This is a genomic window from Thermosphaera sp. (genome assembly GCF_059755995.1).
In genome coordinates, this window is the sequence record NZ_DBOUKL010000015.1 from 1 (window position 1) to 42684 (window position 42684).

The following is a 42684-nucleotide window of genomic DNA, read 5'->3' on the forward strand; positions in this document are numbered from 1 at the left end:
CCCTACCCCTCTACTTCGTTAACAAGAAGGTTAAGCTCTCCGAGGAGCCATCTCCTCCATAAAATTTAAGAAATCCTTACAATATTCATGAAACAATAGGCTAAGCCTGCTTACGGTGATCACTCATGCCGCGCCCAATGCTCAGGACAAGGAGCTGGAGAAGGGTAAGCGTTAGAACACCGTCCGGCAGGGTAGTGGTTCACTACGAGAAGAGGAGGCCAGGCGTTGCCAAGTGCTCGGTTTGCGGGAAACCCTTGAACGGTGTCCCCTCGCTCAGGCCCTCCAAGATGTCCAAGCTTGCTAAAACCGAGAAGAGACCTGAGAGAATGTACGGCGGCGTTGTCTGCCCCGACTGCCTTGCAAGAGGGCTGAGGGAAGCGGTTAGAGCGCAGCTGTAGCGGCTCAGCCAGCCTTGTCCCAACTCTAAAGGAGAGTGCCACGGGTCTTGGTTAGAATAGCGGTCAGCGGCCCCCCGGGTAGCGGGAAGACTACTCAGGCTAAGAAGATTGCGGAGCACTACGGGTTGAAATACTTCTCCGCGGGCGAGATATTCAGGGAGTACGCGAGATCCAGGGGGCTATCCCTTGAGGAGCTCAGCCTGCTGGCCGTGAAGGATCCAAGGATAGACTTGGAAATAGATAGGAGGACCATGGAGGTTGCCAGGGAGGACAACATCGTACTGGACGGGCATCTCTCAGCATGGATTGTCTCGGACATGATGGATGTTAAAATACTTGTTACCGCGCCAGTATCTCTCAGGATCCTCAGGATTGCAGGCAGGGATAACATACCCTTGGAGAAGGCTTACAGGGAGACAATTATCAGGGAGAACGCACAGAGGAAAAGGTTCATGGAGTTTTACGGCATAGACCTCGACGACTTATCCATCTTCGACGTCGTAATCAATACAAAGATAATAGGGGTTGACGAGGCCTTTCAGATCATTAGGACTGTTATAGATAAGGTTTTAAAGGGAGATCGTGGTTAAACGATTAGGAGATATATAGAGGTGTTTACCCATGCCGGCTATTGAAATAGGCAGGATATGTGTTAAGGTTGCTGGTAGGGAGGCTGGACGTAAATGCGTGGTTGTCGACATTGTTGATGAAAACTTCGTAATCGTGACAGGCCCCAAGTCCTTAACCGGGGTTAGGAGGAGGAAGACCAATATAAAGCATATTGAGCCAACCGACAAGATCGTGAACATCCCGAAAGGCGCTAGCGACGAGGATGTTTTAAAAGCCATCGGCGCCTCAGGCTTAACAGACTTTATGACACAGGTTGTTAAGCCAAAGCTCTCTCCTATTTAAGCTGTTAACAAAATATTTTGTTTACAAGGTGTTCATGTTTTATGAGCTTAGCCGCTAAAGGCGTGGAGTTTATAGACTACATAACCAGGAAAGCCGGCTACGAGAATAAGTGGATAATCCTCAGAGATGTTGAAACAGACCCTTCACACGGGAAGCTCCCGTACGAGAGAAGCATTGAAGAACACATATCGTACGGCGTGATAAACCTGGATAAGCCTCCGGGCCCAACCAGCCACGAGGTTGTAGCATGGGTTAAGAAGCTGTTCAACATTGACAAAGCCGGTCACGGGGGTACCCTAGAGCCCGCGCGGGGCGGGGAAACCCCAAGGTGACCGGTGTCTTACCGGTAGGGCTGGACAATAGCACAAAGGTTATTGGCAACGTCGTCCACTCGGTTAAGGAGTACGTGATGGTGATACAGTTCCACGGGGACGTGGAGATCGGGAAGCTTACTGAAGCATTGAAATACTTCACCGGCGAAATATATCAGAGACCGCCCCTCAGGTCAAGCGTGAAAAGAGTTTTGAGAACCAGGAGGATTCACGAGATAGAGCTCATCGACTTCAAGGACAGGTTCGCTCTCGTCAAGGCTTCATGCGATCCTGGAACATACATGAGAAAGCTCGCGCACGATATTGGGTTATACACCGGGGTAGGGGCTCACATGAGGGAGTTGAGGAGGACGAGGACAGGCCCCTACAGGGAGGATGAAACACTTGTAAAACTCCAGGATGTCAGCGAGGCACTGTACCTCTGGAGGTTTGAAAAAGATGAGAGGATGCTTAGAAGAATAATCCTGCCAGTTGAGACAGCGGTGACACACCTTCCTAAGATAGTGATCAATGACTTAGCTGTTGACGCGATCGCTCACGGAGCAAGCCTAGCAGCCCCCGGCGTGGTAAGGCTTACCGAGAACGTTTCAGCAGGGGCTACCGTGGCTGTTTTCACGCTTAAGGGAGAACTGGTCGCCCTGGCCAAGGCGTTGAAGAATGCTCGCGAAATAGCTTCGATGGAGAAAGGCATAGTTGCAAAGACGAAGAGGGTTTTAATGCCTACTGGCGTGTACCCCAGGTTCTGGAAGACCGGTGGAAAGGGCTAGCTAATGCATTATTTCAAGCCCGGTAAACCCGGAGAGAAGGTTTTAATCCCCTTCACAATACACGGGCACACTTTCGAGTTCGTCTCATACACGAGCCTTTTCTCGGGCAAGCAGGTGGACGAGGGGACGAGGCTCCTGCTTGAAAACATCAAAACCCCTGCTGAGGGAGAGGTTTTAGATGTCGGATGCGGGTACGGCGTGATAGGTATTGTGCTAGCTAAGCTCAACCCGAGGCTCAGGGTTTACATGACAGATGTGAACCCGCTTGCCGTTAAAACAGCCGAGCACAACGCGGTGTTAAACAGGGTTAGGGACAGGGTTTTAATCCTGCAGGGAGACAGGTATGAGCCTGTAAAGGATAAGGTTTTCAACGCGATATACTCCAACCCTCCCTTGTCAGCAGGCATGAGGATTGTTGAGGAAATAGTGCTGGGAGCGGCTAACCATTTAGCGCCGGGAGGGTTCGCACAGTTTGTTCTAGCCAGAGGAGGTGACTACCTGAGGAGAAAGGCGGCGGAGACCTACAGGGTTGTTGAAGCCCGTAGTAAAAAAGGTTATATTCTCCTATACCTAGAACCATAATAGGAGCCGGGGTGCCCGAGCGGTCTAAGGGGCTGGCCTTGAGAGCCAGTGGGCGCACGCCCGCGCGGGTTCAAATCCCGCCCCCGGCGCTGCCTTACTCCCAGATAATGACGGGCCTCCCTGGTTTCCAGAGGTCATTGTTAAACATTATTGAAGCGTTGACATATTGTTAGAGGGTATACTGGTTTATAGTTAAACGTTTAATTACCGTTGATGAATGTGAATTACTTTGACAGCTTAAAATTGCCAGGAGTGATGGGATTGTTCAGGCTCCTAGGGCGGAGGATGATAAGTAGTGGGCGTGCCAGAGGGTTCCTAGTAGAGTTTTCCCGTGAATGGCCCGAGAACGCTAGGAGAATATACCTGGTAGGTAATTTCACAAGCTGGTTCCCAGGCTTCAAAAGGCTTGCCAAGAAAGGGGGCAGGGGTTTCACTGTTCTTGAGCTGTTTCCAGGAGTATATGGCTACGGGTTCGTCGTGGACAACGATTTCACCAACATCCTAGACCCTGAAAACCCGGATACAATCCTCCTTCCAAACGTTATGACGCTGGAGGAGAACGCTTTCAAAGGGAGTAGGCTGGAGTTGAAGCCGCCCGTGGATCCGAGGGATTACGTGGTTCACGATGAGAATGATGAAGTATTCCTGCACAGGCATCTCGACCACTATGTTTTCAGGCTTAGAACCGGTGTTAAGGTTTTGAAATCCATACTGGTCGTCAATAATGAAGAATACGATGCGTCGGTGGTTTATGAGACAGGGTTTGAGAAGGTTTTCGAACACCACGTCCCTGTGGAGAAGCCTGGGAAAGCCATCACATACTATTTCAGGCTCGAGGCCCCTGGGGAGGAGTTCTCGTATGGTTTTAACGGGGTAGGGGAGAGGGTGCAGCCTATTCAGGTTTACACAGGCGATATTAAAGGCTTCGACAAGCCAGCGTGGTACATGGGCGCAGTGTACTACCACATCTTCGTCGACAGCTTCTACAACGCCGACCGGTCAAACGATCCCCCTGTAAAAGTGCCTGACACCGCTCCTAGGAGCCACGGGTATTTAGGCGGGGATTTGAAAGGTGTTACGGAGAAGCTCGACCACGTTGTCAGCCTCGGAGCCGAGGCTATTTATCTAACCCCAATATTTCCAGCCGGTAGCTACCACAGGTATGATGTTAAAGACTACCTTGGCGTTGACCCCTACCTCGGCTCAATTGAGGATTTCGAAGAGCTTGTCAGGAAAGCCGAGGAGAAGGGCATAAAAATAGTTCTTGACATCACACTCCACCATATGGGGGTTTGCCACCAGTTTTTCCGGGACGCTCTCACCAGGCGTGAGAAATCCGACTACTGGGACTGGTTCATCTTTCTTGAAAAACCCAGCCAGGACTTCTTAAGCCAGGCTGTCAAGTTGATTGAGGAATGCAATTATCAAGGGTTAAGGAACCTAATTTTTAGAGCAGGGTATAGGAGGCCTTTCTACGAGGCCTTCTACACTGTCTGGGCAATGCCCAGGATTAACCATGAAAACCCTGAGACCCTAAAGTATTTCATCCACGTAGCCGAATCATGGATTGGGAGAGGCGTCAGAGGCTTTAGAATAGATGTTGCGCACGGTGTAATGGATACTTGGATGCAAGCCTTCTACAGGGCTGTTAAGAAGAATTCAAAGGATGTCGTCATCATCGGCGAGGTATGCGACCACCCGTTCCTTTACAGGGATTACATGGACTCCTACATGAACTACTGGCTCAGATACATCCTCCTGGGAACGCTTGTTAAGGGCGATCTCAGCCCTCGGGAAATGGTTGCGAAAATCGGGGAGATCCTAGCCTCCCACCCCGTCTACCAAGCCACCATGCTCTACAACCTCCTAGGCTCACACGACACTCCGAGAATCATTGAACTAGTGAAAAAAGATAAGACGTTGCTGAAGCTGTTGATAAACCTGTTGAACATTCTCCCGGGTTCCCTGGCAATATACTACGGGGATGAGGTAGGGCTTGAAGGGGGGAACGACCCGGACAACAGGAGGCTCATGAAGTGGGATCGTAGAGAATGGGATGAGGAGGTTCTCACCACCTATCTTGAAGCTGTTGAAACACGCAGGAAACACACAGCAGTGAGGTATGGCTTCACACGGACATGGCTCTGCAACGATAAAGTACTGGTTGTGGAGAGATGGTTGCAAGGGGATAAAGTTACCGGGTTGTTCAACCTTACAGGGGAGGAGGCAGATGTTTCAGACTGTGTAGGAAAATTGTTCAGGGAAGCTTCCAGCAATAACCATGTCGAGATGAAATCGTTAAGGGGCCACGACTTTGTCATTATCGCTCATAATAGGTAAACGTATTCACCCCGAGGGAAGTTAATTGCCGTTAACCTATGCTGGTTTAACGCTTAAGCATTCAAGAAAGGCCCTAGACGTGAAAACGTGTCTAGGGCTATTTAAACTATCTTCTCACTTTTTTAAACAAGAGGATCAGGGCTAGCATTAGCAGAATTATAGCGGATATTGCAACATATGTTATTGTTTCACCACCTGGGGCCTCCTGTTCCGTCATACTTGTCTGAGAGGTTTCCGTGCTAGTGGTCGTCGGCGAATAAGTTGTTAGGGTGGTGGTGCTCGACGTGGTAGCAGTTAGCGATGCGTATGGTGGGATGATGGGGTTCGCCAATGGATACTTGTCGACTGATTGCTTACCTGTTGAAGAGGGAATGATGTAAGGTTGGTCAACTATTCCATCGGAGTCGGCATCCGGACCCGTGTGATCATACCAGTAGTTCCCTACTCTATGTGTCTCATTCTCCAGGTACCACTGGTTGAACCCGCTGTCATCCGCGGCGTTATAGTTGTAGCAGTACCAAAACGTGTTGCCGAATATGAGGTTTTCCGAAGTATACTCTGACATGTAAATGCCAACCCAGCCTGTCATGTTTACTAGGTTGAAGGATATGGTGTTTCCATGCCCGTTAGCCGCGTGAACACCTCTACCGCCTGATAAGTAGTTGTATGATATTTGATTATAGTCACCGTGTAGCTGGATCGCGTGGTTTCCGCTGATGGTGTTGTGGTGGATGATATTATATCTTCCAACCAATCTAACTCCTATGTCACTCCCTGTTATCTTATTTCCTCTAATCTCGTTGCTGCTTAAAGATGTTTGAGGTATATCAATCCCTATCTTCCCCGTTATCTCGTTCTCCTCTACAAACGCGTTTGATCCCGTGAGCGTTACTGCGTTCTCGTTTGTGGAAGATATTACGGATGATTTAACCGTTCCGGCTCCAATCTTCAAGGCCGTCTTTCCTGCAGAGATACTGCTTGAAAATATATCGGTGTTGCCGCAACCTGACACGCCTATGCCGTTTGACACCTGTATTGTTGAGTAGGTTATTGTTAAACTATTGCACACCCCCCACACGCCTGAGGGAGTACCGTATGTCTCAGCCCCGCCGGCGCTTATTTGAACAGATTCCAGGGAGACTACCCCCTCCGTGCGGCTTGCATCACCCACTTGAACACCGCTAGCACCGCTCTCTACGATGATGTTGGCTAGAACTATCCCCCTGCCAAACAACTTTACCGCTGAGTCGAGGCCTGAAGTAGGGTTTTCCAGTAAAACCTTTAGAGAAGAGATGTGAACGTCATCTGCTTCAACAACTATTCTACCATTTACAACTACCTCGGCAGGGCTTGTGCCAATTATCGTTAAGCTCTTCGATACTGTGAAACCCATGTACACCCCTCTTGAGACTATTATGATGTCTCCTCTCTCAGCGTTGTCAACGGCTGCTTGAATCTCGGGATAGTCGCCTGGTACATTAATGGTTCTACCGTGGGTTATTCTTGCGCATCCGAGAGCCGTGAGACCTATTAGTAGGAGGAGTAGTAGGAGTAGCCTAGTCTTCACTAAATAGTACATTGATAAGGCCTCCTTTAATGGTTGATACTTGTTTTGTTTTACTAATAAACTTTTCCCACAAACATGCCACAACCAATTATCGAATATCATGTTATGGTTTAAAACCAGGTTAACACAGGGCTTGTTTGAGATTAAGAGATAGACAACTTCCCTATCCATGCAGAGTGGGGGAACAACGCAGATCAGTGATGGTTTGATAAAAAGATACGATAGTGTTCAGTTCTGGAAACACTTTTTATGTACGTTGCCTGTTAATAATGCTGGGTGTCTACCAGTGAGGCATGCATGGTTTAAGCTTACAATTACCCTGTTCGCAATATTGCTCACAGTTTCTGCAACGGTCTCAGTGAACGCTGAGAACGTTGTATACCACCAGGGAGACTGGGCCTCCTACAGGGCGTCCCTGAATATTGGAGGAACCGAGTGCGTGTACAGGATCAGGCTCACAGTTAAGGATGTTAACGGCACTATTGTCAAGTATTCTCTAGCGCTTGAAAATCTTGAGAAAGGCGATGAGCAGAAATGCCAATTAATCTCAGCACTCCTGCTTCTCGGGTTTACGTTTTCAACAAATATTGAAAGAGATGTTTCAGCCCTCACCCCTGAGTCTAAGGAGGTGTTGATAAATCCTTCGTACACGGGCAAGTACACGACAAGCGATGGTGCAAGAGTCTCTTACACCAGGGGTGTTTTAACAGTGCTTGAGCAGGAGTCCAGCGATGTTATTGTAAGCCGTGTTAAGATAGAGCTCGTGGATACCAGCATATTCCTGATCAAGATGTACAGCTGGATACCCTACATAGTGATCGCAGGTCTCGCCTTAATACTGGCTGCGGCAGTAGCATTTTTAATCAAGCGTTTAAGGAGGAAGGTTGAAAATGCTGAGCCAGTTCGAGTTTAGGTGATCGATTCGAGCAGAATTTTATTAATCAAGCTCCCTGGGCTCTAATGCTTCCTCCAACTGTTTGTTCACGAACATTTCAACAGCTTTGCCAAGCGGCACCAAGCTTCCCGTAGCACCCTCCACCGGCACATAGTATATTTTAACACCGCTCTCCCTTAGCAAGCGGAATGCTCCATAACCTATTCCGAGCACTATTACGGAGTCTACGCCCCGTGAAGTCAGCATCTCTATCACCCTGCTCCCCCTGCCATGCTCATGCCTTACATGGGGGTTCTCAATAATCTCTAGAATCCTGTAATCATTCCCTGCTACCTGAACTATGGCGAAGAAGGGCGCCCGCCCAAAGTGAGGGGTTAAATAGTACTCGCTCCCAACCTTTACCACTGGCGCGGCTACCATGAATGGTTGAATGCTAGAGGACTCACTGCTCATTTCAACCCTGCCTCCCTATTCCTGAGCTCTTCAAGCCTCTTATCTATTTCCTTCAAGACGACTTCGGTTAGGTATTTCCTCAGCTCCTCCAGATACTTTGCCTCATCCTCGTTGCTTACCGGTGGAAGCGGAGTAGTGGTCCACAGCCTGCACCATCCTCTTCCGAAATACCAGCCTGGTCTCTCCCAGGGTGGTAGATTGCTCCACGGCCCTTTTCCAGGATGTGGTTTCCAAGACCTTATCCAACGCCAATCCATTTTTACACCGTATTAGAAATATGTTTCAAATACCTTTATATGTTTAAGGATTTTTCCGCTGAAATAAGAAACATATTTCAATCTACGGACTCGACCCTCCCGACTCCTGTTTCGACGAAACAACCCTAATAGGCTTATGCTCGATGAGCGCTTTAGCCAGCTTAAACCTTGCCTGCTCTAGTATTCGCCAAAAAGTTGTTTTAGACAGCTTCAACCTCTCCGAGGCCTCGTCCGTGGTTAAACCCTGGTAGTGAACCAGTGAGAAAGCCTCGATCTCGAAATCATAGATCTCAACGCACTCACCCGGGTTGAAGCCGGCAACGGGCTTCACAGGCAGGTAGAAAATATCCGTGACGCCCAGGCTACTCTCGACCTGCGCCCTAACCCTATACCGTCCCCAGCGATGACAGCACCGTCTAGGCATGGTTAAACCCTAATTTAAACTTGAAACATATTCCAATAAATATCTTTGCCCCAGCTACTAGGAAATGAGTAATTACTGCTAACAGTCGCGTGCTTTCTGTCCTGGAACATGTTTCAACCAGGATGAGTACTATCCATATGTATGAAAGATACGCTTGCTTTATTAATAGTTGAAGCGTGATCTTAAACCAAGGTGTTTGTATTTTGACAAACGTTTTCATAGTCATGATGTTCCTGCTTTCAATCCTACTAATAGGCGTCGGGTATGGCTTATGGAGCGATACTTTGAAAGCCAACGTCTACATCCACATGTTCCCCGGGTATTTGGAGATAGGGTCCTGGAAGGTTTTCGCACGCTACAGATGTGATGGATGCCTAGGCTATGATTTAACATTCTTGTCGCCAAGCAACGACACCTTACACATACTTATTGGAAGCAGGGTTGTTGAATACTTGTGGATAGGGCTGGTAATAGAGAATAATAAGGAAGCCAGCCTCTACTTGGAGAACATGGAGGTCAAGATCAACGATACTTCAGGAGAATACGAGTTAACCCCAATATCATACCTATATGAGCCTGTTAAAACAGGCATAGGCTACATGCCCTACTGGGGAGGGGTTAGGTGCTCTGACCTACCCGTGAACGGTTACCTAGCAGGGTATCCTGTGCTGGTTAAGCCAGGTTATAAAATGGTTGCATGGCTCTATGTAGAGCTCGGGCTGAGCAATGCTGAGATCACTGTGGAGATAGTTTCAGGTTATTAAAATACACTGTGATGGTTGATTAAACAATTTCTCATAAAAAATAACTAACTTCTTTTTTAAAATGTATTAGATATACGGAAGCTTTATAGGTAGATAAATGCATTTATTATTTAAATGATTAACGAAGGTTTAATGCTTGAGTAATAGAACGCGAATCGACATAGTTGAAAAAATCCTAGACTATATAGCAAGAGAGGAGAAAGCTCTTAAAACCCATATCCTCTATGCCTCAAACCTGAACAGTAGCAATCTTAACAAGTACCTGGAGTGGATGGTAAAGCTCGGTCTTGTAGAAAGGTTTGAAGATAACAGGAACATAGCGTACGCGATCACCCCTAAAGGGATAGAACTTCTTGAAAAGTTGAAAAACATCAACGATGTATTGAACAGTAAGAGGGATTTGCTGAGCGACGAGCTCGTCTTCTACAGGGATGTTTTCAAGAAGACCATGGGCTCGCAGGAGTTCACGGTTTCCTACAGGTCGGTGATAGGTAAAACCGGGTTAACATACATCCACCTCACAGTGGGATACGGGGGTGTTGAACACCTTCTAGTATCTTTAAACGAGGCAGTTGTCTCCCAGTATTTAATTCGAAATCTCGCGTACTCACTGCTTGTCTCAGACGACACGGGCATGCCCTTATTGATTGTTTTGAGAAACAAGAGAATACAAGATGTAGTTGAAAGGCTAGCCTCATCCAATTCTCCGGAGAGAAGGGTTAGGATAATAGTGGTTTAATATGTATAGTTAATACATATGGTTAATACATAATACTTCTGCACTAGTGTTTTAAAAGCTGCTTACAATAACCCAAACCGAAAGGTGTAATGTATGAAATCTATATCAACTATAATGGGCTTAACCTTCATAGGGTTAATGCTCCTAGCTCTAGGAGTGGCAACAGCTATGTGGATGGAGACATTGTGGATAAACACTTATATCGAGACTGGCGAGGTAAGAGTTGCCTGGACCGAGTGGACGTGTTCGGACCAGGGCCCAGACCCCCAGGCTGGCGAACCCTTCCATAACGAGGAAGGTAAGAATGTAGCGCAGTGCATTGTAACGCCGGAGATCTACGATGACGAGCAAAACGTTATCAAGGTTAACATCACACTGGTCAACGCATACCCCGGTTATGCACCGTTCATAACACTATACGCTGGTAATATTGGAACGATACCTGTTAAACTATTGAACTATACTAATCTACAGTACGATGAGGAACCATTGACGGTTTACCTAGACATTCCAGAGGACACTCAGATACATCCAGGCGAATCCCTGCCTATAGGGATACACATAATTGTGAACCAGGAAGCCGAAGAGCTAACAACATACTCGTTCGAACTGGAATTCACGTTCGCACAGTGGAACGAGGTTCCATAGTTTTTCAGAGAGAAATGCTTGCTCATAGCAAGCATTAAACCATAGCGTAACAACGTAATAAGGTGTATTCAAATGAATAAAAGCATAATGTATATGTTAAGCATAGCGCTCGTAGGGGTGTCAGTCCTCGTAGGACTAGCCATGTGGACTGACAGCTTGAAAGCAAACAGCTACGTGTCAACAGGAGAGCTTGATTGGGAGATCGTGCCTGGTCCAACTATCTGGCTGGACGCATGCGGTCTTCCGCCGGGCTATGGAATGTTCAAAGGGAACGACTGGAACGCAAGCCTTCTCCCAATGCCAGGCGCCATCCAGCTCGACAAGGACGTGGGGTGCACTAGCGTCACCCTAATAGATTCTGACGGCGATGGAGACTATGACACAATGAATGTTACCCTAGTGAACGTTTACCCATGGTACTATACTCACATAGCTTTCAAAGTACACAATGATGGGACAATACCTTTGAAAATATGGAGAGTTGTCTTCGACGGACACGAATACTATGAGATAAACGAGGGTGAGCTGCAGCAAGGCGTTGAAGTTGACTTAGACGGTGATGGAAACCCCGACATACTAGTATGGTGGGGAGACAACTTCGGGAAGCAACTACATCCTTGTCAGTCAGCAGACATAAGCTTCGATTTGACAATACTGCAGACAGCTCCACAGGGAGCTTCGCTCTCATTCACAATATACTTTGACGCGATAGCTTGGAACGAGTATTATACTCCGTCCACAGTTACCCCAATCCAAGGGCCAGAGTAGCCCCTGCGAGGCGCGTGTAAATGAGCAGATCTTTTTTTATCGAAAACATCCAATTCATATATTTCTCCCTAGCCTTTTCAGCCCTAATTATTCTGTTCACGGGCAAAATGCTTTACAGTAACGCATACTACTTAATTCCTTCAATGATTTTTCTTATAGGTTTTAGCGTGAACTATTCATACCTGAAAGGGTTGAGCGAGGACTTGTCGCATTCTTTCAACGCTCTATCCTTGATTATATACCTGGCATCTTTCCTAGTAGCAGGCTTGATATGGGGGTTTGGATTAAACACTTTACTTTTAACGCCTCTCACGCTCGCCTTGAGGACTATGCTGGTTTTAACAGCTGTGTTTTTCACGGAGTCTTCCAGAATCCTCCTCACGGTGAAAACCCGTTTACACTCCCACTCTGTTTTTGCCACAGCTGTTTCAGCACTCCCCTTAGCAGTCATATACGCGTATGTTTTCGAGGGCGTGCCCTCCGGTTTAAACTGGGTTATAAAATACCTTGCCTTTGCATCATACAGCACGGTTTTATCGATCATAGCGTGGAGGTACGGGTTTAAAACCTCGTTATTGAACGCATTAACCTATGCTAGTCTCTTCTACCTATCCCCTGTCATACCTGCCTCTACATCTCTTCTTACAAGTGTTCTCACATTAACATTGCAGACTATTCTGCTCTCAGGATCCCTGTACGCCCTGGCTAAGCCTGCCCCGGTCCCTGCAGGATATCGTGCTCGAAAACCTTCTTCAAAAATCTTCTCAATCATGCTTATCGCGCTATCGATTTTACTACTCGGCTCCTTCCTCCTCGGGGTGAGACTGCTAGCAGTGGGCAGTGGCAGCATGACTCCCTCAATCAATATTGGAGATGTTGTTGTAGCAATACCGGTTTCACCCGGCGAGCTGAAAACAGGGGATGTCATTGTTTTCACCGGGGACTCAAGCCTTATTGTTCACCGGATCGTTGAGCCATCAGGCAACAACTGCTTCGTAACAAGGGGGGATGCTAATGAAAGCCCCGATCCTTTGTGGGCTTGCAGCGGTAGCATTGTTGGAAAAGTTGTAGCCGTGATCCCGCTGGTAGGGTTGCCGACAGTTATTCTATTGGGTTTTCTACGCAGCTTCTCCTCACTAGTATCCCTGATGCTTGCTTTATTATCCCTTGTTTACGTTTACTATGTTGTGAAAGGAGTTGTATTGTTTTGAGCAAAATCCTATCTAGAAACCGCTTATTCTCAGGGAAGGTTGTTAAAAGCCTCCTCTTACTTCTCACAGTTGTGTCTATCCTGGTCTTTGCTACCAGTGCTTTCTACCTCGCCGAGAGCTATAGGCTTCAGCCCTACATTACCTACAAGAACTCGTACAAGACAGCGGATATCAATTCCCAACCCTACTACAGCGTCCTCGTTAAGCCCTCGCTAATATATGATTACGCGACTGTGGTGACCTATTCAACAGTCTACCTTTCCCTGGCGGAGAAAGTTGATTATGTCTTCAACTTATCCTGGGCAGTGTACAATAACACAGCGAAAGGCCCGGTTTCAAGCATTACGTACAGTGTTGAACCTGCCCTCTTAATAACTACTTCAACGTGGAGTAAAAGCTTCGCAATAACCCCCGAGATCCTTGAGACGGGCGAGGGGGTTGTGGTTAAAGGCTCCTTCAACATCAGCGAGCTGGAAGGCTTAGTGGACGCTATAGACAAGGAGGTTCGGGTAAGCTCGTGGAGGTTTGACGCAAACACTACTTTGAGCCTCAGGATTCATGCCGCATACTCTACAGGGGTTAACGCTTCCTACGAGTTGAAACCTTTTATAGCGCTAAGCATCAACAAGATATACAATCTCCTGGAAATATCTACAGGCGGTTTGACCTCATCCTACGGTGAAGAAGTTAAGAAAACCATTGAAAACACGATGACCCTCCCATTAGGATTTAGCGTTAGAGTATCCACTGTTAGAAGCGTGGCAACCATTTCAACACTAACCACCGGCTTGCTGGCAGCGGTAATGGGTTACACCTCCCTCAGGTCTTACGGGGTGTTCAAAACACAGGGAGGGAAGAAGTTTAAGAGAAGGATTGTGAAAGCACGTGTAGACGAGTACCGGTTTAAAACAGTCATCGTGGAGAGTGCAGAGGATTTTGACGCGCTGGCTAGGAGGGTTGACGCGCCAGTCATATATTCCGAACAGGATAGGAAATACTACTTGGTAATAGGAGATATTGCATACGTTTACCAGGAGAGTTAAAAAACTATATTGGTTTAACAAACCCCCATTTCTCCAGGGCCCGGGCAAGCTCCCTGTGTGATTCAGCGTATTCGTCGAGAGGTATCCCTTTCACAACGGCTTCGAGCGCTTGTCTAACAGCCATTGCGCCGGCCCTAGGTCCATCAGGGTGTCCAACCACCCCGCCCCCCACCTGGAGCACTATGTTAGTCCCCAACGCCTCGATCACGGGAGGCAGGTTCCCTGGGTGTAACCCGCCTGAGGAGACAGGCATTGCCGGCTTGATATGGTGCATGTCCTGGGGGAGGTGGAACCGGTCCTCCGGATCCGGCGTGAACCTCTCCTCTCTTAATATTCTCGCACACCTTACAACGTCGAGTTTTCCGCCCTCAAGCTTCCCAGCGCCCGCTGTTCCAACGTGGAGCTGGTCAACCCCGATAACCCTGTAAAGCTTTGCCAGCACGAACATGGATATTCCGTGGTAGGGGTTTCTCGTAAAGGATGCGTGCATTGCTCTGTGAGCGTGAACGGCGAGACCATACTCCTCTGCGAGATCCCTGATGTAGTTTAAAACTCCCCAGCCGGACACTACTACGTCAACCATTACGTAGGGATTCCCGTAGTCAGCCACCAGCCTCAGCCTCTTCTCCATCTCCCTGACGTCAGCGGTTATGTTTGCAAACCAGGCCTTCCTCTCACCCGTCTCCTTCTCGACCTTGTCAATAACCTTCATTATAGCCTTGGCCCTTGCCTCGAAGCTACAATACTTCGGGCTTGTCAGGTTTTCATCGTCCTTGATGTAATCCAGACCACCCATTAACAGCTCGGTGGCGAGTTTTTCAACCTCTTCGGGCGAGTAGCCAACCTTCGGCTTCGGAACAGTGCCCACGATCGGCCTGTCTTTAACCTTGAAGATCTCCCTTACCCCTTCAACACCCTTGGAGGGGCCTTTGAAATCTTTGAGAAATCCTCCCGGCAGGTATATATCCTCAAGCCTTAATCCCTCCACCCGTCTCATTCCGAAAACATTTCCCGCAATGCTCGCCAACAATCCTGGAATATTCCCTTCCTCAAAGAGCTCGACCGGGTACGCTATCTTAACGATCCATGAACCATCCTTTAAGTCCAAGAACTCATAAGCCCTCCCGCTGAGCCTCCTAACCCTCTCCCTATCATACCAGTTGTAAATAGTTGTCCATGTACCCGTACTGCTTTCAGCAGCCACTCCCCCCGCGGCATCATCTATTGTGAAGCCCTGGGCTGGCTTAATCCTGAAGACAGCGATTACATGGTTGTCGGGGTCTGGTTTAAACGTTCTATCAATGTACTCATGGTATGTTTCGAAATCGAACTTCTCAGGCATGAGAACGCGCCTCAAGTGTTTGAAAATATATTGTCTACAGGGAATTATAAGTATTATCGGGTTTTGACCCGGGGTGTTTTAAATGATGGAGAAAGTTGTTGGAGGAATACCAGGGAGGTTTGAGTTTCTGGAGCACATGAGCGATGTTTATGTGAGAGCCTATGGGAGGAGCATTATTGAGTTGTTTGAGAATTCTGGGCTGGCATTGTTTGAAGCTATGACGGATACTTCCAAAATCAGCAGGAGTGTTGAAAGGCTTGTGGAGGCCGAGGGTTTTGACCTGGAGAGTCTTCTATACAAGTGGCTTGAGAACCTCCTAGTACTATACTATGCTGAGAGGGTAATGTGTAACCAGGTAGAGATATGGGAGTTTAAAATTGAGAAGAAGGAGGCTGGAGAGGAATACAGGATCAGGGGTGCTTGCAGAGGCGAGGTTTTCAACCCATCTATTCACGAGGCAAGGGTTGAGATTAAATCACCAACCTACAGTTTAATGCGGATTCTCAAGGATGTTGATCAGTGGAGGGCTTACTTCGTGCTTGACATATAAGTTTTAAGCAGTGATTTGCACTGGGGGCAGAAGAATGCTGTTTTCTCGTCAACCTCTCTCACGCTATTGCTGAACCTCATAACACAGGCTCTATTTCCACAATGTTTAAGCCCCAATAAGTGGCCCAGCTCGTGCACAACTTCCTTCACAAGCCTCTCCAAATACTTGCCGGGGTCCGGTTCGTCCCCGTAGAACTCCGGCTTCAATCTTTTCGAGAAGACAACAGCGACTCCTTTAGAAGGGACTGCCTCGCCGAACACGAAGTTCAACCCGTACTCATAACCGTCTAAGTAGCCGATACCGATCACGAGGATTCTCCTACCAGCCTTGAAGACGGCGAAGTGCTTGTCAAGCTGCTCCACCAGGCACTGCGCCACGTACTGAGCCCTCTCCCAGTCGAAGCATTTGAGAGAAGGCTTGAATACCCCGGGCCAAGCATTGATCTCAAGGGTTATGCCGGAATCGGATAGGATGTTTGAAATTCTTGATGCTAAATCCTCCAGGTATTCTGACATCCCGTGGCTGGTCATGGAAACCAGTAGCAACTCCATAAGGGAACACCGTTCAGCCTATTTTTAAGAAAACATGGAGGGTTTAATAAAACAAAGCGAGTGCCGCCGCGGGGACTTGAACCCCGGGCATCCCGGTCTTCAGCCGGGCGCTCTCCCAGCTGAGCTACGGCGGCCTATTAAATCATTAAGATTTCAGGGTTTATTAGTTTTATATTTCAGCTCCCGCATCTTATAAATCATGCTTGGTGTGTTGCAATGCTGGCAGCGATCCTGGCAGGTGGTTATGGTAAGAGGCTGAGACCATTCACTAATGACGTGCCAAAGCCCTTGGTTCAGGTCGGGGATAAGACGCTTGTTGAGTGGCAGATAGAATGGTTGAGGAAGCATGGTTTTAACGAGCTGGTTCTCTTGGTAGGGTATAAGAAGGAGAAGATGATCGAGCATGTTGGTAGCGGCATAAGATACGGGGTGAGGGTGACTTATGTTATCGAGGATGAGCCGTTGGGGACGGGAGGGGCTGTTAAAAATGCCGAACACATCTTGAGCAAGACTGATGTCTTCCTCGTAGTCAACGGGGATATACTTACAGATCTCGATCCCAAACTACTTATCGAGAAGCTTGAATCGACCCGCGGATTACTGGGCGTGATAGCTTCAATACCGCTTCCAAGCCCCTACGGTGTCTTAGAGATGAATGGTGACATGGTCACAGGCTTCGTGGAGAAACCCTTGCTGAGGGATTACTGGATTAACGCTGGAGTATATGCTTTGAAACCCGAGGCGTTAAGGTATTTCCCGGATAAAGGCGATCTCGAAAAAACAGCCTTCCCCGCAATGGCGAAGGATGGGGTTCTAGGAGCAGTGAGATACACCGAAGTGTTCTGGAAAGCGATTGACACTTTCAAGGAGCTGGAGGAAGCGTCGAAAACGCTTATGGAACGCTATAGGAGTGGTTAGGGATCAGGATTTCCGGCTCTCATCACAGCTAACTGCTCAAGAGACCCTCTTGTCATCACTATTTTTAATACTAGGAGTAACCAGTCTTATATAAGCCAGCATCGGGAAGTTTTAAAAACAACAACAAGGAATACACATATTAATGAGCGGCGGTCGTCTAGCCTGGACTAGGACGCCGGCCCTCCAAGCCGGAGATCCCGGGTTCAAATCCCGGCCGCCGCATTTAATCTTCATTAATCTTCAATGGTGCATGTCTCAATGTTTTTATCATGGGAGGTATGCAACATTATTTTCCAGAGGTAGGGGTAGGCGGATTCTACGAGATTATGAGAGCCTTAACAGGCTTTTAACTGAAGGAATCAATCTGTTTTTAAGACGAGTGTTAGCGGATCATTCGCTTTTACCCAGGGGTTAAATGAAATCTATTTCCGAATCTCTCATCTACTATGAGGACCTCTTCAAACCCCGCTTCCTTAAGCTTCTCCCTCATCTTGCTGATTATAGTGTTCCACAATGTGTTGTTTATGAATTTACAGAACAAGCAGCTTGGCTGGGAACCCGTGAAGTCCACGTAGACAGTTATTTTTCTTCCATCGTTTGAAATCCTGAAACCTGTGACCAACCCGCTGCTTACTACATCTACGTCGAAACCTGGGACTTCGATGCCTGATAACACCTTCTCAGCTAGCCTTGCTTTTTCATCCATAAATATGAACACCCGTCCCGCTTGATATTCAGAGATTAGGTTTTTAAAGTATTAATCACGACTTTTAAAAGAAGATAAGCGAGATCACTTTTTCATAATTTCTTCTCAACAAGATACTTGTAATCGGAAGTGGTCGAACAGCGCATCTAGAATAATGCCGGCTTCAAAAAGAATTGGTGGATGATGGCTTCCCCTAACTCTCAAGGGCTTTGCGTATTATGCGGTAGAGTTCTCTAGGGTTTTCAAAGAATAGTTTTATAAGCTTCTCCATAGGTTCGTCGATGAAAATGTTAAGCTTTACGGGATAAATGAACATTCTCGCGATCATTTCAGCGGATGATGAAGACCCATATACGTTGGAGACGATGTCTCTGAAAGTCCATGGCTCCTCTAGGAAGAGTTCTGCACAGTCTTTGCCGGCCGTTCTACGGCAATAGATATTCAGCGTGTGGATCAATCCCGGTGCAACGCTTCTAACATAGGCTTCAATATTATTCACTAAAACATCTTTAACGCTCCCGCTCACTTCCCCCACCCAGCCTCTGTTTTGCAAGCTTGGCTAAATCCCGCGAATATGAGGCCAGTTTGCCCATATCCTCGCTCTTGAAACCTATCACTTGTGGGTGGAAACCCTGCCTCCAGACCAGGAATTCAGGATGTAGCTCCCCGTTACCCTCACGTTTAAAGTATACCCGAACCACTAGGTCTGAAACAGCTTCAAGGGTCTTATTCCAGTAAGGATCTATCCTTGCAAAGTAGTTTACGACTATCTTGCCTTTGTTTTTAAGCCAAACCATAAGGTTTCTATGGTTTATCCAGAAATCGCTGAAACCCTTGTAAGTAGCGGCGAGAACCTCTCCTCCGTGAAACACGACTATTTCAGGGTTGACACTCTCGATCAAATCAGCCAGTAGCATCATTAGGTGTGATGGAGAATATGCAGAAGGGTTGAAAGAAGCTATATGCAGATACTTCTTTAAGACTTCCCTGGCAAGCTCTGCCTCGAAGTTAAGGTAATTCTGCATAATTCCTGTTAACAACTCCTCAATAACGTCCGGAGAGTATAGGAATGTTACGAATAATATTTTTGAATCATTCGTTATCGCTAAATCTACTAGGGGTAGCAGTGTTAACGGCGTTCTACCCCATGAAGGATAACTTACAAGCAGTGTATTCCCCGTTTTCAACGAGCCTCCTAACCCTTCTAGAAACTCTTTAATAGTCGTGGATAGTTTCTTGACCGGGCCGGGGCAGATTTCCCCAGGCTTAGGGGGCTTAAAAACCCTTATTCCCTTCCCCTCTATGATTACGAACGGTATTTCAACGGTCTGGAGAGGGAGGCCGCGGATTTTCCTCAACTCCATAATACGAGAGAGCATCCCGCGTTCAACCCTATGCTTCAAATATATCACGGCGTCAGCGACGAAATCTATAGGACGAGTTTCAACATTTTCACCTCTTGCTTCAACCTCAGCTAACACTACTAGTAGTCCTATAATCGAGCTCGTTAACTGGTAAAAAAAGTTTAGCAGTATAGCCCTATGCTCTTCCCTTTTCTCCGTTAGTTCTAAAACAGGGTTTACCGAGTCTAAAACAACCACGTCAAAGTCTTCCCTCTCCAGTAAGCTGGCGAATTCTTTTAGAAAACTCTCAATGGATACAACCGGTAGTTTCACGAACTTGAAAAATCCTTTCTCCTCGGCACTCTGAAAATCCACCCCGATCTTAGACATGTTCTTGTAAAGCTTTCCCTTATCCTCGTAGAATGTCACGTAGAGGCACTTTTTACCGAGTCTCATGTTAGCGTAACATATCTGTGAAGCCAGGGAGGTTTTTCCAGAGCCAGGATGTCCTGCTATAAGTAGCATGCTATTCGGAAGAATAGGACCGATTAAATCATCAAGCTCTGGTGAACCAGTAGTATACTCGGCCTCCTTGTTCAGCATTCAGGACCGCCACTCTCTTTTAAAATATTTCTCGGATCTCAGTTAAAAGCTAACAGACAATTTCCTGAACGCTAAACCCCCGCAGTCCATTACACGGGCCTATGTTGATCAGTACTTGTCACGAAGTGAAAGCCTCACTACGACGGCAGTTCCCCATACTTTTCTACAAGGTTAACCGGTATTTGCCTCCCTGGAGGAGAATACGTTTAGGATTGTTGTGAAAACCTTCTCTGTAAGGCTCGTCAGCGAGTACAATTTAAATTTCCCCTCGCGTTTATACTGGACTAGCCCAGCCTTAAGTAGTGTTTTAAGGTGGTGTGAAACCAGGGTTTGATCAAGGCCTAGCACATGAGATATAATGCACACTGGCAGAGACCCGTTCAGGTATAGTAGCGAGAGGATTTTAAGCCTCGTAGGGTCTGAGAAATGTTTGAAAATGTGATTTAACTCACTAAGCCCCTCTCCAGGTATTTTAATCTCTAAACTAGGGTTTAGCGGTATTGCCTCGCTAATCCTGCACGCTCCCCTATCCTTTAACTCTTTAAGGATTTCGGAAACCTTCAACGATCTAGCTATCAAATCCTTAATCCCTTGGTAATCCAATATTTCAGACTGTCTTAAAAAGAAATGCGTGTTGAATCACTCTGCAATATCTCCATTGTAACGTATCGCTTCCCCGGGACAGACCTTCTGGCAACCTCTGCACATTTCTACACAGTTATCTGGGTTCACCACTAACGGCTTTCCATCTTCTCGAAGACCGTAAACGCCGTGTGGGCAGAAATTCAAGCATGAGAGGTAGCCAGTACACTTCTCGTAGTCTATGACTGGGTACCAGTTCCTCGCCACCATCCCCACCCGGTTTAAAGCGCGTTTTCAATTGCTTTAACAGCCTCTTCCGTCGACATGTTCCTTATTTCAACACCAACGAATTTTGACTCGTCGAACCCGAGTTCCTTAAACACCCAGCCGAACATTTTCTTCTGCATGACGGGGTCGCAACCGGCTACTATAACTTTGTCAATGTCTTCATTCTTGCTTAGCAAGACTTTCCAGAAGCTTCCATCTATTCGAATAGAAGGGATGCGTTTAAGACGATAATAAGACCTCTTTCAGAGCTCTTACCTTTCTTAAGACATCTGAGGATTGTCAGATATTGGATGGGATATTACGATATGACGCCAGATCATCATCCAATTTATGGCCCCATAGAAGGATTTGATAACCTGTTTATAGCTGCTGGCTTCAGCGGGCACGGCATGATGCTAGGACCAGTGACAGGAGAAGTGATATCGAGCTGGATTGTTGAAGGCAAGCCTTCGCCATCAATAGCTCAAAACCTTACGTTGAAGAGGTTTGAAAGAGGAGCTCTCGTTAAAGAGTTAGCGGTCATAGGTTAAAAACGTTTGTTAGCGTTAACACGTTCACACCTAGGCATGTCATAACTTTTAAGATACATTAAATTCATCTTTTACTTAAAATAATCACGTCTCTATTCAATGAATGCATTGATATATGAAAACAAAGGTTTCAGTTATGCTTATAAACCCAACGCTAGGAATAATATGTACACGTCTTATGGTGAAATCCAATGGGTGTGAAAATCTGGGATTCTATAAATAGAGTTCCCGGAGGTTTAATGGTAATACCATTAATATTAGGCTCCTTAACGAGAACGTTTTTCCCACAATTCCTCGACATGGGCGGTTTTGTAACAGCGCTCTTTAAGAACAGCGCGTTGCCGTTGATAGCTTTGTTGATATTTGCTACAGGAGCCAACACCCCTCTTAGACTTTTAGGCATCGTTGGAGCTAAAGCAGGAGCTCTGTTAGCTGCAAAGACCTTCATCCCAGGTCTTCTAGTGATACTGTACGGATTTGCTGTAGGCAGAGCTGAAATCTTGCCGGGCCTAGGACTCTTGGCTTTGATCTCCGGCACGATAAACTCGAACGGCGGCTTATGGATTGCATTGGCAAGCAAATATGGCAACCAAAGCGACGTTGGCGCTTATATAGCGTCAGCACTAAACGATGGTCCGTTCTTCGCCATGTTGTTCCTAGGACTTTCCGGACTAGCTCAGATACCCGTGCAGTATATTGTTGCAGCAATACTGCCTTATCTGTTAGGATTGGTATTAGGAAACCTAGATCCAAAGATAGGTGAGATTTTCAAGCCAACATCCAACATAACCATACCGTTTTTCGCGTTCTCCCTTGGAGCAGGAATAGATATAATGACGTTGGGCTCGGCTGCTAGCGGCGGTTTAATAATAGGCATGTTGAGTTTATCCACAGGCCTATTAGGATACCTGTTCTATAGGGCGTTGTTCAAGAGAGACACCAATCCAGGCGTTGGTGCAGCAATCGGAACGACTGCTGGAAATGCTGCAGCGGTACCAACTATGATAGCTGAAGCAGATCCCACGTTTAAACCGTTCGTAGCATCCGCTTCTGCTGCAGTAGGTTTTGCTGTACTGTTCACAGCGATATTTGCTCCCATATTGACCCATTACTTAGCAAGCTACCATAATAAGAAGAACGCGCGATCAAACAAATAGAAGATAAAAGGTTTTGCACATGAAGAAGAGATTTTTTAGAAAAGTTCTCATAATTGCAGATGATTTTACAGGCGCTAACGACACAGTCGCGCAGTTTGCAAAATTAGCACTACCAAGCGTAACCGTAATTCGTTCTTCGGCGTGCACCTCAAGCTATTTGAGAAGTCTTGCTGACGAGTACGACGTCATTGCTATAAATACTGATAGCAGAGCCTTGGACCCTAGAGAGGCATATAAAGCGATATACAGCCTGTTTGAAAAAATAAATGAAGCGTTCGACGAAGCTGAAGATCTACTGATATATAAGAAGATAGATTCTACTCTAAGAGGCAACATAACCGCAGAATTACAAGCAGTGTACGATTCCTTCAAACCACAGCTCATATCATTTGCGCCAGCCTATCCTAAACAAGGTAGAACTACGTTAAACGGCATACACTTAGTGAACGGAGTACCAGTAGATCAGACTCAATTCGCTAAAGATCCTAGAAATCCAGTCAAAAGTTCTTACATACCTTCATATTTTGAAGACGTGTTTAAGGAAAAATACAAACATATCACAATCGATGAGCTTCGATCAGACAAAGCTAGCGATATGATTGAGAGATACGAAGTCCTATCGTTTGACATCGAGAATGACAATGATTTGAAGACCTTAGTAAACTGTGTATTAAGAACGGACAAGAAGGTAATATGGGTTGGATCAGCGGGTTTAGCTGAACATTTAGCTTACACGACAATAGTGGGGAGAACGCGTGGAAAGCCTGTACTTGTAGCCATAGGAACGCTCAATAACGTGACCAGGATCCAGGTGAGTGAGCTTACGAAAGCGCTGAACTGTAAGCTGTTGTTGATCAATTTAAAAAGTTTGCTGGACGATCCTGAATTGGAATATAAACGATTGAAAGATGACATAGAAGTAGGTCTTAAGGAATCCTCAGAGATCATACTGACTACTAGTTATACGCAAGAACAAGTCAAAGATGGTGAGCTGTTAGCTAATGAGATGGGCATAGGACTTTCACAATTAGGAGCCCTAATAGCAAAGAACATGGGAGAGCTCATAAATATGATAGTATCGGATTATGGAATAGAGAGATTCAGTGGCATATTTGCAAGCGGAGGAGACATAGCCTTGGCTATAATCAATAAGCTCAACATAGACTTCGTTTCTGTCATAGGCGAGATCGAACCCGGTCTTCCGTTACTGAAGCACAAGAACTCGTACATCGTTACGAAAGCTGGAGGATTTGGAAAAGAAGATACGCTTATTAAAACAGTAGTTCGTATTAAGAGTTTGGCGAGAAGACATGAGTGAAGTCAAAATAGCTATAACCATGGGAGATCCAGCTGGTTCAGGTCCAGAGCTAACCATCAAAGCTTTGAGAAAATTAGCTCCAACATTTGAAGCAATCCCTATTCTTATAGGCGACTTTAACGTTTTTACAAAAGCTGCTTCAATAGTAAACGCAAAAGATTTGGTCTTTGTGAAGGTAGAACACCCAAGAGAAGCGGTTAAAGCTCCTTTCACTGTAAACGTCATCGATCTAAACAACGTCAAATTAGAGGAGCTCGTTTATGGAAAGCCGTCTCCGATGGGCGGCAGAGCTTCATATGAGTGTATAGTCAAGGCTGTAGATTACGCTGTTAAAGGGGAAGTGGACGCCATAGTGACAGCTCCTATAAGCAAAGAGAGCTTGAACATCGCTGGTTATAAGTATCCAGGTCATACTGAATTGCTGGCTGATTTAACAAATTCTAAAGAAGTTAGGATGATGTTGGTCGCTAGGCATTTGAGAGTAGTTCACGTGACTACACATGTTTCGTTGAGAAAAGCCATAGATATGATAAAGAAGGATAGAGTGCTGAGAACGATCGAAATAACAGACGATTACTTGAAGAAATACTTCGGCATAGAGAGACCTGTACTTGGGATTGCAGGACTCAATCCACATGCCGGTGAAGGCGGATTGTTTGGTGATGAAGAGATAATCGAGATAGTTCCTGCAATCAATGAGGCAATGAACAAAGGCATAAATGTTAAGGGACCCTATCCTCCAGACTCCGTGTTTTACAGAGCGTATTATAACAAGGAGTTCGATGCAGTAGTAGCCATGTACCACGATCAAGGTCATATACCGTTGAAAATGGTTGGATTTATGGAAGGAGTGAACATCACTCTTGGCTTGCCGATAATAAGGGTTTCTCCAGATCACGGAACAGTATGGGGTAAGGCGGGCACTGGTAGAGGAGATGAAACCGCTACATTAGAAGCGATAAAAATAGCAACAGAACTCGCTAAAAGGAAAAAGAGTTGGTCCTAACTTTTCCTAAAACATCGAACTTTAACTATAAATTAGGAAACTCTTCTTTTGGCTTGAAAGACAAAGCTTTCATTCGTAAATTTCACTTTCACTCAAGTCTCTGAGAGTATGGAAAAAACTTCCACAAAAGCTTATGTATAATGACTATCGAGCTCTTTATGGTGATTTCAATCATGAGTTGTACTAAAGCTCAAATAATAATCCTGCTTGAAAAGATAAAAGACGAATTGAAACACGAAGATGATAAGGCGATTACACAAACAGTTGATGGAGGCTTTATATTAGCAAGAGACATGGAAGACGCTCCAGAAGTTATCACCGTCTGTCGCACACAGCTGTGGGTGAATAACTGCGAAGTCGATCTTCTTATTCCGCCTAAAATAGTTGACCACTTCGAACGGGTTCACTTTCTGGAAGGACATGTTCCCTGGCAGACACACATTATCAAGCTCTTCATATGAATCACAATTCACTTGTATATCGATTTAAGTATAAAAGCCTTGCGCTCCCCAAATGTTTTAACCCGGGTAGGGTAATAATTGCTTAAACAGGGATTGATTTGAAAATACTTGTCTTATCCGATATCCACGGAAACCTGGACGCGTTGAAAACAATTCTCGAGCACGCTCCAAGCTGGGATGAGCTGTGGGTTCTAGGAGACCTCGTAGACTATGGGCCCGAGCCAGGTGAGGTAATAGATTTTGTCAAATCCCTCGGTCCCAGGCATATTCTCCGCGGAAACCACGACCACGCCGTTGCCTACGGGGTTGACTGCGGGTGCGGCGAGAAAACCCACGACCTCAGCATTTACACGAGGATTAAAATCTCGGTTAAAATGATTAGTAGAGAGCAGGTTGAATGGCTTAGGACCCTAAGCCCTGTTGAAAGAGTCGCCGATAAAGGATTGGAGGCTGTTCTAGTCCATGGGAGCCCTCGAAACCCGCTCTACGATTACATGCTTCCCACGCTCCCCCCTGAGGATTTAAGGAGAATGCTCACCCCGCCTCCTCTCTCACCATATGGGTTTAAGGGGATGGTCACAGGGCTAGTGGTTTCAGGGCATACCCACATACCTATGGATGTAAGAGTCGGCGACACGAGAATAGTTAACCCCGGTAGCGTTGGACAGCCAAGGGACGGCGATCCGAGGGCGTCCTGCGGCCTACTCGATAGCGAGACCATGGAGTTCAGGATCATCAGGTTTAAGTATGATGTTGAAAAGACTCTCTCCAAGCTTAAAGCATTGATAACTGATCAAGCAATCTACCAGAGGCTTGCATCCATATTGTTAACAGGCAGGGTTTAGATTCAATGATTAATTATGGTTTAAACACTAATTGATTTAAAGGTAAAGGAATGAGAGTAATGGGTTTGATGACCAAGAATGTTTTAGAGAGAAAAGGATACAGCTTCATATTCTTCACAGACCCTCCGGTAGAACCCTCATATTCTAGCTTAAAGTTTAAAGACGTCCTACCCGAGTTCTCATCAATAGAACTGGGCGATAAACCCCTCTACAAGCACCAGCTGGAAGCATATGAATCATTGATGAAAGGCCTCAACGTGTTGTTGAAAGCTGGGACAGGTAGCGGGAAGACCGAGGCATGGATGCTGTATGCTTTAAACAGGATTAGAGAGGATAAAAGGTTCAGGACCATAGCCCTGTACCCTACTCTCGCGCTGGCTAACGACCAGATTAGGCGGATTGAGAAATACGTGGGCCTCGTCGGCGGTAAGAGCATTCAAATAGACAGTGTTAAGAAGGAAGAGTATGTTAAAAAGCATGGGTTGCCATGGCTCAGGGAAGCCGTAGGCTCCTCAAACATAATCATCTCCAACCCAGCCTTCCTGATGCATGATTTGAAGAAATACTTGTTAAGAAAGACGCAAGGGATCCTGGCCGGCTTATACAGTAAGCTCGACTTAATAATCATTGATGAACTCGACTTCTACGACCCGAGAAGCCTAGCCCTCTTAATGGGTGTGTTGCAAATACTCAGCGATATAAGCGATGTTAAGCCCCAGGTAGCGGTGCTGACCGCAACCCTCTCCAACCCTGAGGACATGGGGGATTTCTTGAAGAAGGCCACGGGACGGGATTACCGGGTAGTTGAGGGCGAGGCGTTCAGGATCACCAACCACTACTACATAGTGCTAGGCAAGAATATGAGGGAAGTCTACAATAGTGTTAGAAGATTGTGGGGTGAGGCGGTCAAGGCGCATCCCGAACTAGCTAATTACACCAAGTTCGTCGAGGATTACTCATTGTTTGAGAAAGAAGCATACAGGATAGTTTCAATACTTGAGGGTCTCGGCTTCGATGTTCCAAGCATTAGTGTAAACCCCGCTGAGATAGTGTCGGAGTTTTTCAAAGATGACTACGTAACACTGGTTTTCACAAGGAGTATTAGCTCTGCCGAAGAGCTTGTAAGAAGTATTAAACAATACGTTGGGGAGGACGCACCGCTCGCAAGCCATCACCACTTAATCTCCAAGGCGAAGAGGGAGGAGGTTGAGGAGAAGGCGAGGAGAGGGCTGGTTAAAGTAGTGGTGTCTCCGAGGACCCTTTCCCAAGGTATAGACATAGGGACTATAAGGAGGATAGTCCACCTCGGACTCCCGGACGATGTTAAAGAGTTCTATCAGCGGGAAGGGAGGAAGGGGAGGAGGAGGGAGCTGGGATATGCGGAGACTGTAATAATCCCGTATACGAGATGGGATAGGGAGCTGTTGAATAATGGTCTTGAAACCCTTCGCAAATGGCTCGGTCTTGGGATCGAGAAAACCCTTGTTAACGAGGAAAACCTCTACATATACCTATTCACGGGGATTGTTAAGCTCAAGTCACCGTGGTATCGGAAAGAGTTGAATGAGCTTGAGAAGAATGCGCTGTCTAAGGCGGGTGTGTTGCTGAAGGACAGGGTTAACACGGAACTGCTGGACTGGGTCTTCGAGAGGATGAACTTCTACGAGTTCGCCCCGCCATACGGAATTAAAAGGTATATCGAGAGGAGCGGGGAGCTTAGACCGCTTGAACCGATTGGACATGTTGACTTGATCGAAAAGTTCCAGCCAGGATGCATCGACTACTCCGAGGACGCGCTAGTGGTTTCCATAGAGTATGGGAGAACATCAAGGCTTGTCAAAAGCGTGATAGAGAAGCCGATCAAGGACATAGACTTTTACTCCCACGATGCTTTATCAATAGCGGCGGAAGAGTACAAGTACTGGAAGATGAACTGGGGCGAGAAGCCATCACTCGTCAAGGATCTTTTAACGGGAAGAATAACGAGCGAGGAGCTCTGCGTGGTTTATGTCCCCAGGAACGGTTTCGGCAGGTATAGGAAGATACCTGAGAGATGTATTTGGACTGTGAGGTCTGAGAAGCCCAGGTACGTGCGCGTTGACAACACGCCACTAGTCTTTTACGATAAGAAGACCATTTACGTTCCTACGCCGACAGGGGGCGAGTACAGGGATTTCACATATGGCTACATATACGAGGTTGAAATAAGCGAGGACTCCGAGCTCCTCAGGCTGGCGCTCGCGGCATTAATGGTCCTGCTCAGGAGGCTCCACGGAATAGCTTTCGAGACAATAATGTACGATGTCGTCAAGCTAGGGGAGTACAAGTACTTCTCGCTCCACGAGCCCGTAGCGGCCGGTATCATAGACAGGCTTGACTGGTTGAGCGTTAGAAGGGATGTTGAGAAATACGTTTTCGACGACTTAGACAGGATTCTAATATCCGAGATAGACGATATTGCCTACTCAACCCTAGTCTCCCTGAAGTTTAACTGGAGCCTTGTGAAAGCGGAAATGCTCAGGGTGGTTGACTACATCCTGGCCAAGGAGAAGATCCGGGCAGTGATAGAAGGCGTTGAGACACTCATACCGAGACCCAGCCCAGCGTTGAAAACCCTTTCACTCAGCATCATTAGTGAAGTACTGGATGAGGATTCTCTCTCCCCGAGCCTTCTCGTGGCGCTAGCCTACTATGACGGGGGCTTGTCAAGAGCGGTGGTAGAGCTTTATCCCCCAATACCTTACGTTAAACCCCCGCAAGCAATACTAGAGTTTGAGAGAGAGGTCCTGGATAAAATCCTCTACGAGGACTTCAAGCTTGTCGTCGAGGACAGGGGCATGGTTCTCAAGCAGTTGAGAACTGCTAACCTAAGGATGCTTGCAGGATTCATTGAAAAAGAGCCTGGTAAAGTTGTAGACCTGCGTGAAAAATCTGCTGACCTCTCTGTTAAACCATTCACTCCTGAATCCTTGTTAACAGGTGAGGAGAAGGAGCCGAGGATTGAGCCAGCTGATGTTCAGCTGGTTTTGAAAGAGGCTAGGGAGAGGAAGGAATTATCCGAGAGCATGAAGAATGTTATCCAAAGATTTATGGCTAGAAGGGCGCGGGCTGATTACATAGCATACCTAGTTCTAAAGGAGGTTGCGGGCAGGAAGGGTGTAGTGGATAGAAGCAAGACCGGTGTCATCTAGCTCCCAGCCTAGGAGACGTCTAGGACTATTTGACCAAGGCTACGACCGTGTTTAAGCTCTTTCAACGCTTCATTAGCCTCCTCGAGCTTGAAGGCTTTAACCTCAGGCTTAATCCCGTGCTTAACCGCGAGCTGGAGGAACTCGGACACATCCCTTCTCGTCACGTTTGCAACAGTCTTAACCTCCCTCTCCTCCCAGAGTAGCCTATACTCAAGCCTCTCTATAGGGGTCATGTATATCTCGCCTAGTACGACCCTGCCTCCCTTGTCAACCTTCCGCAAAGCTTCCACGAACACTTGTGAAGCCGGTGCATAAACTATTGCAGCATCAAGTTTTGACGGCGGTTCATCAACCGTTCTCCCAGCCCACTCAGCCCCGTTCTTAAGCGCGTGCTCTATTTTCCACGGACTGCTCGTGAAAACGTAAACCCGTAGCCCCAGCTTCCTAGCTGTTTGAAGCATTAAATGCGCCGCGCTCCCGTATCCGAACAAGCCTAACACCCCGTCCGAGCCCACGAGGCCGGTTAGTCTTAAAGACCTGTAGCCTACGGCTCCGGCGCACATTAAGGGAGCTGCTTCAAGCTCACTGAGCCCTCCGGGTATTTTATGAATAAACCTGTAGTGTGCCACCATGTATTCAGCATAACCCCCGTTTACAGAGTAGCCTGTGAACAATGCTTTATCGCAGAGGTTTTCCAAACCCCTTTTACAATACCTGCACTCACCGCATGCGTAGTACAGCCATGGAACACCCACAAGCTCGCCAGGCACCACGCCTTCAACAGCGTCTCCAACCTCAACGATTCTCCCTATCACCTGGTGCCCAGGGATTAATGGGAGTCTTGGAGGAGGTAGCTCGCCCTCGACTATGTGGAGGTCTGTCCTGCAGACGCCGCATTTCGATATTTTTATCAAGACTTCCTCGCTCCTCGGAGAAGGGGTTTCAACGTTAACGTATTCCAGGGGATTGGTTTCAACAGGGGCTGGGTTACGCAGGAGCATTGCCTTCATAAGTTAAAATACACCTGTCTACTATAAGGGTTGAAGGGGGTAATTAATTGGTTTCACTAGCCAGCACGAACGTTTACTTTCTACAGGAAGTTTCAGCGGTGCTGTTGCTTGCAATACTTGCCTTCATACTGCTAGCCGGTGTGAAAGGGTGGAGGAGGTATGTGGTCACCTGGCTCAGCCTCGTGTTAATCATCCTCCACTACACGGTAATTAGCATAATATCGAAGTACGCTAAGGTTACAGTGCTCCCTTTAATAGTGGTTGAGCATGATTCATACGGGGGTAGCCTATACGTAGACTACGGGCAGCTAGCGATTCTAACAATCCTTATAGTTTGGAGGAGGGAGATTTACGAGAGAATTAAGAAAATAGCCAACAAACTCAGGGCAGGGAGGGGTGGGCTTGAGAGTTCTCAAACTGGAGGGGTTGGTGAAGGCCTGGCTGAGGAAAAGAGTTAACAGGTTCACGGTTGAAGTAGAGGTAGATGGTTCCCCGGTGAAGGCTCATTTAACCAATACCGGCAGGCTTCAAGAATACCTGGTGAATGGGAGGAAATCCCTCCTCGCCAGGATTAAAGGCCCCAGGCTCAGCTACAGGCTTATTGCTGTTGAAGATGGTGATGGATACGCTGTGGTAGACACTATCAGCCAGCAAAGGGTTTTCGAATCACTGGTACGGGACAACTCGATTCCATGGCTTAAGGACTGCTTCATCGTTAAGAGAAACTATAGGATTGAGGGAGAGGTTATAGACTACCTTATCGAATGCCACGGTCTGCAAAGGCTTGTAGAGCTCAAGAGCAGTGTCTTGAGAACAGTAGATAACTACGCATCATACCCGGACTGCCCTACCGATAGAGGAGTGAGACAGATTGAAACCCTTGCACGGTTCGCTGAGAAGTACAAGCCCCTCGTCGTGTTCATCGCGGCTCTTCCACGCGTCAAAGGGTTTAAACCGTTCTGCAGGGGAGACCCAAGGATACTTGAGGCCGTGATGAATGCTTCCATGAAAGGAGTGGTTTTCAAATCCATTAACACGTACATGGTTGACGAATCGGGCTGGATTGTTTTAGAGAACCCTGACCTTCCTGTACTGCTTGAGTGTTAGGGAGAAGTGCCGCCGCCGGGATTTGAACCCGGGTTTCCCGCACCCTTCTCGAACGGACCTAGGGTGTCACGGGCTCGAGAGGCCCGCATACTTGACCGGGCTATACTACGGCGGCACCTAGGTATTCGTTTAATAGTTAATGGGGGTTTAAAACCTTGCTTAACCTTGTCGGAAGAGGACTGCTTACTTACCGCTGTCAGGCTTGGGAGGGGTTACACTAACCTGCCCCTGATACTTCCCCTCGTAGGGCTTGTAGACAGGGCTGCTCGTCCTTAAGAAGACTATGTGGAGGAACCGTTGCAGAGGGTAAACCCTCACCGGGACATTCCCGCCTATAACTTCAATGGTAATGTTCCCCTTGAAGCCAGCATCTATCACGGTTGGAGGGATGAACAGGTTGAGCCTGGCGAAAGTACTCCTCAAGTTGACGAGACCCACCAGGTCTATCGGCATCTCAACCCATTCAAGAGTTGTCGCCAGGACGTGCTCGTGAGGATTTATCACGAAGCCCTCGTCACCAACCTCTACACACTCCAGGAAGTCTCCCACGTTAACCAGCTTGGAGTCTAGAATGCTCCCGTTGGCCTTGAACCTGCAGAACGTGTTGCCAAACCTCAGGTCCACACCATTCTCCCTTACCGTGTCCTCGTAGAGAGGGCTTATAGCGAGGAGTTTTTTCTCAAGGTAGACTTTAATATCCCAGTCGCTCAAAATCATTCAAAACACCCTTTGGCAGCATCTAAGGGGTATTTATAGAGCCTGTTCATTTAAAAACAATATTGAAGCAGAAAGGAGAAAAACAGGGTAGGGTTATTCCCCAACCTCCTCCAGTGGCGGGGCAGGAGGCCTCCCGAGAGCTTTCCCGATGGCTATCAATACTAGGAAGGTGATCACTCCTACAAGGGCGCCGATCACGGTATCCCCGATCCCGTACGGCTGACCAGCAAGCCTCCAGTAGACTCCGGCAATGCTCCCGGTAATTATCGCAGCAATCCCCGCTTCCTTAGTGACATACTTCATTATCAAGCCCAGGGCGAAGGGCGCGAAGGGTCCCGCGGATCTCAGCATGAACGCGAAAGTGTTGATCGTCACTATGTCGAACCTTGTCAAGGCTGCTGAAGCTGCTAGTACGCCTACAACAACTACTCCTAAACGGGTCAGGATCAGTATTTCCTTGTTGCTAGCGTTTTTCCTAATGTATCTCTTCCATATGTCGACAGCGAATATTGAAGCTGTCCCCAGCATGTCTGAGTCAGCGCTGGACATGGTTGCTGCTAGAATGGCGGCTAAGGCTATTCCTGCAACAGGCTCGGGCGCGTATCCAAGCATTACCTTTGCATATGCTTCGCTAGCATTTATGCCTGGAAGCTCGGCCAGCGCTATCAGTCCGATTAAAGCTGGTATGAAGGCATACACGCCCATTAAGACTCCCGAAAGTATTGATCCTTTCAGAGCGATTTTCTCATCCCTGGACGCAAGGGCTCTCGAGGCCATTTCAGCACCGGTTATGAAAGATACTATGTACATGAACGTCAGGTTCAGAATATTGTTGTATCCCAGCTTGAAGAAGTCTAGGTGTCCGGCAGGCAGCCTTGCAACAACGCTTTCCCACCCTCCTGCGTTGGCTAGTATAAACGGTATTGCGACAAGCATTCCCAGGGTTATCATGAGCCACTGCACGAAATCCGTCATCACATCAGCCCATAACCCGCCGAGAATAGTGTAGAGGATGGTGATGATTGTTGCTAAGAGCACGCCGGTTTCGAAGGAGAGGCCTGTTAGGGCTGAGAAAATAGTTCCCGACGCAAGTATTTGCGAAGCCGTCAGGGTTGTGAGAGATATCATTTGAAGAATGGAGGTAGTTAGGTGGGAGGGGGCGCCGAACCTTTTAGATATGACTTGTGGAAGGGTCCAAGCACGGGTTTTCCTCATGTAGTAGAAGACGTAGCCAACGGGTATCATAGCTATTCCAGCTGTCATAATATACCATCCGGCGGACAGCCCCCATGCCCCGTACGCCCTAGCAGCCACGCCCACGGTGCTTCCTCCGCCGATGTTATTGGCTGAGAGCGACGCAGCCACGAATAATAATCCTACCCTTCGGCCAGCTATTACAAGGTCTTCAGCAGTTTTCACCTTATACCTAGCAGCGTAGAACCCGACCCCAAGCATTAGTAACAGGTAGGCTAGGACAACTATTAAGGCCCAGACATACATAGGACTCACAATTAATATTGGGATGGCTTTATTTTTAAAACTTGTTGTTTAAGGATGGGGTCACAGGTTCAGCAGGTTCTTACCAGACTGTTTCTCGAAAACATGTAGCTTATCCACGCGGAAACTGATCCAGACCTCCTCCCTGGAGGCCACCTCTGCTTGCTCGGGAGGAATTATAGCTGTTAAACGAGTGTCTGCGATTTTCAAGTGGGCCACTAGTTCACGCCCAAGCTTCTCAGTATACATCACCTTCCCTGGAAAGCTTCCTTCTTCCTTGAAAACCGATACTTTAACATGCTCCGGCCTCACGCCCAAAACTATCTCTAACACCTTCTTCTCAGCCGCAATCCTACCGTAGGCTTCCGGGAGCTTGTACTCTCCGAACTCGCATAGAACTGTGCCTGTTTCAAAATCCTGCATCCTACAGTTAAACATGTTCATAGGCGGGCTTCCAATGAAACCTGCTATGAAAGTGTTCAACGGCTTCTCATAAATCTCCTCAGGGGTTGCCACCTGTTGGAGAACGCCGGACGACATCACACCCACTCTGTCGCCCATGCTCATAGCCTCCACCTGGTCATGGGTAACGTAAACCACGGTGCTCCTGAACTCTCTCTGTATCTTCTTGAGCTCAACCCTCATCAAAACCCTCAACTTGGCATCAAGGTTTGAGAGAGGCTCATCCATTAAGAGTAGCGGCGGGTTCCTGATTAAAGCTCTCGCTAAGGCAACCCTTTGCCTCTCCCCACCGCTCAACTGCGCCGGCTTCTTAGACAATAAATGTTGAATACCTAGGATGGCTGAAATATTCGTAACCCTATCCTTAATAGTCTCCGGGCTTTCTCCTCTAACTTTCAAGGGAAATGCTATGTTATCGAACACTGTCATGTGGGGGTATAAGGCATAATCCTGGAAAACCATTCCCAGGTTTCTCTCCTGTGGCGGAATATATATCTTCTTCTCCGCTGAGGCGACTAGTTTATCGCCAATCCAGATTTCCCCTTTATCAGGCCTCAGTATTCCCGCTATACAGTTTAATACTGTTGACTTCCCACTCCCGCTCGGCCCGAGCAGGACGAAAAACTCCCCATCCCTTATCTCCAGGGTGAATTCTCTCACTGCCTCTGTTTTCCCGAACCTCTTGTGCAGGTTTACGATCGATACACCAACCACGGTCTCACCCCTTCACCGCCCCTGAGAGATACCCTCTAATCAAGTATTTTCCTAAAACTACGTACACAATAATCACGGGTAGGGCGTAGATAAGGGTTCCAGCCATTTGAACATTCCACTCAGCCGAGGTCGTGCCGAGGAGGTTTGCCAACACGACGCTAGCAGGCTGATTCACGCCTCTTGTGAGTATTAAGCCGAACAATAGGTCGTTCCATATGCTTGTGAACTGGAAAACACCTGTTACAACGAAAGCAGGCCATGAGACGGGTAGTGCTATGTTAAAGTATATTCTCAGCAAGCCTGCGCCGTCAATTCTCGCAGCGTTGATAATGCTCTCCGGTATTTCACCGTAGAAGTTTCTAAAGAAGAGAGTACATATCGGGATGCCGTAGATCGTGTGAACAATTGACATACCCAGTATGGAGTTGAACAATCCCAGGTTCCTGGTAACAATTATTAATGGAATAATAACTGCGTGGTAGGGTATGAATATTCCAAGAGTCAGCAGGAAGAAGACAAGATCCGAGTACTTGAACCTAATTCTCGTCAGGGCGAAACCGTTAACGGAGCCTATCATGGTTGAGAGCACGGTGGCTACGCTTGTGAAAATCAAGCTGTTGAGAAGCCCTTGTGAAATAGCGTTTAAAGCTCTCCCCAAGGGATCTATTGTGGGCTGGGATGGAGGGGCGATAGGGATGGATGTTCTAACTTCAATATCGTTCTTCAACGCGGTTGTGAAAACCGTCCAGAACGGGAGTAGGTAGAACAGCGCGAACAATGTGAGGATCGCGTAAATCACAATCCTGCCTGGAAACCTCACTTCTGCCCCCTCCTCAAGGAGACTATCATGTACGGGATAACAATGGCCATAACCATTAAGTAGAGGATACTGGCTAGTGCAGCACCGTACTGGAAGTCTGTTTCAAAGAACGCTCTCCTATACATTAATAGTGCGAGAACATATGTTGAAACACCCGGGCCTCCATTGGTGAGCACGAATATGAAGTCGAAAGCCTTAAGCGAGAAAACCATTAGAACAACGAAGATTGAGAGAATCCATGGCTTTATCTGGGGTAGAACAATCTTGGTGTATATTTGTAGCGGGGAAGCCCCATCTATTCTCGCAGCGTGGAGCTGGGATTCCGGTATCGACTTAATCCCAGCCAGCATGACTAGTGACGCATACCCCGAGAACTGCCAGGTTAACGCTATTATCACGCTGTATAAAGCGATCTCGGGATCCCCTAGCCAGTTAACACGCTGTCCCAGAAGGGTGTTGATTACTCCGTATGAGTAGTTGTACATCCAAGCCCACATTGATGCTGTGACTACGAAGGATAGTGAGAACGGGAGCAGGTATAGACTCCTGTAGAAACTCTCGAACCTCCCGCCCACAATGTCGAGCAGGATTGCCACCAGCAGTCCAACACCCACGCTTATGGGGATGAAAACCGTTATCAAAACTATGTTGTTTCTAAGTGAAACCCAGAAAACAGGGTCTTCAAGGGCTTTGTAGTATTGTTCGAGACCTGAAAACCTGAACTCCATGGTTAAACCAGTGGATTCTGAAAGCGATAAGAAAGTGTTCCACCCTATAAGCCCGTAGATGAAGAAGTATGCTATTGTGATCGTGAAAGCGAGAAAAATTACGAGGAAAAGGGAGCCTTTCTCCACCCGGTCTCCCCTATCTTATAGTTGATTATGGAGGGTTTTAAAAAAACTTTATGGAATGAGCTTCCATTCTTTAACATACTCGTTTTTCGCGGCCTGTATAGCGTTTATTATGCCATTACATGCTTCCTGAACATTCCTGTTCGACGCGAAAGCGCTTGCCACGTCGTTAAAGGCGCTCGCGAACTTTTCAGGCGCTCCGCTACCGTGAACTATGCTGGGAGCCATGTACTGGGCGTTTTTGAAGTCCTGGATAGCTGATCTCTGATAGGGGCCGTACTTGTTAATGTCAGCGTCGAGCCTAGCTGGTATTGAACCCTTAATCGGGTTGAACGCATCCTGGCCCTCCTTTGACCCAACCACTATTAGCCATTTCTCAGAGTTCTCAGGGTGCCTAGCACCCTTGGGTTTCTGGAAGCAGTCGACAACTAACACGTAGACCCCCTTCGTTCCTGGCACAGGTATTGCACCATAATCCACGTTGAACGTCTTGTTAGCTACGAGGAACTCTCCATTAGCCCAGTCTCCCATGATTGTGAAGACGGATTCACCCCTAATCACTTTAGCAACAGCCTGATCCCAGGTGAGGGTTGCATAGTCAGGGTTCACGTAATCCATGTATCTCTTGAAGATGTTGAACGCGTTGACGAGCCTTGGATCGTTAGGGTCTGAGAGCTTGCCGTTTATCAAGTCCTGGTAGAAGTCAACTCCTTGACTTATCAGTATCTGCTCGAGCGCGTGCGCTATTTCCCATTTACCAATACCGCCCATCGCGATAGGGTATGTGATACCCTCCCTTCTGAGTTTTTCACAAGCCTCGAAGAAGCCGTCCCAGGTCTCCAGGGATGCGGGGTCGATATTGTGCTGTTCCAGGATTTTCTTATTGTACCATAGGACGTTGGCCCTGTGAATGTTCAATGGGACGGCATAGTAATGCCCGCCCCACTTAACCATGTCCTTCACTACGGCGGGGAAGACTTCCTCCCATCCCTGCTGAGCCCATAGGTGGTCTATTGGTTCAAGGTAGCCTCCATCGATATATGGTTTCATCTCATATCCTGCGTGGATTTGGAACGAGTCTGGGGCCTCCCCCGCCGCCACCATTGACTTCATTACTGCTTTCAACACGTATCCAGCTCCTCCAGCAACGGGGCTTTGAATAACGCCCACGTCGGGATATTTCTCCTGGAATACTGCTACGAGGGCGTCTATGGCGGCTTTCTCGCCGCCGGATGTCCACCAGTGATATATTTCCAACAGGTTAGCCTTCGGCTTGGGAGCCGTTGATAGGAAGTAGTATAGTATTCCGCCAACAATTATAGCGGTTACGAGAACGGCTATTATTACCGCGTGGAGGGTGCGCATTACCTCCACCGATATGTAAATTTTACGCACGATTATTTAAAATTTTATATCAAGTAATGCTGGAGTGGCCGATTTTTCAATCAGCCAGGAATATAGGTAGCCTGAGAAAGGTTTCAGGGAGAGGGGTTGTTGACAGCGTTTTTCAAGCAGGAGGGGATTTTATCGTTTGGGACAAGCTCGGGGCATCTCTGAATAGTGAACGAGCACTTGCCCTCTAAGTAATCGTTGAGGCTGCAGGGGTTGTTTCTCACCCTGTTCTCCAGTAGCACGCAGCGTGGTCCTGCGTAGGAGAAGATTGCAGGGTGTGTTTTAACCAGCTGATTCCTCAGCTCCCAGGCTATCATTCTAATCTCCCATTGAGCACGGGAGCACATTCTCAGGGGGAGGAAAACCTCCAGGAGCTCCCTAGCGTTCATTGAGACTAGTACACGGGTTTTCACAGCCTGGGGGAGCAGGTATCTGGCATCCTCGTAGGGTGTTTGCGATGCGAGAGCCTTGTAGTAAGCGGCTGTTGCCTTTAAAAGATGCTTGAGGAACCAGGCCTCGCCAGCCTTAACCATGGTTGGAGGGATCACGTATGCCTCGCTGACAAGATCCAGCAGGGTGTTGAAATCGTCCAGGCTTCCCCCAGCCTCCTCCAACACCTCGGCGGCTTCAGCAAAGCCTTCTGGAACCGGGGAGTTGACAAGGGCTGAAGCCTTCTCAACAAGCCTTCTCAAAAACCTATCGCTATATCTCTGCGACAGCTGAGAATAGCTTGCATGCCTATGCCTAACCAGCTGATGACTACACGCCCTGCTACAGACGATTTCAAACACGTAAACACTATGCTCCAAAGGACTCCCATGACCCCTTGAGACAAGCTCACGTATCCATGAATCCCTCTTCTCGTCGCTAAAGCTTTCAAGTATCTCCGTGAACTCCTTAGGGGATATTGTCAGCTTAGCAGCGGATGCGATAATCAAGTCAGCCTGGTCAAGCCAAGCCACAAGCCTAGCCTGCGGGAGATGCTTATACTGGTTTTCCCCGGGGATATTGCTCATTCCACAACCCTTTAAGGCTTCTTGACGCACACCTACTTATAATAACCATAATTAATATTCTATTTATGAGTAAAGTTGTGTGATACCATGAGCGAGATAAGGAAAATCTACAGGTCCAGGAGCGATAAAATCTTATGCGGGGTTTGCGGCGGCTTGGCTTCATACTTCAGGGTAGACCCCACTATCGTGAGGCTTCTATGGGTTGCCGTAACCGTATTGGCTCCTGCTCCCGGATTGATCCTCTACCTTGTAGCATGCTTAATAATCCCGGAGGAGCCTGGTCCTCAGCAACCTCCTGCACCGAGCCAACCACTTCGTTTAGAGCGCACTGTAGACGAGAAGCCTCTTCTAGTGGCAGGGATTATTCTACTAGTGGTTGGAGGCTTAATCATCACTAGCGTGATGGGTGATCTCGTAAAGGATTTAGCCCGATGGTGGGGCTATGTATGGGTTGATGAGAGGCTTAGGGCGCTCGCCGGCGTAATCCTCGTGATTGTAGGGTTGGTGCTTGTTTTAAAGCATCGTGAAAAACCTGTTAAGCCGGCTCCTCCCTCACAGCAATCTTTGTAAAACCATGTTTCCTCAACACATCATTTAGCAAGGAGAGGAAGTCACCGTCTATTGCGCAGTTTTTAACACACCATTCAACACTCCTAGGGGTTGTGACAGGGGGACCCATCAGAGGCTGGATGATAATGACGAGGTTGCTGAGTTTGTGAAGGTGCTTCCCAATAATGGTTAAAGACTCCTCTAAAACCTCAGGCTTAAGAAGCCTGGAAACCGGGATCCTGAGCTCCAAGGGTATGTCGTGCTCTGACACTAGCTTCAGGTTTTCCAGATAGTTCTCCCAAAGCCTATCCGATACATCTGCTGGGAGACCGTACAGCTCACGGTGCGGTAGCTTTAAATCGGTTGCAACATGGTCTACGAGGCCTGCCTCCAGGAGCCTTTTAAAAGGCTCTTTCAAAGTCATATTTGTGTTCAAGCTTCTCTTAACTCCGAGAGAATCCCCCGCCTCCGGGAAGAGCTGGGACAGGGGCCGCCACTGCAGTAAGGGCTCCCCGCCCGTTACGTGCAAGTAGTCTATGAACATTAGCGATGCTGACAGGCTTTCAACAACCTCGTCAATACTAACCCATCTGCAAACCCCTGGGTCGTTTTCTGCAAGCCTCCAGTTGTGGCAGAAGGGGCATTTCAAGTTGCAACCACAGAGCCAAAGGGTGAACGATACGGAATTGTACACGTCTATCAAGGAGACGTTCTTCCAGCCTGAGGAGTATATGAGCGAGGTCATTAGCGTTCATCTAGAATAGCTTGGTGAAGTTGAAGAGTGAAAAAGAAGGGTTAAAGCCCATAGTGTTTTCTCTGCCAGAACTCCTTCCTCCTGTACGGGTTCCAGTTCCTGAGGGGTCTGTAGTAGCCTATTATCCTGCTCCACACGTCGACATTACCGCTACCGCACTTGGGGCAAGCCCTGTAAAGCCCTGTTACTGTTGCCCCGCAGTCGTTGCAGTGTGTTATAGCGGGGGTGAAGCTCCAGTAGACAATATCGGTTTCCACAATCCTCTTAGCCAGCTTGGCAAGAGCCTCGGGATCCGCTTCCTCTCCCAGGAAGAGATGCATCATTACTCCTCCTGTGAAGTATTTCTGAACCCTTGCCTCAACCTCAATCCTGTCGGGAATGGTCATGGAGTCGGTGTAGTAGGGGGCGACGCTGGTGCTGTAGAGGGGTTCGGCTGGGAGGTACTCGGCTAGCTCAGGGTAGAGCTTCATGTCTTTGAGAGCCAGCTTGGGTGCGGCTGACTCTCCAGGCACTTCCTCCACATTCCATGGGACACCTGTCTCCCTCATCCACTCCCTAGCCCTGTCAGTAGCGAACTCAACCATCCTCCTCATGAGCTCAGCCGCTCTCAACCAATCCTTCCTATTCCCGTCAAGCCATAGCTTAGGCTCACCCATGAGTATTGCCGATGCCTCGGGAAGCCCTATGATGCCGACAGTGTTGAAGTGGCTTGAGGGAAACTCCTCCATATACTCTGCTATCAACCCGTAGAATCCTGGAGCCTGCTTCAAAATAGAGACATACCTGTTCCTGAACCATTCAACGGCTTCCTTAACCAGCTTAAGCCTCTCCTCGTAGAGCTCCCAGAACCTTGACTCCTCGCCACGAGCCTCAAGGGCAAGCCTCGGCAGGTTGATATCCACGACGTTGACCGAGCCGGTTACATCAGGCATAGCCCAGAGCCCGCCAAACCTCTGCCTCTCAATCCTGCTCCAGTAATCCTCCTTGGCAACCCCGAGGTCTCTTTTAAGAGAGAACTTTGAGCCATTGTTGAAAACGTGTTTCAGCTCGTTCTTATCTATTGCTAGACGACAGCACAGGGCGAAGCTGGCGTCTGGGTCAACCATTCTCGTGTTGAGCCAGTAGAAGCTCCCTCTCTTAGAGGCTACCTTGAATATTAGCTCGTGTAGCTCAGGGTCCTCCCATATCCATGATGCAGTTGCCATGAGGGTTGGGATTGGAAAGGTGAAGGGTTGTCCAACAGAGTCTCCTTCAAGCAGGACGTGTGAGAGTGCTTTGAGAAACAGCTTCGCCTCCTCCTCGTAGTCGCCTAAAACCCCTGCGTCCTCCCCGCCGTAAACAGCCCTATCCTCCTCCATCATCTTTTTCGGAGCATCCATGGTTATTGTGAAGTTGGTGAAGGGTGTTTGAAGCCCTATCCTGGTAGGGTAGTTAAGGTTGAACAGTAGCCTCTGAATCTGCTGTTTAACATCCTTGAAGCCTAATCCATCCCTCCTGATGAAGGGTCCTGAATACCATTCAACGCTTGAGAAAGCCTGTGCCCCGGTGAAGTAGTGCTGGGCTGTTATCAAGTAGTTTGCAATATGGTCTACGAGAGTGTCAAGGTGCCTGGCAGGTCTGGAAACCACTGTGGGTGTTCTAAGCCCTTTTCTCAAAAGCCTGCTTATGCTGTGCCCTGTGCAGTAGGGGATGTAGACGCTGTGAGGGAGCTTGTGAATGTATATTAAACCATCCATGTGTGCCCTCGCAATATGCCTGGGGAGAAGCTGGATTGACTCGTACTTGATCTTCTCCTCAAGGAGCCATGCGAAGAAGCTCCCCGGTCCTAAATACCTGTTAGCGTTCTCGTTAACCTCAAGACTATTCCAGGCTATGTACTCCTCCAAAGGATCTTTCACGAGGTTCTCGCTCAAACCAACCTGCATGCGTCCACAACTCTGAATTATCTCTTAGTGTGGTGGTTTAAAAGTTTTTTCTTTTTATTAAACATTGATCAGTTTTTTAAACAGATAAATAAATAATGATCACATGAATCACATATTATTATAGGATGTTCGCTAGCAACTCAGCCGTTGATATCAGCCTTGATGCTACCACCCACGTCATCAGAGACTCCTCGTATATGGAGTAGCAGTAGTCGGCTGCTTCGAGAGTCTCCTGGCTGAAATCCCCGTGCGGGAAACCGCCGACTCCTATGAGGAGGGCGTTATTTAAGGCTTTCACCACCACGCTTCTAACACTCTCCCTCTCGCACTCCTCTCTGAGAAGTAGGAGTCCGCTTGCCCCCGCGGCTCTCACCAGGTC

At 47.6% G+C, this 42684-nt stretch carries 47 protein-coding genes, 4 tRNA genes and 2 pseudogenes; 27 read left to right on the plus strand and 26 right to left on the minus strand.

What is annotated here, in order from left to right; all coding sequences use genetic code 11:
* Positions 1–125 precede the first annotated feature (125 nt).
* From AC3OH0_RS01460 to AC3OH0_RS01495, 8 genes are all read left to right on the plus strand, one after another.
* Positions 126–398: a 50S ribosomal protein L34e gene (locus AC3OH0_RS01460; RefSeq protein WP_193436547.1), complete on the plus strand. Its 273-nt coding sequence runs from the start codon at positions 126–128 to the stop codon at positions 396–398.
* Positions 399–445: 47 nt separating this feature from the next.
* On the plus strand, positions 446–988 hold the full coding sequence (gene cmk, locus AC3OH0_RS01465; protein ID WP_193436877.1) for a (d)CMP kinase: 543 nt from the start codon (positions 446–448) through the stop codon (positions 986–988).
* 31 nt (positions 989–1019) lie between these two features.
* Entirely contained in the window at positions 1020–1310 is a 291-nt protein-coding gene (locus AC3OH0_RS01470) for a 50S ribosomal protein L14e (protein WP_498344503.1), read from the plus strand.
* A 41-nt stretch (positions 1311–1351) separates the two neighbouring features.
* Entirely contained in the window at positions 1352–1642 is a 291-nt protein-coding gene (locus AC3OH0_RS01475) for a tRNA pseudouridine synthase A (RefSeq protein WP_227410900.1), read from the plus strand.
* On the plus strand, positions 1639–2409 hold the full coding sequence (locus tag AC3OH0_RS01480; RefSeq protein WP_227410901.1) for an RNA-guided pseudouridylation complex pseudouridine synthase subunit Cbf5: 771 nt from the start codon (positions 1639–1641) through the stop codon (positions 2407–2409). The genes AC3OH0_RS01475 and AC3OH0_RS01480 overlap by 4 nt, the downstream gene beginning before the upstream one ends.
* 3 nt (positions 2410–2412) lie before the next feature.
* Positions 2413–2991: a class I SAM-dependent methyltransferase gene (locus tag AC3OH0_RS01485; protein WP_193436549.1), complete on the plus strand. Its 579-nt coding sequence runs from the start codon at positions 2413–2415 to the stop codon at positions 2989–2991.
* A 5-nt stretch (positions 2992–2996) separates the two neighbouring features.
* A tRNA-Ser gene (locus AC3OH0_RS01490) sits at positions 2997–3080 on the plus strand.
* 172 nt (positions 3081–3252) lie between these two features.
* Positions 3253–5331, plus strand: a complete 2079-nt coding sequence (locus tag AC3OH0_RS01495; protein WP_498344504.1) for an alpha-amylase family glycosyl hydrolase — start codon at positions 3253–3255, stop codon at positions 5329–5331.
* A 106-nt stretch (positions 5332–5437) separates the two neighbouring features.
* On the opposite strand, the gene AC3OH0_RS01500 is transcribed toward AC3OH0_RS01495, so the two are convergent.
* Complete coding sequence (locus tag AC3OH0_RS01500) at positions 5438–6910, minus strand: right-handed parallel beta-helix repeat-containing protein (RefSeq protein WP_498344505.1); 1473 nt, start codon at positions 6908–6910, stop codon at positions 5438–5440.
* A gap of 274 nt (positions 6911–7184) precedes the next feature.
* On the opposite strand from AC3OH0_RS01500, the gene AC3OH0_RS01505 reads away from it, so the two are divergent.
* Positions 7185–7811 (plus strand): hypothetical protein, encoded by a 627-nt coding sequence (locus AC3OH0_RS01505; protein WP_193436552.1) that lies wholly within the window; start codon positions 7185–7187, stop codon positions 7809–7811.
* A gap of 24 nt (positions 7812–7835) precedes the next feature.
* On the opposite strand, the gene AC3OH0_RS01510 is transcribed toward AC3OH0_RS01505, so the two are convergent.
* From AC3OH0_RS01510 to AC3OH0_RS01520, 3 genes are all read right to left on the minus strand, one after another.
* A complete protein-coding gene (locus AC3OH0_RS01510; RefSeq protein WP_193436553.1) occupies positions 7836–8246 on the minus strand; it encodes a NifB/NifX family molybdenum-iron cluster-binding protein in 411 nt (136 codons plus the stop codon).
* Positions 8243–8503 carry a DUF5320 domain-containing protein gene (locus tag AC3OH0_RS01515; RefSeq protein ID WP_193436554.1) on the minus strand — a complete coding sequence of 87 codons (261 nt, stop codon included), beginning with the start codon at positions 8501–8503 and terminating at the stop codon, positions 8243–8245. The genes AC3OH0_RS01510 and AC3OH0_RS01515 overlap by 4 nt, the downstream gene beginning before the upstream one ends.
* Positions 8504–8585: 82 nt before the next feature.
* Complete coding sequence (locus AC3OH0_RS01520; RefSeq protein ID WP_193436555.1) at positions 8586–8927, minus strand: DUF134 domain-containing protein; 342 nt, start codon at positions 8925–8927, stop codon at positions 8586–8588.
* A 203-nt stretch (positions 8928–9130) separates the two neighbouring features.
* Here AC3OH0_RS01520 and AC3OH0_RS01525 point away from each other — a divergent pair, with 203 nt between their 5' ends.
* From AC3OH0_RS01525 to AC3OH0_RS01550, 6 genes are all read left to right on the plus strand, one after another.
* Positions 9131–9691 carry a hypothetical protein gene (locus AC3OH0_RS01525; RefSeq protein WP_498344506.1) on the plus strand — a complete coding sequence of 187 codons (561 nt, stop codon included), beginning with the start codon at positions 9131–9133 and terminating at the stop codon, positions 9689–9691.
* A 136-nt stretch (positions 9692–9827) separates the two neighbouring features.
* Entirely contained in the window at positions 9828–10430 is a 603-nt protein-coding gene (locus tag AC3OH0_RS01530; RefSeq protein WP_193436557.1) for a winged helix-turn-helix domain-containing protein, read from the plus strand.
* A 93-nt stretch (positions 10431–10523) separates the two neighbouring features.
* On the plus strand, positions 10524–11078 hold the full coding sequence (locus tag AC3OH0_RS01535) for a hypothetical protein (protein ID WP_193436558.1): 555 nt from the start codon (positions 10524–10526) through the stop codon (positions 11076–11078).
* Positions 11079–11150: 72 nt separating this feature from the next.
* A complete protein-coding gene (locus AC3OH0_RS01540; protein ID WP_193436559.1) occupies positions 11151–11846 on the plus strand; it encodes a hypothetical protein in 696 nt (231 codons plus the stop codon).
* Between the two features lie 20 nt (positions 11847–11866).
* Positions 11867–13057: a signal peptidase I gene (locus AC3OH0_RS01545; protein WP_498344507.1), complete on the plus strand. Its 1191-nt coding sequence runs from the start codon at positions 11867–11869 to the stop codon at positions 13055–13057.
* A complete protein-coding gene (locus AC3OH0_RS01550; protein WP_193436561.1) occupies positions 13054–14100 on the plus strand; it encodes a hypothetical protein in 1047 nt (348 codons plus the stop codon). Before AC3OH0_RS01545 ends, AC3OH0_RS01550 begins: the two co-directional genes overlap by 4 nt.
* Before the next feature lie 4 nt (positions 14101–14104).
* Here the strand turns inward: AC3OH0_RS01550 and rbcL are convergent, their stop codons facing one another.
* Entirely contained in the window at positions 14105–15442 is a 1338-nt protein-coding gene (gene rbcL, locus AC3OH0_RS01555) for a type III ribulose-bisphosphate carboxylase (protein ID WP_498344508.1), read from the minus strand.
* Positions 15443–15524: 82 nt separating this feature from the next.
* On the opposite strand from rbcL, the gene AC3OH0_RS01560 reads away from it, so the two are divergent.
* Complete coding sequence (locus AC3OH0_RS01560; RefSeq protein WP_498344509.1) at positions 15525–15992, plus strand: archease; 468 nt, start codon at positions 15525–15527, stop codon at positions 15990–15992.
* Here AC3OH0_RS01560 and AC3OH0_RS01565 read toward each other — a convergent pair.
* Positions 15971–16543 carry an archaemetzincin family Zn-dependent metalloprotease gene (locus tag AC3OH0_RS01565; RefSeq protein WP_498344510.1) on the minus strand — a complete coding sequence of 191 codons (573 nt, stop codon included), beginning with the start codon at positions 16541–16543 and terminating at the stop codon, positions 15971–15973. The genes AC3OH0_RS01560 and AC3OH0_RS01565 overlap by 22 nt on opposite strands.
* A gap of 61 nt (positions 16544–16604) precedes the next feature.
* A tRNA-Phe gene (locus AC3OH0_RS01570) sits at positions 16605–16677 on the minus strand.
* A gap of 82 nt (positions 16678–16759) precedes the next feature.
* On the opposite strand from AC3OH0_RS01570, the gene AC3OH0_RS01575 reads away from it, so the two are divergent.
* Both AC3OH0_RS01575 and AC3OH0_RS01580 read left to right on the plus strand, forming a co-directional pair.
* Complete coding sequence (locus AC3OH0_RS01575; protein WP_424154359.1) at positions 16760–17461, plus strand: nucleotidyltransferase family protein; 702 nt, start codon at positions 16760–16762, stop codon at positions 17459–17461.
* Between the two features lie 146 nt (positions 17462–17607).
* Positions 17608–17683 (plus strand) — tRNA-Gly (locus tag AC3OH0_RS01580).
* 178 nt (positions 17684–17861) lie between these two features.
* On the opposite strand, the gene AC3OH0_RS01585 is transcribed toward AC3OH0_RS01580, so the two are convergent.
* From AC3OH0_RS01585 to AC3OH0_RS01610, 6 genes are all read right to left on the minus strand, one after another.
* Positions 17862–18167, minus strand: coding sequence for a hypothetical protein (locus tag AC3OH0_RS01585; RefSeq protein WP_498344511.1), 306 nt, complete (start codon positions 18165–18167; stop codon positions 17862–17864).
* Positions 18168–18360: 193 nt separating this feature from the next.
* The gene (locus AC3OH0_RS01590; protein ID WP_498344512.1) at positions 18361–18693 is read right to left on the minus strand and encodes a NitrOD5 domain-containing protein; all 333 of its coding nucleotides are present in this window, start codon (positions 18691–18693) and stop codon (positions 18361–18363) included.
* Positions 18677–20113, minus strand: a complete 1437-nt coding sequence (locus tag AC3OH0_RS01595) for an RAD55 family ATPase (protein ID WP_498344513.1) — start codon at positions 20111–20113, stop codon at positions 18677–18679. Before AC3OH0_RS01595 ends, AC3OH0_RS01590 begins: the two co-directional genes overlap by 17 nt.
* 171 nt (positions 20114–20284) lie before the next feature.
* Entirely contained in the window at positions 20285–20692 is a 408-nt protein-coding gene (locus AC3OH0_RS01600; RefSeq protein WP_052891710.1) for a winged helix-turn-helix domain-containing protein, read from the minus strand.
* A gap of 60 nt (positions 20693–20752) precedes the next feature.
* On the minus strand, positions 20753–20962 hold the full coding sequence (locus tag AC3OH0_RS01605; RefSeq protein ID WP_498344514.1) for a 4Fe-4S dicluster domain-containing protein: 210 nt from the start codon (positions 20960–20962) through the stop codon (positions 20753–20755).
* Positions 20963–20976: 14 nt separating this feature from the next.
* The gene (locus tag AC3OH0_RS01610; protein ID WP_498344515.1) at positions 20977–21159 is read right to left on the minus strand and encodes a hypothetical protein; all 183 of its coding nucleotides are present in this window, start codon (positions 21157–21159) and stop codon (positions 20977–20979) included.
* A gap of 18 nt (positions 21160–21177) precedes the next feature.
* Here AC3OH0_RS01610 and AC3OH0_RS01615 point away from each other — a divergent pair, with 18 nt between their 5' ends.
* The 4 genes from AC3OH0_RS01615 to pdxA all read left to right on the plus strand — a co-directional run bounded on the left by AC3OH0_RS01615 (position 21178) and on the right by pdxA (position 24994).
* The gene (locus AC3OH0_RS01615) at positions 21178–21513 is read left to right on the plus strand and encodes an NAD(P)/FAD-dependent oxidoreductase (protein WP_498344524.1); all 336 of its coding nucleotides are present in this window, start codon (positions 21178–21180) and stop codon (positions 21511–21513) included.
* A gap of 191 nt (positions 21514–21704) precedes the next feature.
* Positions 21705–22670 carry a 2-keto-3-deoxygluconate permease gene (locus AC3OH0_RS01620; RefSeq protein WP_498344516.1) on the plus strand — a complete coding sequence of 322 codons (966 nt, stop codon included), beginning with the start codon at positions 21705–21707 and terminating at the stop codon, positions 22668–22670.
* A gap of 19 nt (positions 22671–22689) precedes the next feature.
* A complete protein-coding gene (locus tag AC3OH0_RS01625; protein WP_498344517.1) occupies positions 22690–23988 on the plus strand; it encodes a four-carbon acid sugar kinase family protein in 1299 nt (432 codons plus the stop codon).
* Positions 23981–24994, plus strand: coding sequence for a 4-hydroxythreonine-4-phosphate dehydrogenase PdxA (pdxA, locus tag AC3OH0_RS01630; protein WP_498344518.1), 1014 nt, complete (start codon positions 23981–23983; stop codon positions 24992–24994). Before AC3OH0_RS01625 ends, pdxA begins: the two co-directional genes overlap by 8 nt.
* Positions 24995–25293: 299 nt before the next feature.
* On the opposite strand, the pseudogene AC3OH0_RS01635 reads toward pdxA, so the two are convergent.
* Positions 25294–25451, minus strand: a pseudogene (locus AC3OH0_RS01635) (heterodisulfide reductase subunit A-like protein); the annotation flags it as partial.
* Between the two features lie 102 nt (positions 25452–25553).
* On the opposite strand from AC3OH0_RS01635, the gene AC3OH0_RS01640 reads away from it, so the two are divergent.
* On the plus strand, positions 25554–26300 hold the full coding sequence (locus AC3OH0_RS01640; RefSeq protein WP_498344519.1) for a metallophosphoesterase family protein: 747 nt from the start codon (positions 25554–25556) through the stop codon (positions 26298–26300).
* 50 nt (positions 26301–26350) lie between these two features.
* A complete protein-coding gene (locus AC3OH0_RS01645; protein ID WP_498344520.1) occupies positions 26351–29491 on the plus strand; it encodes a DEAD/DEAH box helicase in 3141 nt (1046 codons plus the stop codon).
* A gap of 8 nt (positions 29492–29499) precedes the next feature.
* On the opposite strand, the gene AC3OH0_RS01650 is transcribed toward AC3OH0_RS01645, so the two are convergent.
* Entirely contained in the window at positions 29500–30501 is a 1002-nt protein-coding gene (locus tag AC3OH0_RS01650) for a zinc-dependent alcohol dehydrogenase family protein (protein WP_193436574.1), read from the minus strand.
* A 47-nt stretch (positions 30502–30548) separates the two neighbouring features.
* Here AC3OH0_RS01650 and AC3OH0_RS01655 point away from each other — a divergent pair, with 47 nt between their 5' ends.
* Together AC3OH0_RS01655 and sfsA are read left to right on the plus strand one after the other, a co-directional pair.
* The gene (locus tag AC3OH0_RS01655; RefSeq protein WP_193436575.1) at positions 30549–30959 is read left to right on the plus strand and encodes a hypothetical protein; all 411 of its coding nucleotides are present in this window, start codon (positions 30549–30551) and stop codon (positions 30957–30959) included.
* Positions 30898–31608 (plus strand): DNA/RNA nuclease SfsA, encoded by a 711-nt coding sequence (gene sfsA / locus AC3OH0_RS01660; protein ID WP_227410904.1) that lies wholly within the window; start codon positions 30898–30900, stop codon positions 31606–31608. Before AC3OH0_RS01655 ends, sfsA begins: the two co-directional genes overlap by 62 nt.
* Positions 31609–31615: 7 nt before the next feature.
* Here sfsA and AC3OH0_RS01665 read toward each other — a convergent pair.
* The 8 genes from AC3OH0_RS01665 to thyX form a co-directional block, all read right to left on the minus strand.
* Positions 31616–31723 (minus strand) — tRNA-Glu (locus AC3OH0_RS01665).
* 68 nt (positions 31724–31791) lie between these two features.
* Positions 31792–32325, minus strand: a complete 534-nt coding sequence (gene dcd, locus AC3OH0_RS01670) for a dCTP deaminase (protein WP_193436577.1) — start codon at positions 32323–32325, stop codon at positions 31792–31794.
* Positions 32326–32418: 93 nt separating this feature from the next.
* Positions 32419–33825, minus strand: coding sequence for a sodium:solute symporter family protein (locus AC3OH0_RS01675; protein WP_193436882.1), 1407 nt, complete (start codon positions 33823–33825; stop codon positions 32419–32421).
* Between the two features lie 60 nt (positions 33826–33885).
* Positions 33886–34998, minus strand: a complete 1113-nt coding sequence (locus AC3OH0_RS01680) for an ABC transporter ATP-binding protein (RefSeq protein ID WP_193436578.1) — start codon at positions 34996–34998, stop codon at positions 33886–33888.
* A 4-nt stretch (positions 34999–35002) separates the two neighbouring features.
* Positions 35003–35818: a carbohydrate ABC transporter permease gene (locus AC3OH0_RS01685; protein ID WP_193436579.1), complete on the minus strand. Its 816-nt coding sequence runs from the start codon at positions 35816–35818 to the stop codon at positions 35003–35005.
* Positions 35815–36672 carry a carbohydrate ABC transporter permease gene (locus tag AC3OH0_RS01690; RefSeq protein WP_193436580.1) on the minus strand — a complete coding sequence of 286 codons (858 nt, stop codon included), beginning with the start codon at positions 36670–36672 and terminating at the stop codon, positions 35815–35817. Before AC3OH0_RS01690 ends, AC3OH0_RS01685 begins: the two co-directional genes overlap by 4 nt.
* 48 nt (positions 36673–36720) lie before the next feature.
* Positions 36721–38034: an ABC transporter substrate-binding protein gene (locus AC3OH0_RS01695; RefSeq protein WP_227410945.1), complete on the minus strand. Its 1314-nt coding sequence runs from the start codon at positions 38032–38034 to the stop codon at positions 36721–36723.
* Positions 38035–38147: 113 nt separating this feature from the next.
* Positions 38148–39077 (minus strand): FAD-dependent thymidylate synthase, encoded by a 930-nt coding sequence (gene thyX, locus AC3OH0_RS01700; protein ID WP_498344521.1) that lies wholly within the window; start codon positions 39075–39077, stop codon positions 38148–38150.
* Positions 39078–39164: 87 nt separating this feature from the next.
* Here thyX and AC3OH0_RS01705 point away from each other — a divergent pair, with 87 nt between their 5' ends.
* Positions 39165–39647 carry a PspC domain-containing protein gene (locus tag AC3OH0_RS01705; RefSeq protein ID WP_193436583.1) on the plus strand — a complete coding sequence of 161 codons (483 nt, stop codon included), beginning with the start codon at positions 39165–39167 and terminating at the stop codon, positions 39645–39647.
* Here the strand turns inward: AC3OH0_RS01705 and AC3OH0_RS01710 are convergent.
* The 3 genes and pseudogenes from AC3OH0_RS01710 to AC3OH0_RS01720 all read right to left on the minus strand — a co-directional run.
* A complete protein-coding gene (locus AC3OH0_RS01710; protein ID WP_498344522.1) occupies positions 39613–40371 on the minus strand; it encodes an anaerobic ribonucleoside-triphosphate reductase activating protein in 759 nt (252 codons plus the stop codon). The two genes, AC3OH0_RS01705 and AC3OH0_RS01710, sit on opposite strands and share 35 nt — an antisense overlap.
* A gap of 50 nt (positions 40372–40421) precedes the next feature.
* Positions 40422–42305, minus strand: coding sequence for an anaerobic ribonucleoside triphosphate reductase (locus AC3OH0_RS01715; RefSeq protein WP_498344523.1), 1884 nt, complete (start codon positions 42303–42305; stop codon positions 40422–40424).
* A 118-nt stretch (positions 42306–42423) separates the two neighbouring features.
* Positions 42424–42684, minus strand: a pseudogene (locus tag AC3OH0_RS01720) (16S rRNA methyltransferase); the annotation flags it as partial.

What these genes read in the sequence shown, in the direction of transcription:
- AC3OH0_RS01475 (WP_227410900.1), top strand. Translation starts at nt 1,352, where the DNA reads ATGAGCTTAGCCGCTAAAGGCGTGGAGTTTATAGACTACATAACCAGG.
- AC3OH0_RS01520 (WP_193436555.1), bottom strand. Translation starts at nt 8,927, where the DNA reads ATGCCTAGACGGTGCTGTCATCGCTGGGGACGGTATAGGGTTAGGGCG.
- AC3OH0_RS01650 (WP_193436574.1), bottom strand. Translation starts at nt 30,501, where the DNA reads ATGAAGGCAATGCTCCTGCGTAACCCAGCCCCTGTTGAAACCAATCCC.
- AC3OH0_RS01585 (WP_498344511.1), bottom strand. Translation starts at nt 18,167, where the DNA reads ATGGATGAAAAAGCAAGGCTAGCTGAGAAGGTGTTATCAGGCATCGAA.
- AC3OH0_RS01565 (WP_498344510.1), bottom strand. Translation starts at nt 16,543, where the DNA reads ATGGAGTTGCTACTGGTTTCCATGACCAGCCACGGGATGTCAGAATAC.
- AC3OH0_RS01470 (WP_498344503.1), top strand. Translation starts at nt 1,020, where the DNA reads ATGCCGGCTATTGAAATAGGCAGGATATGTGTTAAGGTTGCTGGTAGG.
- AC3OH0_RS01535 (WP_193436558.1), top strand. Translation starts at nt 10,524, where the DNA reads ATGAAATCTATATCAACTATAATGGGCTTAACCTTCATAGGGTTAATG.
- AC3OH0_RS01545 (WP_498344507.1), top strand. Translation starts at nt 11,867, where the DNA reads ATGAGCAGATCTTTTTTTATCGAAAACATCCAATTCATATATTTCTCC.
- AC3OH0_RS01560 (WP_498344509.1), top strand. Translation starts at nt 15,525, where the DNA reads ATGATGGAGAAAGTTGTTGGAGGAATACCAGGGAGGTTTGAGTTTCTG.
- AC3OH0_RS01715 (WP_498344523.1), bottom strand. Translation starts at nt 42,305, where the DNA reads ATGCAGGTTGGTTTGAGCGAGAACCTCGTGAAAGATCCTTTGGAGGAG.
- AC3OH0_RS01645 (WP_498344520.1), top strand. Translation starts at nt 26,351, where the DNA reads ATGAGAGTAATGGGTTTGATGACCAAGAATGTTTTAGAGAGAAAAGGA.
- AC3OH0_RS01710 (WP_498344522.1), bottom strand. Translation starts at nt 40,371, where the DNA reads ATGACCTCGCTCATATACTCCTCAGGCTGGAAGAACGTCTCCTTGATA.
- AC3OH0_RS01595 (WP_498344513.1), bottom strand. Translation starts at nt 20,113, where the DNA reads ATGCTGAACAAGGAGGCCGAGTATACTACTGGTTCACCAGAGCTTGAT.
- AC3OH0_RS01540 (WP_193436559.1), top strand. Translation starts at nt 11,151, where the DNA reads ATGAATAAAAGCATAATGTATATGTTAAGCATAGCGCTCGTAGGGGTG.
- AC3OH0_RS01705 (WP_193436583.1), top strand. Translation starts at nt 39,165, where the DNA reads ATGAGCGAGATAAGGAAAATCTACAGGTCCAGGAGCGATAAAATCTTA.
- AC3OH0_RS01675 (WP_193436882.1), bottom strand. Translation starts at nt 33,825, where the DNA reads ATGTATGTCTGGGCCTTAATAGTTGTCCTAGCCTACCTGTTACTAATG.
- dcd (WP_193436577.1), bottom strand. Translation starts at nt 32,325, where the DNA reads ATGATTTTGAGCGACTGGGATATTAAAGTCTACCTTGAGAAAAAACTC.
- AC3OH0_RS01500 (WP_498344505.1), bottom strand. Translation starts at nt 6,910, where the DNA reads ATGTACTATTTAGTGAAGACTAGGCTACTCCTACTACTCCTCCTACTA.
- thyX (WP_498344521.1), bottom strand. Translation starts at nt 39,077, where the DNA reads ATGAGCAATATCCCCGGGGAAAACCAGTATAAGCATCTCCCGCAGGCT.
- AC3OH0_RS01485 (WP_193436549.1), top strand. Translation starts at nt 2,413, where the DNA reads ATGCATTATTTCAAGCCCGGTAAACCCGGAGAGAAGGTTTTAATCCCC.
- AC3OH0_RS01575 (WP_424154359.1), top strand. Translation starts at nt 16,760, where the DNA reads ATGCTGGCAGCGATCCTGGCAGGTGGTTATGGTAAGAGGCTGAGACCA.
- pdxA (WP_498344518.1), top strand. Translation starts at nt 23,981, where the DNA reads ATGAGTGAAGTCAAAATAGCTATAACCATGGGAGATCCAGCTGGTTCA.
- AC3OH0_RS01625 (WP_498344517.1), top strand. Translation starts at nt 22,690, where the DNA reads ATGAAGAAGAGATTTTTTAGAAAAGTTCTCATAATTGCAGATGATTTT.
- AC3OH0_RS01695 (WP_227410945.1), bottom strand. Translation starts at nt 38,034, where the DNA reads ATGCGCACCCTCCACGCGGTAATAATAGCCGTTCTCGTAACCGCTATA.
- rbcL (WP_498344508.1), bottom strand. Translation starts at nt 15,442, where the DNA reads ATGCCTGAGAAGTTCGATTTCGAAACATACCATGAGTACATTGATAGA.
- AC3OH0_RS01510 (WP_193436553.1), bottom strand. Translation starts at nt 8,246, where the DNA reads ATGAGCAGTGAGTCCTCTAGCATTCAACCATTCATGGTAGCCGCGCCA.
- AC3OH0_RS01515 (WP_193436554.1), bottom strand. Translation starts at nt 8,503, where the DNA reads ATGGATTGGCGTTGGATAAGGTCTTGGAAACCACATCCTGGAAAAGGG.
- AC3OH0_RS01620 (WP_498344516.1), top strand. Translation starts at nt 21,705, where the DNA reads ATGGGTGTGAAAATCTGGGATTCTATAAATAGAGTTCCCGGAGGTTTA.
- AC3OH0_RS01460 (WP_193436547.1), top strand. Translation starts at nt 126, where the DNA reads ATGCCGCGCCCAATGCTCAGGACAAGGAGCTGGAGAAGGGTAAGCGTT.